Source organism: Methanofollis sp., assembly GCF_028702905.1.
Taxonomy (GTDB): Archaea; Halobacteriota; Methanomicrobia; order Methanomicrobiales; family Methanofollaceae; genus Methanofollis.
Genome location: NZ_JAQVNX010000008.1, coordinates 1 through 41055 on the forward strand (window position 1 = coordinate 1; position 41055 = coordinate 41055).

Consider the following 41055-nt stretch of genomic DNA (forward strand, 5'->3'; position numbering starts at 1 on the left):
GCCGCAAGGTGTTCTATCTCCAGGAAATTGAGAATCTCTTCAGTCCTGCCCTCCATCGCCGGGGTGACCTCGTGCCTGAAGAGGCCGACACTGGAGAAGAAACCGGAGAGGACGACGTCACGCCCGGCGATATCGCGGGTGAAGGTGAACTGCAGGTCCGCGGAGACGATGCCGAGGAGGGAGCGGAGGGCGCCCACCTGCCACACCTCCTCGCCGAGGACCGAAAACCTGCGGTCCGGGTGCGTCAGCGGGTAGTACTCCCGCGTTATCGTCTTGATCAGGGACGACTTCCCCGACCCGTTCGGTCCGAGGATGGCGAGGTGCTCGCCGGCACCGACGGTGAGGGAGAGGAAGTCGAGGACTTTTCTGTCCTCTCTCATGACGGCGATATGCGCGAAGTCCAGCAACGGCGGGGGCCGGGCAGAGGTCTGGAACGTCTCTCTGTGCGCCATCCCGATCAGAGCCCCAGGTATTCAAGGCCGTAGAGGACGGCCGCGATCAGGAGCACGAGCGGCACCACCACCACCCGGGGGTTGACATGCAGGATCTCGGGGATGGTGGCGGTCGGGAACCTCCCCAGCCCGAGCACCGACGCCTCAAGGCGGGGGTAGAGAGCCGAGAAGATGCCGGCCCCGATGAGGATGCCGGTCACCCCGCCGACGAGGGCGTCGAGGGCGCCCGACCCGACGGCGCCGGCCACCGTCCCTGGACAGTAGCCGAGGACCGCAAAACCTGCGCCGAAGATCACCCCGCCGACGACCGTTGCGCCGACCGAACCCGGCTTGATGTGAAGGTCGGCAAGACCCGCCGCCCGCATCAGGTGGACGCCGAGCGTGCCGACGGCCACCGCACTGAGCATCACCTTCACCACCGTGAAATCGGTGAGCAGGAGCTGGCCGATGATCACATCATAGCGCGTGACCCCGGCGACCTGGAGGCAGGCGCCGAAGGCGACCCCCAGCGCCAGTCCGAGAGAGAGTTGCACCGGCGCATTCCGGCGCAGGCGCGTCAGGGCGTCCTTCATGGCCACACCCCGTAGAGGAGAAAGGCAGAGAGTATGCCGCTTGCAAAGAAGACGACGACCGCAACCCAGCTCGAGAGGGCCATCTGGAGAGTGCCTGAGATCCCGTGCCCGCTCGTGCACCCGCCGGCCCAGCGCGCACCTATCCCCATCAGGACGCCGCCGGCGAGGGCGACGACGATCCTCAGGGGGACAGACGGCCCGAATGCCGCTTCAAAAGTCGGCGGGACCCAGACCAGGGCAAATTCCCCGGTGAGGAAGGCCGTTGCGAAGGCACCGATCACGATGCCGAGCACCAGCATCACCTCCCAGTCGATCCGCGGGGCAAACTGTTTGTAGTATGCTCTGTCCAGCACCGCCTTCCCGCGGACGGCACGCTCGATCATGCCGCTCGCCCGGGCATAGGCCGTCGAGCACCCGAGAGGGCGGTCGGAGAGGAGGAACGCGAGCCAGCTGAGCACGCCGATCCCGGCGCCTGCGATATAAGGTGTCCAGTCCATTGCCTCCACCTCAGGCATATCCTGCCGCACGGTAGCCGGTGATCCCGCCGGCGGCGTTGGAGACCTCGACAAACCCTTTCTGTTTGAGGATGCTGCACCCGAGGCTCGAACGGTGGCCTGTCCTGCACATGACGACGAGGGGCCGGGCGGGGTCGAGCGCCGCGGAGCGCTCCCGCAGGTCTGTCACCATGATATTGACCGCCCCCTCCACATGGTCCTCCTCGTACTCCTCCGGCGCCCGCACGTCCACAAGCACGGCCCTTCCTCCCGTGATCATCGCATGCGTCTCAGCCGGCGAGAGTTGAGGGACATGAGCGGCGGGATACCCGGCCGTCACCCAGGCATGGACGCCGCCGTCGAGGTAGCCGACGGTGCGGTCCAACCCCACCCGGCGGAGCATGACCACCGCCGCCTCCGCCTCTGCCTGAGTCCCGGCGACGAGCAGGACCTCCCTCTCCGGAGGGAGCACCCACCCGGCAAAGGTGGAGAAGTTGCCGGCAAGGTCGATATGATAACTGCCCGGGACGTGCTGACCCCCGAAAGCGGCGTAGTCGTTGACTGAGAGGACGACCGCATCGCCCTTCCCGGCCCGATCCCTGAACTCGGCCGGCTTCATCGGCCTGATCGCCGGGAGGGTGCGGACGAGGGGCGGGCCGCGGCGGTTGATCTCGCTGCACCTGCTGAAATGGTCAGGGGCAGGGGGCATGCCCGTGGTAAGCGAGCTGATGAATTCCTCCCTGTCGGCGATCTTCAATGCCGCGTTATACCGGCGCTCGTAGCCGATGGTGGTCGACCGCATCGATCCCATCGCCCGGCCGCAGAGCGACCCGGCGCCGTGCGCGGGAAAGACCATGCAGTGGTCGGGGAGGGCGAGGATCTTCTCGTGCAGGCTATCATAGAGACGCCCTGCAAGGTCCCGCGCCTGTCCGGGGAAGAGGTCGGGCCGACCCACGTCGCCGACAAAGAGGGTGTCGCCGGGGAAGACGGCGACGGGGTCATCACCGCGGGAGAGGTCGGTGGCCACGTAGGTGACGCCGTCCGGGGTGTGCCCCGGCGTATCGAGGACGTCGAACCTGATATCCCCGACCGAGAACTCTGTCCCGTCGGCGACCGGTTCGTGCGGAAACGCGCATGAACCCGATTCCGGCGCATAGATCCGGGCGCCGGTCTTCTCCGCCAGGTCCATGTGGCCGGAGACGAAATCGGCGTGGAGGTGCGTCTCAAGGACATGCGTGATCGCGAATCCGAGGTCTGCCGCGGCGTCGAGATAACGGTCGACGTCCCGCGCCGGATCGACGACGGCGCAGGTGCCGGCCGCACCGACGAGATAGGAACTGTGCGCGATGCCCGGTATGAAGAACTGCTGAATCACCATTCTCCGTTCACTCCATCCATCTCTGGAGCGATGATCATCCAAAGACCATATAAATCCATCCCGAGACGATGAGGAGGAAGAGAACGGTCAGGACAACGCCTGCTTTCAGATAATCAACCGTGTGATACCCGCCCGATGACATGAGAAAGGCATTCACCTGATGCGTCGGCAGGAGGAACGAGTTGGAGGCGCAGAGCCCCACAAGGAGGGCGAGGCCGCGGGGGTCGGTCCCGGTCTCGGCGCCGACGAGGAGGGCGATCGGGACCAGGATGACGACTGCCCCGAGATTGGACATCAGCAAGGTGAAGAGGGTCGCGAGTGCTCCGATGCCGATGAAGAGCAGGAGGGGGTGGGCGTTTCCGACGAGCGGGATCACGGTCCCGGCGATCAGTGCCGCCGTCCCGGTGGTGATCATCGCGGTCCCGAGGGGGATGAGGCCTGCGAGCAGGAAGACCGTCTTCCAGTCGATGGTGCGATAGGCCTCGTCGATGGTGAGCACCCCCGCAAGGACCATGACGAGCACCCCGGTGAGGAGGCCCATGGAGATCGGGATGCCGGTGAGGGTGAGGGCGATCCCCCCGGCAAAACAGAGGAGAGCGATGGGCGCTTTCTCTCTGCGCATCGGGGGTTCCTCGACTCGTGTGGAGAGCACGAAGTTCGGGTCGGCGGCAAGGGCGTGGATGTTGTTCCATGGCCCGAAGACCACGATGGTGTCGCCGGCGGTGAGGGGGGTGTCGGAGAAGTCCATGCGCATCTCGACGCCCTGTGAGGAGAGCATGAGGGGTTCGACGCCGTAGGTCTTTCTGAACGCGATCGCCCTGAAGGTCCGGCCGACGACCGGCGCGTGCGGCCTGACCATGACCTCTGCAAAACCGGCATACGCCCCTCCCACCTTCGCGGAGAGGCGCTCCCGGTCGGGGACGGTCTGGAGCGAGTAGTCGGCTGCGAAGCGTTCTGCGTCCTCCGCTTTTCCGAGGAGGGTGATGTACTGCCCGGCACGCAGGGTGGCATGCCGCCAGGGTGCATAGGAGACCTCTTCTTCTTCCGTGACGGCGAGGAGGTGGAGGGAGTAATCGGTTTTCAGGCGCACCTCTTCCCGCTCCCTGCCGGCGAGAGGACTGGAGGCCGGGATGACGTAGTGGTGCATCGCTGCGGGAAGGTGCCAGGTGTCCACGAGGTCTTCCTGACTCCCCGGTCGGCGGGTTCCGGCGCGGCCGGGAGGGAGGACGTATACCCCCAGCAGGAGGAAGTAGAGGACTTCTGTGCAGAGGAGGAGGAGACCCGCCGGCGTCGCGGTAAAGAACCCGAACGCCTCGGCACCGCTGGCGACCATGAGGTCGTTCAGGAGGATCAGGGCCCCTGACCCGATCATGGTGAGGGTGCCGCCACTGAGCGCCGCAAAACCCATCGGCATGACAAGACGGGAGGGCGGGACTGCGGTCATTTTTGCGGCCCTCATCAGCGCGGGCTGGAAGAGGGCGACCGACCCGATGGCCGGTATGAATGCGGAGACGAGGCCGACGGCAACGGAGAAGAGGGCGCAAAGCCGTCTCTCCCCATTCCCGGCAATGCCGACGATGAAACGACTGAGGTGGCTCATGACGCCTGTGCGTTCGATACCGCCGCCGAGGATCATCACCGAGATGATGGCGATCACGGCGTTGCTGGCAAACCCCGAGATCGCCTCCTGGGGAGTCACAAGCCCGAACCAGAAGAGCAGGAGGAGGACAAGGAGCGCGACAAGGTCGACCCGAAGGAGTTCGGTGACGAAGAGCACGAACGCTGTCCCGATAACAAGGAACATCAGGATGATCTCCGTCTCCATTCCACGGCCCTCCGGGTTCGGCATCCCCTCTTTCCGGTGGTGGCCCGGCACGCCATTAAAACATTCGGTGGCGGGGGAGAGGATCAGCCGCATCCTCTGCCCAGCAGGAAGGCGCAGAGCAGTGCCGCCACAATCAGCATCTTCGACTTCATACACTGGAGGGGTGACCGATACGGCTATGAAAGATATTGATACAATCGTTTTACATTCAGGAAATTGAAGAAGGCCTATAGTATCATCTGAAGACAGAAAAGATGAGATATTGAAAATAATCCATATAAGAGATAAAATATCCTCACGGGGCCCCGGCGCGCCATTGAGATTATAAATAAACCCTGCATGAGAGGGATATGGCCCGGCAAAAAGAGGGGAGAGGGTCTTCCAGGAATTATCCACAGGGATAAGTCAGAGAAGAACAAACCGGAGAAACACTAATGGAGTACCAGCACGACCAGGTCTACGAACCCGCGGAGGACACCTTCCTCCTCCGCGACGCCGCCCTCGAGGAGGTGCGGCCGGGCGACCATGTCCTCGAAGTGGGGTGCGGGAGCGGGGCGGTTACGGCGGCCCTCCTCGGCCGGGCCGGGAGCGTCGTCGCCACCGACATCAACCCCCACGCGGTGCTGGCGGGGCGGGAGCGGGGCGTCGAGACGGTGCGGACCGACCTGATGACAGGGGTCCGCGGCCCCTTCGACCTCGTCCTCTTCAACCCGCCGTACCTCCCGACCGCACCGGAGGAGAGGATCGACGACTGGCTCGAATACGCGCTGGACGGCGGCCCAACAGGGAGGGAGACGATCGAGCGGTTTGCCGACGACGTCGGGCGGGTGCTCGCACCCTTCGGTCGCATCCTCCTCCTCGTCTCATCCCTGACCGACCCCGACGAGGTGCGGAAAATCTTTGCCGGCCTCGGCTATATCGTGCTCCTCGCCGCGGAGGAGCGTGTGGAGGGCGAAGACCTCATCGTGCTGCGGATCAGCCGCGACCTCTGCCTCTGTGCCGGACACGGAGATTAACGCCTGCGGAGCCTGAAACTTTCCGGCGGGACCGCGATCTCGAACCTGGCCCCGACCCCGGGCGTCCCGGTCTCCCTGATCGTCATGCCGGTGATCCCGAGAACCTCCCTGACAAGGAAGAGGCCGAGACCGGTATGCTTCCCGAACCCTCTGAGAAATATCTCCTCCTTCTTTCCTTCGGGGACACCAACACCGTCGTCCTCCACGACAATGGTGAGGCGCTCCCCCTCGGTGCGGCAGGATATCCTGATGACCGTCACCTCGACGCCATGCTCCAGCGCGTTGTCGGCCAGGTTATACAGGGCCCGTTCAAGGAGGGGGTCGGCATAGACCTCCACACCGTCGACGGCGACCTCGGTGCGCATCCCCCCCTGCCGGGCCGACCCCAGCGCCCTTTCTGCTACGCCCTTCAGGTCAAACCACTGGGGGCGGTCCATCCCGACAGCCTGGTACTCGCGGGCAAACTCCATCTGCTGGCGGATCGTGCCGGCGGCATCGAGGCTCTTTCTGACGTACCCCCTGATCTCCTCAGGGTCGTCCGACTCCAGGGCGATGTCGAGGTAGCCGATGACCCCGGCGAGCAGGTTGAGGGTGTCGTGGCGGGTGATCCCTTCGAGCAGGTTCAGTTTCTCGTTCGCCCTCCGGAGTGCTGCCTGCTCGTTCCGCAGTTCGGTGATGTCGTGGAGGACGAGCAGGTGGCCGTGCAGGTCGCGGGAGACGCCGGCCGCGCGCTGGCACTGGACGGCAAAGATATGGGGCGCCCCATCGGTCGTCACCTCCACCTCGGCCTCCTTCGGGCATCCTGCAATGAACCGGGCGAACGCCGGCAGGACCTGATCGAAGGGGCGGCCGATTGCTGCCTCTTCTGGCATCCCTGCGATCAAGGCTGCGGCCGGGTTGATATCGACGACCACGCCGGCCTCATTGACCACGACCATGCCGTCCGTCATGATCCTGGGAAGGAGGGACCGCGCCACCGGCGTCACCGAGAAGAGCCTGTACCGGATCGTCGCCATCTCCAGGGTCAGGCCGGTGACGAGGAAACTCAGCGGGGTCAGGTCCAGCCCCCGTACAGGCCCCATACCGAAGACATAGAGGAGGTTGGCCACAAGAGGCACGAGAGACGCAACCAGGAGGAGCCGGATCTGCGTTCGGTACACCGGGGGGGACGAGATGAGATGGCTGACAAGAAGGGCGATCGCAGCGATGGTCATGGCGGCGAAACCTATCCATGCCACCCAGAAGAGCGGGCCGTGCACGAAGACCCATACGATAGACCCGGCAACGACCACCGGCATAAAGCCGGTATAGTACAGGTGGTGGAGGTCGTTGGTGAGGAGGGCGGCAAAGACACATGCCGGGAAGAGCAGGAGGGCGCACCGCCATGTACGGGTGAGCAGGCTCTCGCGCCCTGTATAGGAGATGACGAACAGGACAAACGCCAGGGAGACGGCCATGATGCCCGCGTACTCGACATAAGTAAAGAGGAGGTTTGACGGCAGGTCGGCGACGGAGAGCACCAGGGCATAGGCGGCACTCCAGACAGTCGCACCCAGGAGAAATATCGTGAGTGGCACTCCCCCGGGAACCTTCCTGTTATGCCATGCTATGGCCGCAAGGACCAGGGTCATGACGGCCGAGACGGCCAGAGGGAGAACTAAGGGGGAGTACTGCCAGATCATCGGAGGTCACAGAGGGAATTCATAGAGTTGGTCGTCCAGGGGTAAAATCCCTCCTCATGCCACCGGATCCGGCAGAGACACAAGGATCTCCGGCCTCACCGTTTTTCCGCGTCCTCTTCCCCGGAGAGAGGCTCGTCGATGCACTTCCCGCAGTGCGGGCAGACCTGCTTTTTCCTGTGCCTGTTCCTGATCTCGTCCCCGAAGGCCGAGGCAAGGATGCCGGCAGGGAGAGCAAACATACCGATGCCGAGGATGGCGATACATCCACCGAGGAATCTCCCGAGGAGGGTGATCGGGTAGACGTCGCCGTAGCCGACGGTGGTGAGGGTTGCCACCGCCCACCACATCGCCATCGGGATACTGGAGAAGGCATCGGGCTGGGCGTCGTGCTCGACGAAGTACATCAGGGTCGAGGTGATCACCAGGAGGATGACGAGCACGAACCCCACCACGATGAGCGCCTCCCTCTCGGCGCTGAGTACACGGCCCAGGGTCTTGAGGGCATCGGAATACCGATAGAGTTTCAGGAGCCTGAAGATCCGCAGTATCCTGAGCATCCGCATGACACGGAGGTCGAGGGGCAGGACCATCGGCAGGTAGAAGGGGAGAACCGCAAGGAGGTCGATCACCGCCATCGGCGTGGCGACAAAGCGTGCCCTCCCACCGATCCCCCTGAATGCCGGGTTGCAGGGGGCCGTCCAGAGGCGGAGGAGATACTCGACGGAGAATACGGCCACCGAAAAGACCTCGAAGAGATCGAATGCTGGCTGGAAGGCGAGGTACAGGGGTTCGTCGGTGGCAAGGATCACGGCAGCGACATTGAAGAGGATGAGCGCGGCGATGAAGAAGCCAAAGACGCTCCCCGCGATGCCGCCTGCGGGAGTGCTCTCAAGAATGTTGTAGACCCGGTCTCTGAGCATCGATAGTATACTTTTTTCCGGGATGAGGTATGGATGTATCGCCGGGATGCCCGAAGATCCCGGTTCTTCTGGAGTGACGGGAGAAGGGCGGTGTTCCCCGGCACCCCTCAGAGGAGATGATTCAGGAGGAGGAAAAGGAGGAAGAGGAGAGCGGCGATTTTTATCCCGGGATAGACAGAATGCTGCATATGTGCCCGGTTTATCGTCCCCTCATCGGGCGGCGGGAGTTCCTCCTCCGACTCGATGACAAAAGACCCGGTGTACCCGCACCTCTTGCACCGGTACATCGTCCCGGCATACCCGCCGAGCACCTGGTAGAGGTCGGTGCTCCCGCACGTCGGACACCTGAGCATGGGTGAGACTCTCCCTCACCCGCCATCAAACTTTGCCCCCCCCAAACCTCTTAACCGTGGAGGGCGCGATTGATCGGTTGATCACAGCATGGGAGCGACTCTCGTTGAAAAGATCTTCTCTTCCCGGTGCGGGAAGGAGATAGAGGCAGGCGATGTGGTGATGGCGGCCGTGGACCGCGCGATGATCCATGACATCACCGGCCCCCTTGCCATTCAGAAGTTCAGGGAGATGGGTGGGGAGCGGGTCTTCGACCCGGCGCGGATCGTGATGCTCTTCGACCACCAGGTCCCGGCCGACTCCATCCAGGCGGCCGAGAACCAGAAGTTCATGCGGGAGTTCGCGCTCGGGCAGGGCATCCACAACTACGACCTCAGGGAGGGCGTCTGCCACCAGGTGGTCCTGGAGAAGGGGCATGCGGCGCCCGGCGAGATCGTCGTCGGTTCGGACTCGCACACCTGCATGTACGGCGCTGCAGGCGCGTTTGCGACCGGCATCGGCTCGACGGACATGGGCTTTGTCCTCAAGTTCGGCGCCCTCTACTTCAGGGTGCCCGACTCGATCAGGGTCGAAGTGAACGGCGCCTTCGCACCCCGCGTCGGGGCAAAGGACCTCATCCTCTCGATCGCCGGCGACATCGGCGCGGACGGCGCCACCTACCAGGCCCTGGAGTTCGCCGGCGAGACCTTCAGGTCGATGCCGATGGCCGGGCGGATGACCTGCGCCAATATGGCGATCGAGATGGGAGCGAAGGCCGGGATCGTCCCGCCCGACACCATCACCAGGGAATACGTGCAGGCACGCCGGCCCGACGCCGCCGGTTTCGACCTTGCGAGCGACAGGGACGCCGTCTATGCGGAGTGGCGGGAGTACGAGGTCGCCGACCTCGTGCCGCAGGTCGCGGTCCCCCACAATGTGGACCATGTCGTCGGCGTCGACGAGGTCGCCGGCACCCACGTCGACCAGGTCTTCATCGGTTCCTGCACGAACGGCCGGTACGAGGACTTTGCCGAGGCCGCCGGGGTTCTCGGCGACAGGAAATTCTCCGACGCGGTGCGGGTGGTCCTGATCCCGGCCTCGAAGGAGGAGTACCTGAAGACCCTCAGGGCCGGACTGATCGAGCGTTTCGTCGAGGCGGGCGCACTCGTCGAGGCGCCGTGCTGCGGGCCGTGCATGGGCGGGGCCTTCGGCCTCCTCGCCCCGGGCGAGGTCTCCCTCTCCACCTCGAACAGGAACTTCAGGGGGCGTCAGGGGAGCACGGAGGCCGGGGTCTACCTCTGCTCCGCGGCGACGGCGGCGGCGAGTGCGATCACCGGCGAGATCACCGACCCGAGGGAGGTGTGAAAGATGCGGATCTGGACATTCGGCGACGATATCGACACGGACGCGATCATCCCGGGGCGGTTCCTCACCGAGTACGACCCCGGGAAACTCGCGGAGCATGTCTTCGAGGGGACGAGGGACGACTTCAGGACAGGGGTTCGTCCCGGCGACGTCGTTGTCGCGGGCAGGAACTTCGGCTGCGGGTCCTCTCGGGAGCACGCCCCCCTCGCCCTTCTCGGTGCGGGGGTGAAGGTCGTCGTGGCAGAGTCCTTTGCCCGGATCTTCTACCGGAACGCGGTGAACACCGGACTCCTCCCCCTCGTCTGCCCGGACACGAGCGCCCTTCTCGAAGGGCACGAGATAAAGGTCGACCCGGTGGGCGGTTTCATCGAGTCTGACGGCGTCAGGTACGCGGTCGAAGCTGTGCCGCCCTTCATGCAGGCGATCGTGGACGCGGGTGGGTTGGTCGACTATGCAAAGGAGATGAAAGAGGTGGAACTGTGTACAGGGTCGCGGCGATAGGCGGCGACGGCATCGGGCCCGAGATCCTCGACGAGGGGAAGAAGGTCCTCGATGCCGCGGGGGAGAAGTACGGCTTCGAGATCGGGTGGACAGATTTCGATATCGGGGCCGATAGGTACCTGGAGACCGGGGTGCTGATCACGGAGGAGGAACTGAAAGAACTCTCCGGGTACCCGGCGATCTACTTCGGCGCCATCGGCGACGAGCGCGTGAAGCCCGGCATCCTGGAGAAGGGCGTCCTCCTGAAGATGCGGTTCTTCTTCGACGAGTACGTGAACCTCAGGCCGATCCGTCTTCTGCAGGGGGTCCAGACCCCTCTTGCCGGGAAGGGGCCTGCGGACATCGACTTCGTCGTGGTGCGGGAGAACACCGAGGACTTCTATGTCGGGATCGGTTCGCGCTTCAGGAAAAGCGAAATAAAGGAGCTCGAAGTTGTCCGCGACCTCTACTCGGTGAAGTTCGGCCTCGACGTCGAGAGCGACGCCGAGGAGATCGCCTACCAGATCGGCGTCCTCTCCCGCGAGGGGTGCCGGCGGGTGATGGAGTACGCCTTCGACCTGGCCGAGAGGCGGGGCAGGAAAGTCGCCTCCGTCGACAAGGCAAATGTCCTCTCCGACGTCTACGGCCTCTGGAGGGAGGTCTTCTCCGAGGTGGCGGGGCGCCACCCAGGTGTGACGACCGAGTTCACCTTTGTCGACGCCATGACGATGTGGTTTGTCAAGAACCCGGAGTGGTTCGACGTCGTCGTCACCCCGAACATGTTCGGCGACATCATCACCGACCTCGGGGCGATGATCCAGGGCGGCCTCGGCCTTGCGCCAGGCGGGAACATCAACCCGAAAGGGACCTCGATGTTCGAGCCCATCCATGGGTCGGCCCCGAAGTACAAGGGCCTCGGCGTCGCGAACCCCATCGCCACCATCTGGGCCGGCGGCCTCCTCCTCGACCACCTCGGCGAGCACGAGGCGGCAGAAGGGATCGTGCGGGCAATCGAGGGGACGATCCGGGACGGCGTCGTGACCCGCGACCTCGGCGGCGCGGCAGGAACCGCGGACGTCGGCGACCGCATCTCGGCGCGGATCAGGGAATAAACTTATTTTTATCCTCTGAAGCGGAGGGGGAGCCCGACCGCCCCCCCTCTGTGCCGTAATGCCTTCGCAGGAAGCCGCGGACGGTCTCACACTCCAGCCAGCGCTCGTCGAGATGGGTGACGATATCGTCGATCTCCATCGCATGCCTGAGGATTTTCTCAGAAAAAGCACCCTCTGCCATCCCGGCAAGGCCCACGATGGCAGTCAGCGGGTTTCTGATCCGGTCGTTGAGGACGGCGAGCTGGGCGAAGTTCCGGTCTATCTGGGCAAATGCCTCCTCCCGCATCTCTTCAAGGCGCCGGCGTTCGGTCACGTCGAGGAGGGAGAGCACATAGCAGTCGTTTCCCGGGATCTTGCCTGTATGCAGGACCGCGGAGATCTGCCTGCCGTCCACACTGGTGAGGGCGATCTCATAGCCGTTCATCGAAAAAAGGGGATCCAGATCGCGTTTTTCATGGATCACCAGGATCCTCTCCCTCTCCTCAGGGGAGACGAACAGGGTCCAGGGTATCCCGCAGAGCACGTTCTGATCGATCTTGAGCAGGTTCCCGAAACCAAGATTCGCCCGCACGATCGAACCGTCGTCCCTGACAATCGCCATCGCGGTTCCGCTGTGCTCGAAGATCGTCCTGTATAGGCCCTCGGAATCGTGAAGACGGTTTTCAGCCAGCTTCCGACCTTCCATCTCCCTGACAAGCTGGAAACTGTGGGTGATGCACATCGAGAGCATCCCTGCAAAGGTGGAGGCGAGGGAGAGGACACGGGAAACGTTCTCCGGGGAGAGGAGAGGCACCGCCGCCGGGGATGCCGGCATCTCCCTCTCGTCAGGACAGGAGAGAGGCCCGCCGCAGAAAAATGCGACAGGCCTGCCTTCCAGGCAGACAGGAGCGACGATCATCCTGGAACTTCCCCGACACCTGACCATGACGGACTCCCCGCCTTTCAGGCCCAATACCCGACCACTGTCACAGCAGGAGAGGGCCGGCCCACCCGCACACAGGCGGCAGGACTCTGTGCAGAAACTCCAGCCCCTGGTCGTGGCCACCTGCACGCCGTCGCGGGTGAGGATACAGGCGGGGACGCCGGTGATGTCGTGGAGGTTCTCCATCAGCGCCTTCAGCTTGCCGACATCGGTGAAATCAGAGATTTTAATCCCTCTTTCAGGAGTATTGTGGCCCATCGTCCTCCGTAAAGGTTCGTGTACCCATAAATAAAATATCAATACTATTAGTAAGGTTTGTTTTATATCATTACATTAAACAAGACTCTTTTATTTCTCGAACATTCAATCTGTGACCAAAATAGAAAAATAGAAATTATGCTGTATGTCCGACCCTCAGGCAGGGAGGGGCGAGGGCCATCCCTCGCCACGACCCTCTGAGAATCGAGTGATCATATAGTCCATGAACTCGCGGGCAAGGTCGGGGTGGGAGGCAGAGTTCGGGACCGTCGCCGCATAGACGATGGGGTTGCCTATCCGCTCGCTCCCAATGGAACCGAAACGCTGAAAACCGAGTTTGACGACGGCCTTCTCATAGTCGCCTGCATATGCTGCAGAGCCGAGGTCGATCTCGGGCGGCAGGGTGACGTACTTCAGGCCGTGTCCCTCCGCCACGCTCAGGTACTCGAAGGCATAGTCCACCCCCCCGGTTTCGACGAGGGAGAGGAGGAAGATGCTGCCGTCGCGTATCCTGACCTTCCCTGTCTCCTGCTTGAGCACCTCGGGAAGGGTGATGGACGTGACGCCGCCCTTTTCTTCCACCGTCACATTCGGCCTGAGGTGATCGCCGAGGACGGCGTCGAAGAGGCCGTCGTCCCGGTAATATCTCTCTGCCAGGGTCGTCACCATCAGTGCCCTGTAGCCTGCGGCATCGAGCATCGGGTTCGAGATCCCGACGACGACGTCAGGCCTCGAAAGCACTTCATGCCAGTTCTCGGTGGTGATCTCGTCTGCATACCTGCTCTGGTCCGTGTATGCGACGACCATCTGGTTGGTCGCAAAGGGGGTATACGTGTCTGTGTAGTTCCCTTCCCTATCCACCATCGTTCGGTACATCATGTCAGGGATGAGGGCCTGATCTGCGACCACCACCACATCGATGGGACGGTGGAGGTCAGTCACCTGCCTGATGCACTGGATGGAGCCGTGCCCCTCAATCTGGACGTCCACACCAGGGTGGGACGCCTCAAAACCGGCCTCTATCTCTTCCATAGGGAGAAGAAGACTCCCGGCCGGGACGACCTTCAGGGTTGTAGGGGTGTCGTCACCACCGGTGCACCCGGCCGCAAGGACAAACACCGCCGCAAGAGCGAGGAGAATGAGGGGGGTGCCCCTCATGAACGTTTCACCTCGATCCGGTCCACCCACTTCACCCAGGCGCTCCCCTCGGTGATAGTGTTTGGTTCACCGGTGCCGACCACGATCCGCAAGGGACCGCCGTCTCCATCAGGGATCGCTGTTCCATTGAACTCGTAGGCGAGGACCAAGGTAAGAGTAGGTGAGGATTTCTCTTTGAGGTTCTGGTCAAAGGTCACAAAACCCTTCCCGGCCATCTGCTCGTCATCGAAGACCCAGTAGTAGCCGTCAGGGGCTGTGATTCCGACCTGATCGCCTTCTCCAGACCCGCCAACGAGATCGACCAGTGTTGTAAGGGTTACGCCCTTGACATTGTATGGCCCGTACTTGATCCCAACCGTGGAGACCGCATAGCCATAGCCTTCCCAGGCGGGGAGGTTTTTAATCTCAGAGAAGGAGAGTACCTTTTCATTGGTGCCGTCAGAAACTGTGAGGTTCCAGGATATATCCTCAACAGCCTGAACGGCGGGATCAGTAGTTCCAGTGGTCCCGATACACCCGCAGGCGGCTACAGCGCAGATGAGGGCAAAGACAGCCAGGAACCAAACGAAACGAGTCTTCATCCCCGCATCCTCCTTGCAAAGACGGCAGCACCAAGCCCTGCCAGGAGTCCGAAGAGCGGCCCCGGACTCTGGACGGTCTGTGTGGCCGTCGGGATCTCTGTTGTCTCGACCGCGGCAGATCCCTGGAGTGACTTGACCGGGACATTCTTCGCTCCACTATACCCGCCCTCATAGACCCGTACCTCGTCGATCCACTTTACCGTATAGCCTGAAGTCGAGGGATAGAGGTCATCGAAGAGGTGGAGGCGCTCAGGTGGGAAGCACTCGCGCATATCCTGGTTGCCAAAGACATGCTTGCCCTCCGGGTTAGTGGAGTTGTCGGCAAAGAGGACCAGGCGCATCCCAACATGATAGTCCGGCGGATAGCCGACGCCCTGCCGCTCGCCGACAGCCGCGTCTTCGCCATTGTACCAGCAAACACCAATCGGCCCCTGGCGCGGCTCGGGTTCATAGACATTCTTGTATCCGAACTCGATGTGATATCCGTCACCTGCCTTGACCATCACCTCGTCGCCGGGTTGCATGCCGCCGACAAGGTCACAGAGGTCGGCAACGTTCGTCCCCTTCACCGCGCCGCGGTCCTTGAAGTTCGTGGTCTCGTTCCTGTCCCACTGGGCCTCCTTGTCCTCGGAGAAGACCGGGCCCTGGTGGTAGTAGTGGGTCGTGCCGTCGCCGAGGACAGGGAGGTTCGCCTCCATCCACCGGTAGTCGACGGTCGTCTCATTGAGCACCGTGGTGCCGTCGTCCGCAAACTTTACCACATGCACCGAGGTCGTCGGTGCGGCCTGCGCCCCTGCGATACATGCGCAGAGGAGCAGGAGCAGAAATACACTCTTTGTTACGTTCATAAAATCACCTTTCTTTTTTCATCCACAGGGCGACCATACCGGCCGCTGCACATGCACAGAAGGGAGAGAGAGGCGCCTGTGCAGCGTTCTCCCTCTCTGTCTTCGGCGTCATTTCAATCGTCTCGAAAGTGCTATTCCGGGGGTAGAGGCTCACAACCTCCCTGTTATCCCCGGAGATCCTGGCAACAGGCACCGTGGAGACTGTCACCCTCTCTCCGTCCACACTGACCCGCAGGTACGCGAGGGTGTGGTCGAGGCCGTTTTCAAAACCCTGGGCCTTTTTTTCGGCAAGAGGGAAGAGTTCCTCCCCGCCGCACGGGATCACGAAGTACGGCGTCCCGTTGACCGCATAGCGTTCATAGGCATGGACATGCCCGTTGAAGACCGCCGTTACGTTGTAGCGGTCGAAGAGAGGCGCCCATTCCCTCTGCAGGACGCGGTCGCCGCCCCAGTGACGTTCATTGGACGAGAAGACCGGGTGGTGGAAGGCGACGAAGGTCGGGCCCGAAGACCGGGCGAGGTCGGCCTCCAGCCAGGCGGTCTCCTCGTCGATCCGTCCCTTTGCCCAGTCGTTCGAGTCCAGGACGACGACATGCGCGTCGCCCCATTCGTAGGAGTACCACTCCGGGACGCCGAAGGCGTCATAGTAAGGCGTCCTGTTCCCCTCGTGGTTGCCGAGGGCGGGTACCAGAGTGGTGTTCGCAAGCATCCCCTTCGCCGCCGCGAAATACTCGTCCCATTCGGCGAGGTCGTTCCCGAAGGTGACGAAGTCGCCGCAGTGGATGACAAAGGAGAGGTTCTCCTCCTCCGCAATCCTGTCGGCAACAAGCCTGTGCCTCTCCATCTGGGAGAAGAGGGGGACCTGCCCCCTCGTGTCACTGTACACCGCAAAGGTGAACGGCCCGGAACCGGCGGTCATGAACCGGCAGTCCTGACTCCTGGCATCCCCTGCGGTGACGGCATAGAGGTACGTCGTCCCGGCCGTGAGATCTGTCAGCCGCACATGGTGGAGGGTTACACCAGAGGGGTCTGCAATCGTGTGCGCATACTCTCCGGCCTTTGCGAACTCCTCGGCCGTCGCATAGGCGACCGTTCCGTCAGACGGTTCCGCGGTCTTCCAGGAAACAACGGCCGTCGTCCCGTCGGTGCCGGTGACGTACGGCCCCCAGAGAAATGGGGCATTTCCAGCGGCAACGGCTGACGGGAGGACCATGAGAAGAATAAAGAGAAGAGGAAGGAAAAGTCCGCCCCTCTTCATCTCCTGAGCCTGACCTTGCACTCTGTCACCTCCCCGGGCCTGACCAGCACGTCATCGACGGTCCTCGAGTCCGAGCGGCCGACGACCTTGACCGAGTAGACGCCGATGTCCATGCCGGTGAAGAGATGGGGCGTCACCTCCCCGGTGTTCTGGCCGTAGAGATAGATCTTCGCTCCGTCGGGCGTGCTGTTCACGTACAGGGAACCGCTGGCATAGGACGCAAGCATGAACTTCACATCCACCTTTTCGCTCCCCTTCGGGACGAGGACCACATCCTCCTTCGGGAGGTAGCCCGGTTTGGCGAGCATGACCCGATGGCGCCCCGGCGAGACATTCTCCACGGTGTAGGGAGTTGCACGCCCGGTGTCGAAACCGTCCACGAAAATTTCGGCACCCTGCGGGGTAGAGTCAACCCGGAGAGAGGTCAGGCCGTCGGTCACGGGCTGGAGTGTCAGGGTGCTCCCGTCCTCGGCAAAGTTGGAGATCGGGACAGAAATATAGGACCCGTTCCTGCTGAATGATACAAAGGAGTTCAGACCGCCGAACTTAATCGTCGCCGGCACCTTCTTGCCGGTATAGTAGCCGTTGACAGAACAGGGTGCCCCCTTATACGCGGGGACATCAACGGTGAGGGTCTTCTGTATCGCATTCTCGCTCCGGTCAAAACGTACAGGGACGACGACGCCCGGAGAGACACAGACCTCCTTCGTGTCGACGGCATAGGAGGCTTTCGCCTTCTTCACCTTCACGCGGTGGAGGCCTTCCTTGAGGCCGTTAACCACCTGCGGGGTCTGTACATCGATCTTTTTGTTGTCGATGTAGATGTCTGCCCCATCGTCGCTCGCCTCCACATAGATGCCGCCCGAACGGGAGTCCATCCCCTGGACGGCGGCAAGGGTGAGGCAGAGGGGGTCGACATGGAGGTTCGGGTTGCAGGGTTCGAGGGAGACAGCGACATCGGTGTCCTCATCGAGGTCGAAGGCGGTCTCGTAGGGGCGGTAGTTCTCCAGTTCGATCCTGAGGATGTGGTCTCCTGTCGGCAGGTCAGAGAGACTGGCAGGGGTGATCAGACCGGTGTATACCCCGTCCTGGAAGACCTGCGCACCAGCGGGGTGTGTGATGACGGTGACCGTAGCGTGAGTCGCTGAAGGCGTCATCAGAGGAGCGGGAGTCTGGGTCGGGACGTCAGTTTTCTCTCCCGTCCCGGCCGGTGCCGGGATCTTTTCATCCCCTCCGATGCCGAACCACCCGGCGATCATCGCCCATATTCCGGAAAAGAGATCTCCGGAAGTTTCGGTCTCTGTCACTGGAACACTGGTTACTTCAACGGTTGTGGTCGTCTCTGTCGGCGGCACCGTCGCGGTCGTGACCGGGAGGGCCCGGACAGGCATCCGGGTCACGGCAAGGAGGACGATCCTGTTCTCAATGTAGTCGCCGGGATCGCCGGTCGGGATACTTGCGATCTCGACTTTATTCCCTGCATCCCTGAGATAGGGAGTCGCATCGGCCCTGCCGATGCTGACGGCGTCCTCCCCTCCGGATAGGAGGTTGGTCCACTCCCCGCCATTGAGGACGACGCGGTTTGTGAATGTGTCATTCCCTGCCGCACCTGTGCTGACGACACTGAGAGCAACGACTGTCCGGTCGTCCCGCTGCCCTATCGGATCGGTGAAATCGGCGGTGGTGCAGGCGTCGTCTTCTGAAACCCCCGATGCGGGGTCTGCCTGGATGACATCGGCACCCTCGGCAATCCACCAGGAAGTGCGGTTGCCCGAGGTATCGGGAAGCGGTACGACGAGGACGCCACCAGAAAGGGTGAGCGAGCTCTTATCCTCTCCTGTATTCCTGACATGGAGAGTATGATTCGCCGACGGAAGCGTCTTCAGGGCATAGCGCCAGGTCTCGACTGCCGGGTTGCGTCCCTTCGCGTCGTCGGTATAATATGCCTCGGCCCTGAGGCCCATGTTCCCCAGGGAGACTTCAAGGTCGGTACCGTCTTCAGACGGACTACCCGTGTTGTTTGTCCCGAAGAGATAGAGGCGCACACCGGAGGTCTTACCTATGCCGGTCGTGTTCAGGAAGATGGTGCAGGAATCACCGCTCTCCAGGGTGCAGAAACCTCCTTCAGAGGTGATGACCTGCACCGTGCCGTTCACCGTGCCTTTGTCGGTGACTGAGAGGGCCGAACCCGTGAATCCAGTGGGCTTGCTTGTGCCATCGCCGCCAGACCCTCCCGATCCCCCGGAAGATGCAGGTTCATCGCTGTGGATGGTAATCTTGTTAACCACCTGAACAGAGTTGCCGCTCGCTGAGGGGTACTTGTTGTTGTAGTAATACCAGTATTCTTCATCCCAGGACTCGTGCATGTCCCAGTTGCCCCAGACATGCATACCCTGCTCGTTTGTCGTCTCGCCGAAGAAGTAGAGGCGCATACCTTCCCGGAATTTTTCATCCACGTAACCGGTGTCCTTGCCATGGTACCAGGCGATCACCATCGGTCCCTGCCGGGGATTGGGGGTGTAAATGTACTTCGCCGGCCACTTTTTGGATAAACCGTCATAGGCTTTGATCTCGACGAGGTCCTCCGGTTCGGCCCCGCCGACAAGGTTGCAGAGGTCCTTCACGTCGGTGCCCATGAACTCTCCGTGGTCCTTGTAGACCAGATTCACGTCCTCGGTCGGGTTCCAGCCGTCATATTGCTCGCCTGGATGAACCTCCTTCCACGCGTCCTCAAAGACAGGTCCCTGGTTGTAGTAGGTCGTCTCGCCATCACCGAGGACCGGGAGGTTATCCTTCATCCACTGCCAGGTGACCGTCTTCTGGTCAAGGACGGTCGTGTCGTCACTCGCCAGTTTGGTAATCGTCACTTCCGTCGTTGCGGCCGAGACCGGCACTGCGACCACCGCCACCATGAAGAGGAGAACGGCAAGGAGAAGGAGGGATTTTTTTTCCGTCATATATGTTGTTAGAGTCACGGCAGATCTTCATCTCCTGAGGGCGCATACGGCGGCGAGGGCCGCAAGGACCACGGCAATTCCGAGGGGTGCCTGCGTAGCGGGTACTTTCTCCTTGCCTGCTGCACTGTTATGCGTATAGATCTCAAGGTTGCTCACCTGCTTGACAGAGAGACCGCTCGTCGACGGCCATTTTCCGCTGTAGAGATGCCACTCGTCCTCGGGCAGGGTCTCCTTCATATCGTTGTCCCCGAAGACATGCCGGCCCCACGGATTCGTCGAGGCGTCGGCAAAGAAGATCAGGCGGATGCCGTCATAGTACTCAGGGACATAGCCCGAGCCCTGCGGGTCGCCGGTGACGGAGTCCTCGCCGACATACCAGGCAAGGCCTATCGTGCCCTTCCGCGGGTCGTCGCCATAGACGGTTGCGTAGGAGAAATTCTTGTAGAACCCGTCCTCTGCCTTCACCCGGAGGGTGTCGTCGGGTCCCATGCCGCCGACAAGGTCGCAGAGGGCCCTGACGGCGGTGCCCTTCACAGCACCATAGTCCCTGCTCTCCACGTTCTGGTACTCGGCAGGATCCCACAGGTCAGACTCATTGAAGGTCGGTCCCTGGTGGTAGTAGTGGGTCTTACCATCGCCGAGGACGGGAAGGTTCGTCTCCATCCAGGTATAGTTCACCGTCGTCTCGGTGAGGACGGTCGTGCCGTCAGGGGCATACCTGACGATATGGACGTCGGTCGTCGCCACCGCCGGCAGGACAAGAAGGCAGACGGCGAGGATGATGATCGACACAATGCTATGGTTTTTCATGTTTTTCACCCAGAGTGTAAAAAGGAGAATATCACCTTCTCCGGAGGAGGAGAAGGGCGCCGAGGGCGATGAAGGGCAGGGCCCAGAAGACCGGCGACTTCTGTGGGGTCGTTGGAGCAGTCGTTGTTGTTGTCTCGACCGCCGGAGTCGTGACCTCTCCCACCGGTGCCTGCGCATCGTCGGGGGTCACTGCCGCACCTTTCTCCGCGGTGATGGCAAAGAAGGAGAAGCCCGGGGACCGGGCCGAATAGTATGCCTTCCCGTCCTTTTCCTCGACGAAGGTCGTCTCCAGACGGATCCACTCTCCGTTCACGTACCGGAGGAGGGTCACGTCGCCGGCCGAAACGCCCTGGGCCTTCAGCCACGCGGCGTCAACGGCAAACTCGATGGTAACTCCTTCGATCGCCGACGGGTCGGTCTTGTAAAGTGTGACCTCCTGGATCTCGTAGACCGCACCCTCTGGTGCCGGGGCGCCCTTCGGCAGGCTTGCCTTCTTCACCGTAAAGAGGAAGTGTTCGATCCGGTCATAGGCGCTGACCGTGATCGTTGAGAACGCGGTCTCGGTCACGGAGAAGGACTTCGATTCACCTGCCGGGATGGAGCCGGAAATGGCCGATATCGCCGCTGTACCGCCAGAGGATGAGGAGCGGTATTGAGGTGAAACCGTCGGGGTTGGGGTTGGAGTGCCGCCGACCGCGAAGTACGAGAAGCCCGGCGTCGTCGCTGCGAAGTAGGCGGAACCGCCGCGGCTCTCCAGGTAGGTCGTCGGAAGCTGCTGCCAGACGCCGTCGTGGTACCGCATGAGCCTCACGTCCTTTGCTGCGATACCCTGTGCAGAGAGCCAGGAGAGCGGGACGGAGAAGGTGACCTCGGCCTCGCCGAGGGAGTCCTGGGACTGGGGGTACAGGACATGGATGAGCTGGTAGACCTGATACTCGGGTTTCGGGACGTCTTGCGGGAGGGTGTTTACTGCAGAGACGGCAAACTGACCGCCGTTGATGTCACCCTTCGCCTTCAGGGTGAGGTTCGAGAAGGTGCAGTTCTCGACGGTAAAGTTCTTCTTCGTGCCTGCCGGGATGGTGCCGATCTGCTGGACAGCATCGCCCATACCCGGCGGGATGAACGCTATCCGCACAACACCCTTCGTCGATGTGCCTATGGCGGTTCCGACAAGTCTGAGCGGCCAGCTGCTGTCCTCGGGTTGGATGTGCCTGCCGTCAAGAGAGTTGGCGAGGATGTAGTTGGTGTCATCATAGCGGCTCAGGTTCCTGGAGTCGATGGTCGTCTCGGTACCGTCCGAGGCTACGATGTGGATGGTGTAGCCCTCGGCCGTCATTGCATCGTTGAAGGCCCGGCCGGTGTGCTCGTTGTCGTCGTCCACCCAGCCAATGACACGCCAGAGGGGCATGCCCTGCCAGACACGGCCTTTGTCGTCCTTATACTCAGCCCGATGGGTCGCTTCACATGCGACACCTTCCTCGAAGTAGTGCTTGCTCATCGAGGCGGAGATGGTGCCTTCAAGGGAGAGGGTCCAGTCCTTCTCAAGGGGGACTATCTTGATGGTGGCGACGTTCCGTGCCGATAGGCCGCCTGCAGAGGGGTATTTTATGCCACTATCGAAGTAGAAGTGGTGGTACTGCGAGGCAAAGGAGACCCTCATGTCTTCGTTGCCGAAGACCTTGTCGGGGGTGATGAAGAACAGCCTGTAGCCGTCACCATAGTCCGGCACATAGCCGTCGCCCTTCATGTACCATGCAAGGACAGCGGTGCCCTGCCGGTCAAGGGGGGCATAGACGTTGGTGTAGTTCATCTTGGTCTGGTAACCGTCGACCGCCTCAAGGGTGATCTCGGTGCCGGTTTCCATGCCGCCGACGAGGTCACAGAGGTCCTTGAGGGACGTACCCTTCACGGCGCCGTAGACCTTGCCAGGATTGGCGTTCTTGTTCTCTTCTGGGTTCCAGAGGTCGTCCGGGTCGAAGGTCGGGCCTTGGAAGCGGTAGACTGTCTCGCCGTCGCCGTAGACCTTGAGGTTCTCCTGCATCCAGGTGTAGTTAAGGGTCTTCTCGGCGACGATGGTCGTGCCGTCCGCGCCGTACTTGATGATGTGGAGGTCAGGGATCTTGGTCGGTTTCTGGAACTCGGTCAGTTCGATCCTGGCGATGCTGCCGACGCTGTTGCTGCCTGAGACAGCAGGACCGACAAGCCGCAGGGGCCAGGGTGCCTTGCTCCCGTCCTTCGGGAGAGCGGTGCCGTTGAGTGTGTTTGCAATGATATACCCATTGTTCCGGGCGATGTCCTTGCTGGAGAACTCCTTGGAGTAGCCGTCCCCGGCTGTGACGATCACCGTATAGCCGGCCGTCGCCGCACCGTCGTTGAAGCCGTTCGATCCATGGGGGATGCGGTCATCGACCCAGCCGCAGAGGTCCCAGAGCGGGAGGCCGGACCAGCGTTCACCGGTCTCCGGATTGGTCCAGGTAGCCGTGTGATGCGAACAGGCGACTGCCTGCTCGAAGAATTCCTCGGTGGCGATGTAATCGATCTTCCCCTTCAGTTCGAGGTTCCAGGAGCCCTCAGGCGCCGGGCCGGGGATGAGGTCGACAAGGTCGATTTCCACGACATTCTTCAGGCCTTTACCAGCAGAATCACCAACGAGCCTGAGCGGATATGATGAATCTGTATCGGCAATCGGCGTACTGTTCAGTCTGTCGGCAAGGATGTAGTCGCTGCTCCTGTTGATCTGCTTGCTGCCGAGAGAGATTGTTGTCCCGTCACCGGAGACGATCTTCACTGTGTAGTTAGTTGCGGCAAGTTTGTCATCGTAGGTCCAGTGATTGGTGGTCTCGATGTTGTCGGAGACGCCGACGAGGAACCAGAGGGGCACACCGCTCCAGACACGGCCCTTGCCGTCAGTATACTCGACACCACCGTGACAGCCTGCTTCTTCAAATTCTGCCTGGGTGATGGTGTCGTTGATGGCACCGCAGACCTTCAGGGTCCAGCCCTGATCAGGTTCTGGGAGGCCGACGAGTTCGATGGAGGCGATGGCGCCGACAAGTTGTCCGGCGTCGGCTTCGGAGCCCTTGATCTGGAGAGGCCAGCAGGGCTTTTTCTTCTCACCGATCGTTGCGGGGAGTGTCTCACCATTGAGGGTGTTTGCAACGATGAAACCGCTGCTGCGGGCCATCTCGGAACTCGGGATGTTGATCGAGTAACCGTCCTTCGAGGTGACCTTCACCGAGTAGCCTTTGGCTGCAAGGGCGTCGTTGAAGGTGTAGTGGCCGCCGGTCTCCTCATCGTCGACCATGGCGACGAGCATCCAGAGGGGCATGCCGGCCCAGACGTCACCGGTTTTTGAGTCAGTCCAGGTAGCCGTGTGATCTTTTGTTTTACAGGCAAGGGTCTCCTCGAAGTAAGCCTTCGTGACCGTCTGCGTCGTCTTCCCCTTCAGGGAGAGGGTCCAGTCGCCGGGTGCGGGGGGGGCGCCGCCGACAACGATGTTGACGACAGTTGTAGCATTCTCAGGAGTGACCGGTTTCTTCTTTTCGTTGGGACCATAGTAGTAGGTCACCACATCGCCGTCTTTGAGAGGATAGATGTGGAGACCCTGCTCCTCGTACTTCTCCCAGTCATCCAGTGCTATGTCATTCACATAGCATGACCACCGCAATCCACTGCCATATCCGTAGGCATCAATACTATCTAGACTCAGTTTCCCGCTCTTTTCAATGACCGAATAGAGGAAACCCTGAGCCTTCGAAACTGCATCGAGAGCACCGAAAGGCGTGAAATTGCCTACCTCGCGGGGTGTTCCACCGGCGGGAGTGAGAGTAAACGTCCCTTCTGACAGTTTCATCCCGCCATTGAAGAGGACTGTCTTGCCGACAAATGAAGGGACAACGGTGACGCTGGCCGTACCCTCTACACTGCCGCTCTTTGCGGTGACAGTCGTCGTGCCCGCGGCGTGTGCAGTGAAGTATCCGGTCTCGTTCACGCTTCCAACAGATGGGTTGCTGCTCGACCACTCAAAGGTGACATCGGTCATCGCCTGGCCTTTCTGGTCGAGTTCGGCGGCGGTGAACTGCCTGGCCTGCTCGGTCTCCAGGGTTTCACTGGCTGGAGTTACTGTTATTGTCGTCAGGACTGGGGTATCAGGCCGGGCAAGTTCGATCTTCGAGATCTGCTCGACTGCCCGCTGCGTGGTGTCCACACCAGTCCCCTGCAGGTAGAGGGGGAAGAAGACGCGGTCGATGTACGTGCTCTGGTTGATCTCAATGCCATTGAACCTGTTCCCGAGGACATAGGTCTTTTTGCCGTCTGTCACTTCGGTGGAGTAGAAGGTTGAGGTGTAATCGACTCCTTTCTTCTTGCCGTAGACCGTAATCGTGTAATTCTCCGCAGCGAGAGTTGCATTCACGGTCTTGGGATCGTTGTCGTCGACCAGGCCGATGACAGCGGAGAGATTGGTGCCCTCAAGGAGGCCGTACTTGTCGTGATGGAAAGAGGCCGGGTGTGCTGCGGCGAGAGCGAGGAACTCGCCCCTGGTGAGGGTGCGGTCTGTCGAGCCGTTGAGGGAGATCGACCAATCTGCGGGGGCAGGTTCATCGCTGAGGATGGTGATCTTGTTAACCACCTGAACAGAGTTGCCGCTCGCTGAGGGGTACTTGTTGTTGTAGTAATACCAGTATTTTTCATCCCAGGACTCGTGCATGTCCCAGTTGCCCCAGACATGCATACCCTGCTCGTTTGTCGTCTCGCCGAAGAAGTAGAGGCGCATACCTTTCCGGAATTTTTCATCCACGTAACCAGTGTCCTTGCCATGGTACCAGGCGATCACCATCGGTCCCTGCCGGGGATTGGGGGTGTAAATGTACTTCGCCGGCCACTTTTTGGATAAACCGTCATAGGCTTTGATCTCGACGAGGTCCTCCGGTTTGGCACCGCCGACAAGGTTGCAGAGGTCCTTCACGTCGGTGCCCATGAACTCTCCGTGGTCCTTGTAGACCAGATTCACGTCCTCGGTCGGGTTCCAGCCATCATAGGGTTCACCGGGATGAACCTCCTTCCATGCATCTTCGAAGACAGGACCCTGGGTATAGTAGATCGTCTCGCCATCACCGAGGACCGGGAGGTTATCCTTCATCCACTGCCAGGTGACCGTCTTCTGGTCAAGGACGGTCGTGTCGTCACTCGCCAGTTTGGTAACCGTCACTTCTGTCGTTGCCGCAGCCGCGGGTGCGATGAGCATCCCGGCGACAAAAAAGATCAGAAGCGTCATTATTGCGAATCTGGTATCTGTTCTCACACTTTCACCTCATTGTCCGGAGGGGGATCCCCCATTCACGATGTAGACATGTATCAGTCCTTTTTTGATATGAAAAACATTACCCTGCCACAATTAGTTAATTTAACTAAATTAACAAGGCCGTAAAATCCGCAATTTTGTCGAGATTTTAGAAAGTAAAGATAAAAATGGTGAGATTATGAAAACAGGGAGGAGCGATCATTCACCCCCTCCCACAATAATTATCCTCTCCTGATGAAGAGGGCGATCAGGCCTGCAAGGAGGGGCACGACCAGACCGACCGGCGACTGCTGCGGTGCGGTGGTCGCAGGCACAGCCGTCGTTTCGGAGACAACGGCACTGTTTCCGGCCTTCCCCCCGATCACAAAGAGAGAGATCCTGTCGACCTGTGCCGTAAACTCGACAGCCCCGTCCCTCTCCTCCTCGACAACAGTCGGGAAGGCCTGCCATTCTCCGCTGACCCGGCGCATCAGCGCGACGTCCTCCGCCTTCAGGCCATGGTCGGCGATCCATGCGGAGGGGACACGGAAGGTGAGGGCAAGAGATGCGGGTTCGGCGTTCGCGCCTTCGAGCCTGAGCTTCAGGTAGCGGTAGACCTCTCCCTCAGGCGGCGCACCGCCGGCCGTCTCCGCGTCCTCCACCGTCACCAGGAAGGGAGAACGCTGTTCGGGGAGGGTCACCGAGACACGGGAGACCACCGGGTTGTCGATGAGGAAAGCCTTCGTCATCATAGGTACCGACCCCGACTCCGCACCGGCGTCGGCGCTGACAGGCGTGCCGCGGGTGGCAACCAGGACGGCAAGACGGTTCACCAGGACACCGCCGTCCCCGGCATTCTTCTGCGCACGGACAGCGACGATGTTCTCGCGGGGGAGGAGGGAGCGGGCGGCGTCGAGGTCGGCCCGCAGCACAGAAACGTTCCGGCCGAATGCACCGGGCCACTCCTGATCGTTGAGGCCGACCCTGGCGACTCCGTCGATCCATGCCTGCGGGGCGGTGCCGACGACGTACAGCCTCGCCGCACCGACGTGGTCGAGGTCGAGACGCTCGTCGAAGACCATCTTCGTCACGGCGTCCTCTTCATAGACCCCTGCATCGCCGTCGATGGCGACGGCGTCGCAGCCTTCCACGACCTGCCAGAGGACCTCGGGGAGGGCCTGGTCCTCGCGCACGACAAGGAGGGCACCACCATCAAGAGTGCAGACAGCACCCGGCGTACCGGTGTTCCTGACTTCGACGGAGACGCCGCCTTCAGGCAGGCGGTCCATGTCGAAGGCATAGGTAGCGGTGACCGGGGCATCCTTCCCGCCCTCGCGGTCGGTGGCTGTGCGGTCGGGAGAGACCGACCGTCCATTGATTGTGACGGTCAGGGCAGGTTCGATCCCTCTGTCATTCTGTTTCGACCCATCCACGAAGAGGTAGAGGGTCGCCTTTTTCACGGTCCCGGTATCTGCCGGAGGAATGAGGGACAGTGTTGCGCTCTCTCCCCCGTAGAGGATGACGGGGGCACCGTTGGTCGTCACAAGGGCCACATGACCCTTTATCTCTCCGCTTTCCTGCGTGGCAAACTCCGAACCCGATAAACCGGAAGAGGTACCTGTACCCGACGAATCACCACCGCTGCCCTGTGCCACGTCGCCCCCCTGCGGCGCCGTCCCGATGACCGCGTAGCCGCTCGAACCCTCACCGACGATCCGGTTTGTCCAGGATATACCCCGGCCCTGGTTGGACTGGTTGCACCAGCCATAAGAATTGAAAGCCGCAAAGGTTTCGAGGTTCTCGAATTCGTACTCGATCTTCACGGCACCCAGATCCTTCAGGCCATCGATCTGGGAATTTTTGCCAATATTACCGACATTGAGGTCGATATAGACGGTATGGAATGGGTTCGAACCATCGGAGACGTCCTGACCATAGTAGATGGGATATGCCCCGGGCAGATTGTTCCCGGCAGGCTTCCAGGTCTGTGGGCTGTACTTGAAGTTGTCCTTCGTGATCGTTCCCTCATAGGCCCCATCGACGTACTCGATCTGATCCGCTGTGGGTGGCATGTTCAACACCGGCGTCGGGGTCCACCTGTATCCACTCGCCCTGATATGGAGGGCGAAATCGTCAGGAATGACGCCATTGACGGCGACCATGAGGATCATGTCGTCAAAGAAACCGCGACCGCCTGTTTCTGAGAGATAGAAGACACCTGACTGTTCTTCAGTTGTCGTTACCTGCCCATAGGGCTCGGACTCGGGATCGGTTGTGACATGGAGGGCGTTGAGCCCGCCGCCTTCGAACTTGAAGAACTTGGTCATCCCATCTGAGAGGATGAGGTCAAAATTGCTGGTGCCGGGCATCGTGATCCCGCCGACGTCGTCGGCAACCGCGGGGGCGATGCAGACGGCAGCCAGAAGCATGGCCAGAGCCAGAAACACATGTCGTGATTTTATTCCCTGATTCATGATAATCTCCTTTAGGTCATGGTATCAAGCAGAAACGAAGGTTATACATCCATATTCTGGATTGTGCACAGATTATTCTTATGATCTGAAAAATGTTCATCAGATCTCGTTAACCTTACCTGGCCAGAAAAAAAGAGAGGATTCAGTCCCTCTTCAGGAGGAAGAGTACCCCTATGGCGACAAGAGAGAGGAACCACGGGACCGGCGACTTCTGCGTCGTCGGCATGGTTGCCGGGGCAGTCGTCTCAGCAGTTTCGGTCACGGTCGGCGTGACCGTCTCTCCGACCTGCTGACCGGCAGAGGCGGTCTTCCCAGCGGCGATCGCGAAGTACGAGAAGCCCGAGGCCTCGGCGGAGTACAGGGCCTGGCCGTTCTCCTCCTTCAGGAAGGAGGTCTTGAGCGGCTTCCAGGCACCCTTCTCGTAACTGAGGAGGACGATGCTGTCGGCGGAGAGGCCATGCTCCTTGATCCAGGCCGTCGGTACCGCAAACTCAAGGGTCACCGTGTCGATCGCGGCCGGGTCGGCCCGGTAGAGAGTGGTCTTGATGACCTCGAAGGGTGTCTGCGAGGGAGCGTCCATGCCCGTCGGCAGGGAGGCCTTCTGCACCGTCACCAGCATGTCGTCGATCGCGTCCCAGGCACTGACCGTGATCCGGGTGATCGCTGTTTCTCTCACCACAAAGGTCTGTGTTTCCCCGGCAGGGATGGAACCGGAGATCGCGGCAACTTCAGAATTCCCGCCACCGGATGACGAGTGGGAGGAGACTGTCTCCCCGCCGCTCGGTGCAGTCGAGACTGCGGCCAGACCGAAGATCGAGAGGCCTTTCGGCGAGAAGGCCTCGAAGACCATGTTCCCGTCGGCATCGGTGCCGACGAGGACCGTCTTCAGGACTTCCTTCGTCCCGTCCTCCGCCGAGCGGATGATCCGCACCGCACCCACGCCGCCGTGGGCGTCGACCCACGCCGGACTAGCGGTCATGCGGATCGTGGCATAGGAGACGTCCTGACCGTTCGTCAGGTTCGTCTTGACAATGTTCATCGTGTAAGCGACGGCGTTCACCTTCAACCCGTCACTGGAGGCGGCGAGCTGGAAGGCGCTCTGTGCGTCGGCCGAGACATTCGCAGAGACGGTGGTCTGCAGGGCGGCGCCAGAGGGGATGCCGGTCAGGTTCGCCGAGACGGAGGCGGTGACCGTGCCGACGCCGTCAAGGACCGTGGTGACCGGCGCGGTGTTGAGGGTGATGCCGGCAATTGTGCCGTTCACGGTGCCGTTCACGACGGTGGGAGCGCCCTCGGTCTTGATGATGAGGCTGAAGGTGTCCTCGTCGAGCCGGATGGTGTTCCCGGAGACGGTGGCGTTGGCGGCTGAGGTGTTGACCCTGACCTCCTGCTTCCCATCGCCATTCGTCGTCATGTTGCAGCCCGGAACATCAAGCGATGAGTCCGTCGTCTGGTCGCCGTGCGGCGGCGTCACCGTCACCGTGGCCGTGCCGACCGCACCATTCGCCGCGGCGCTGACCGTGGTCGTGCCGATCTTGTGGGCGGTGAAGTACCCGGTCGCGTTCACCGTGCCGACGGTGGCGTCGGACGACGTCCACCCGAAGGCGAGGGGCGAGATCTCAGCGCCGTTGTCGTCATAGGCGGCGGCGCTGAACGTCAGGACGTCGCCGGGGGTAAGCGAAGACGTCTGCGGCGTAAGGACGATCGAGGCCGGAGCGAGAATGACGCCGTCCTTCCAGGAACCGCACAGGGGGTAATTGTCGATCTGTGTCGACGACGACGTCGTGATGACAAAAGGTTCGTCGCCGATACCGTTGGTATTCGAGTCGTTACAGGTAAAGGAGGAGCCCCAGAAGTTTCCGAGGTACGAGGACTGCGCCTCACCGTGAACCATATAGGTCACCGGTTCGGTGGAGTTCCACTGCCAAGATGCAGCAGGTTGATTGACTATCCATCCATGTGCAGATGGTGTGTTGAATGTGTTGAGGTATGCGGTGTTTGAACCGCCTCTCCTGATGAACATTGCATATTGCCCGCCCGTGAACGTGTTGGAGACGAAGAGGTTGTCGGTGGCGAAATACGCCTCAATGCCTCCGACACTGATATTTCGGAACTGGTTTCCTGAGACGATATTCGATTCCGAGGAAAGTATGGACAATCCATAGTCGCCGCTGTCATGGATCTCGTTCCCTGTGATAGTGTTATCCGTGGCATACCTGACGCATATCGGACCAAAGAGATCTGTTGCACCGGTGATGTTGTAGAGAACATTGTTGGAGATCGTGTTCCCGCTTGATCCCCTGACGCTATTGTCCCATAGGGACGCCTGACCATCCAACCAGATCCCTCTGTAGAACACATCATGAATGGTATTTCCGGTGATGGTGGAGTTGTGCGCCATCCTGATGCTAATGCCCAGATAGTCGTCGAAAACATCATTTCCTGCAATGGTAAGGTTATCGCATTCATAGGAATAGACGGCATTTCGCACGTACCACTTACCGACAGAATAAGTAAGGTCCGTCCCGGTGAGGGAGAATCCCTCGACGGTGACATTGTCAGATTGTATCGTGACGATGTTGTCGTTCGGGTCCGCCGGCCGGATGATCGTCGATGACGACCCGTTCATCGATCCCAGATACACCGCTCGGTCGAGGACGACATTTTCAACATAGGTGCCGTCCCTGACGATGATGCGGTCGCCATCGAACGCCGCGTCGACGGCCGCCTGGATGGTGGTGAAATCTCCTCCGCCGGAGGCATCGACGTACAGGGTGACCGGACCGTCGGGGTGGACGGTGATGGTGGTGGTGCCTTTCACGGTGCTTTTTGAGGCGGTGACCACCGTTTTACCGGCGGTAAAGGCGGCGAAGTAGCCGGTGGCGTTCACCGTGCCGACCGTCTCGTTGCTGCTCGTCCAGGCGAAGACGGACCTCTCCATCTGGTTCCCGTACTGGTCGATGGCCGTTGCATTGAGGGAGAGTCCGTTCCCCTTGAGGACGGTGGGGTTCTTCGGTACAAGAGAGATTGTGGTGAGCTTGGGCGCGGTGTTCTCGGTGATCGCATAGAGTTTACTGTCGCTCGACCCGACGTAGATGGTGCCGTCCGCACCGATGGAGGGTGCGTAGAAGAACCGCGGGCTCACGGGGTCGAGGAACGTCCACTTCAGTGTGCCGTCGGAGCCGATCACATAGAGGTTCCGGTCGTTCTTGTCGGTGGACGGGATATAGACGGTACCTTCGGCATCGACGGCCGGTGCCTCCGTGATGGTGCCGGTGGTTGTATAGGACCACTTCTGGGTGCCGTCGGGGTTCACGGCGTTGACGGTCTTGCTGGCCGAACCCACATAGATCGTGCCGTCGCTGCCGATCGCAGGGGACGCAACGGCGCCACCGGTGGCGTACGACCACTTCTGGGTGCCGTCGGGATTCAGGGCATAGAGGCTGCCGTCGGCCGAACCGGCGTAGATCGTGCCGTCAGCACCGATCGCAGGGGCCGTGTTGACCACACCAGCGGTGGTGTACGACCACTTCTGGGTGCCGTCGGGGTTCAGGGCGTAGATCTTCATGTCGGCCGAACCGGCGTAGATCGTACCGTCCGAACCGATCGCTGGGGCCGAGGAGACCGCCCCGCCGGTTGTGTAAGACCATTTCTCCGTGCCGTCCGGGTTGATGGCGTGGATCTTCGTGCCGGCGGAGCCGGCATAGATCGTGCCGTCGGAACCGATCGTCGGGGCGGAGGAGACGACGCCGCCGGTCGTAAACGTCCACTTCAGCGTGCCGTCAGGGTTCACGGCATAGATCTTCGCGTCACGGCAGCCGAAGTAGACGGTGCCGTCGCTGCCGATCGCTGACGCTGTGTAGATCTGGTTGAGTGCGAGATACGACCATTTCAGCGTGCCGTCAGGGTTGACGGCGTGGAGTTTTTTGTCCCGGGAGCCGACATAAATCGTTCCGTTCTGGTCGATCACCGGCTGGATCGTGAGGAAACCACCCGTAGTGTACGACCATTTCTGCATCGGGTCGCTCGGTCCGGTATAGGGGCTCTGCCCGGTATGCCTCAGGTCGTGGCCGACCATCGGCCACGCCGAGTCGGCAAGGCCGCCCGACTGCTCGGTGACGGTCACCGCAGCGCTGCCCGAGACCGCACCGTACGAGGCGGTGACATTCGTCGTGCCGGCGGCAAGGGCGGTGAAGTACCCGGTGGCGTTCACCGCGCCCACGGTCTCATTCGAACTCGACCAGACAACGGTGATGCCGGCCATCGGGTTGTCGTCGGCGTTATAGGCGGTGGCGACAAACTGCTGGTCGTCGCCGACGCTCAGAGCGGCCGTGACCGGGGCGACCTCGATCCGTGAGGGAGTGGGGCCGGACCCTGCGCCGATGACCGAGTAGCCGCTCGTCACCTTGGGCGCCAGGAGGGCGTTGCTCCAGGCGACCATGTTGTCGCCGTTGTTCGAGTTCTGGCAGTAGCCGTAGACGTTGAAGGCCACAAAGGTGTCCAGGTTCTCGAAGGAGTAGTTGATCCGCACTGCACCCCGGTTCTCGAGGGCAGCGTTCGGTCGAAGCACGCCGGCGTTCAGGTCGATGAACATCACTTGGAAGGTGTTTGCAGCGTCGCTCATGTCTTGGCCGCAATAGATCGGGTAGTCGAAACCGTTGCCGGTCGGCTTCCAGATCTGCGGGCCGTACCTGAAGTCTTCCTTCGTGAAGGTCTCGTCGAGGGCGGAGGGCTGGTAGGTCACGGTGTCAAGGGGCGGGGCCTGGTTGCTCACCGGGTTCGGGGTCCATGTGTAACCGTCAGCCTTCACATGCAGCCTGAAGGTGTCAGGGATCGTCCCGTTCACGGCGACCATCAGGATGATCTCGTCCTCGTAGCCCTTGCCGCCGGAGTCGGTCGCATAGAAGGTGCTGCTCTGGTTCTCGGAGACCGTCACCTGACCGAAGTTGACTGCCGGGTCGGTGGAGATGTGCAGGGCGTTGAGGCCGCGGTCGTAGCCTTCGAACCTGACATTGTAGGTGTTGTTGCCGAAGGCGTTGTATTTCACGCCGGCGTCGTTGGCGACGGTGAAGAAGATGTAGTTGTAGTCGGGAAGGGGCTGCGGGCCGGGGGACGCGGCGGTGACGGTCACCGTGGCCGTGCCCTCGAAAGTGTCGTTTGCCGCCGTGATTGTGGTCGTGCCGGCTGCGAGGGCGGTGAAGTACCCGGTCTCATTTACCATGCCGACCGTTTCGTCGCTACTCGACCACGCAAAGGTGAGACCGGTCATCGGCCGGTTGTTCTGGTCGAGGGCGGTGGCGGTGAACTGCATCGAGGTGCCGATCCCGACGTCAGCGGTCGCGGGAGTGACATTGATCGAGGTCAGCACCGGCGGGACGCCGATAACGGCATAACCGGACGAGCCTGTTGCACTCAGGCGATTGGTCCAGCGGACGCCCTGCCCCTGGTTCGAGGAGACCGTATAGGCGTAGCCGTCGAACGCGGCGAAGGTCTCCAGGTTCTCGAAGGAATACTCGACCTTGATTGCGCCGTTGTCGGTGATCGACTGGCCCGAGAAGTCAGACCGAGAGAGGGTGTTCGCACCGAGGATACCTGCGTTCAGGTCGATGAACATGATCGAGAAGATGTTCCCCGTATCGGTCATGTCCTGTCCGTCGAAGATCGGGTAATCGGCCGCCGCACAGGGCCTCCAGATCTGCGGACCGTAGAGGAAGTCGTTCTTGGTGAACGTCTCGTCCAGGGCGACAGGCACATAGGTGACATTCTCGAATGCAGGATAGGTGCCCGTGAGTACAGGTGTCCACCGATAACCGCTCGCCTTGATGTGGACTCTGAAGTCGTCGGGAACCGTGCCGTTGATCGCCAGCATCAGGATGCCGTCGTCGTCCCAGCCACGGCCACCGGTGTCGGTGATGTAAAAGACGCCGGACTGGTCGCCGCTGAACGTGACCTGACCATTGGAGTTCGAGGCATCGGTCGTAATATGAAAGGCGTTCAGGCCCTGGGTTGCACTCTGGGCAGGGTTGAAGAAGTGATAGGTGTTGTTGCCGTAGTCGTTGAACCGGGCGTTTTCGTTGTTCGAGATACTCAGCAGTGTGTCCTTGTTCGAAGGCATCACCGTAGTACCGGAATCGGCAGCCGCCGGGGCGATACTGATGATCATAAAGAGCAGGAGGAAAGTTGCGGCGATCCACCGCAGGTACCTCCCGCCGGATTCAGAATAATCTTTTCTCATACGTGTGACTCCTCCCATTCCAGACTAAAAGAACGGACAATATGCGCGTTTAAGGTAATGAATTCCATTTAACTGCCCAGAATGGTTAACAGGAGTACTATCGGGCGGCAGCACCATAAAAATATTATTATTTGCCCAGGAGTATAACAGATATCATTAACAGACGAGATGATCGGGCACCTGCTGTTGCGGGAAAGGTGATAAAAAAAGGAAATATAAGATTTTTCAGGGATTTACACGCTCAGAGGCTCACGGTGTAGCCGCTGCTGCCCGCATCCAGAACCCTGTTCGTCCAGGAGATGCCCTGGTCCTGGTTGGACTGGTTGCACCAAGCATAGGCATTGAACGCACAGAAGCCGTCGAAGTTGCTGAGGGTGTAATCGACCTTCGCCATGCCATTACCTTCAAAGGAACTGTTGACGCCGAGCGCACCGACGTTCAGGTCGATGAACATGAACCGGAATGTGTTGTTAGTGCCGCTCATGTCCTGGCCGTAGAAGATGGGATACTCCATAACACTCGACGATTTGTTTATCTGGTAACCATACGTGAAGTTGGCATTTGTGAAGGTGTCGTCCAGCGCTCCTGCCACGTAGTCGTTTACGGGGTCTACAACCGGTATAGAGCCATCGCCCGTCGGCGTCCACTGGTAACCACTTGAGTTAATAGCGAGAGTGAAGTCGGTGTCTGAACTGTTCGTGGCAAACATCAGAATGATGTCGTCGTCATAGCCCCTGCCACCGGTGTCCGAGACATAGAACGTGCCGTTATCGAACGTCCAGTTGGTTACCTACCCGTACGGAAGAGAAATACTATCTGTGATGTGGAGGGCGTTGAGGCCGCCGCCGTCGAACTTCATGTAATAGTTGTCCAAATAAAAGTCATAAAATCTCGTACCATTATCGTTTGCAACTGATATGTTGCAGTGCCTGTACGGCAGTGTAGTCAACGCGGCCGCCGGTGCGACCGTGATCGCAAGCATCATCAGGGCCACGGCAACCATGGCCAGGCTCCTGATACCATCGTTCTCTTTCATGGTTTCACCTCTTTGCTCATTTTTTCGACCGGGTCACACCAATCAACAATAGTTGATTAACTGAGCGGATTAATCAACAAACATACCATGAAACGAACAAGATATAAAAATTATCCCATATTACATTCTCGACACTACAGAATAAGGACAAAATACAAAGATCAAAAACTGCGTATCAGGCCTAAAATCAATTCTATCGTAGAAAAATATAACCCAAACTTTGAAAGCCGGTTCGGGTACACGCCAGGCACAGGCCCCTGTGAAAAAAACGCGGCCATTTCGAGCCTCTGCACAAACGCGACGCTGCCCTCTATCCTCTCTGCCCCTTTTTCATAGCACATCTCGATCAAGGGGGAAAGACCACACCTGCTGATTCGGAGACATCTCTTCACATCAGGATCTGCAGAGCCGCATGATCCGGTATCCGACAGAGAAAAAGGGAAAACCTATAGATGGAAGAACACCGGAGCGTTCCACCGTCCCCTGAAGATGAAAGCGGACGAAATTCCGGAGACCGAACGTGCAACAGAACAAGGTTGATAGGGGCGACCAGGTTGCGGCCCTTCCCCCTACATCCATAGAAACAACGAGAAATGCGGTGCAGGCGGAAAAAATCCATACAATAGCAAGGCAAGAGAAAAGTGGACACCGATCAGGGGAGCAGGGGAAGGAGGGTGAGAACCCGAACCTGGATATGGCAATGCAGTGCAGAAGGTATGCCCGCGGCCGGAATGCCGCTGATCTCTTTCCGGCCTATGGGCCATGGAGTGCCTGCTCCCGATCGTGCTTGCTCCGAGGTTTATATTTGTTGATTAACAGAAAGTGTTAATCAAACAAAAGAATTTGATATCTCCTGAAACCTTATAACTTTCGCTTTGGCCCTCAGGGCGTACTGGCCGCCGTACCCTCCCGGCCAGGCCCCATCCATTTCTGAAAAAGGGCCGACTGCAGAGATAGTTAAGTCAAATGGATATATTGAACAGATATGGAAAAATCAACAGTGTAATAACAGCCACTCGCCATACCTGATGTCATATGGCTGTGATCCCGTGGAGATAACTGATGCAAAGAGAGATGACCTCACCGGAGAGGCGGAGGCGTGCAGACAGATGCTCCTCCCGGTGAAGGAGGAGATGCAGAAGGTGATCGTCGGGCAGGAGGAGACGATCGACGGCCTCCTCACAGCCCTCGTGGCGGGAGGCAACGTCCTCCTCGAAGGGGTGCCCGGCCTCGCAAAGACCCTCATCGTCCGGTCCCTCGCTTCCTGCATCGACTGCTCCTGCGCCCGCATCCAGTTCACCCCCGACCTCCTCCCCTCAGACATCACAGGGACGATGGTGTACAACCAGAAGGAGAGCACCTTCTCCCTTGTCAGGGGCCCGGTCTTCCACAACATCATCCTGGCGGACGAGATCAACAGGGCGCCTCCGAAGGTGCAGTCCGCGCTCCTGGAGGCGATGCAGGAGAGGCAGGTGACGATCCAGGGGGAGACCCTCCCTCTGCCCGACCCCTTCTTCGTCCTCGCCACCCAGAACCCCCTTGAGTCTGAGGGCACCTACCCCCTCCCGGAGGCGCAGACCGACCGCTTCCTCTTCAAACTCCTCATCGACTACCCGACTGTCGCCGACGAGGTCGAGATCCTGGAGAGGTACACCTCGGGGACGGCAGTCACCCCGGCATGCGTCCTCTCTGCACCGGACCTCCTGAGGGTGCGGGCGGCGGCGCGGGCGGTCCGCGCCGACCCCGCGGTGCAGGAGTACGCCGCAAAGGTCGTGGACGCCACCCGCCACCCAGCCGCGTACGGCCTCGACCTTGCAGAGACCGTCGCCTGGGGGGCATCGCCGCGGGCGACCATCGCCCTCGTCCTCGGGGCAAAGGCCCGCGCCCTCCTCGCGGGCCGGGGCTACATCGTCCCCCATGACATCAAGGCCGTCGCCCACGCCTCCCTCCGCCACCGCATCCTCCTCACCTATGCCGCCGAGGCCGCGGGGACAGGCACCGACGCCGTCGTCGACACCGTCCTCGAGGCCGTCGAGGTGCCGTGATGGCGTGCGACGTCGCCGCCCTGATCAGGGGAGTGCGACCCGTGCCCCTCCAGGCCCTCCTCCCGGTCGGCGGCATGCAGGCAGGGGGCCACCGCTCCTCCCTCACCGGTCAGGGAGTCGAGTTCGCCGGCATCAGGGCCTATGTCCCTGGCGACGACGTCCGCACCATCGACTGGAAGGTGACCGCCCGCAGGAACGCTCCCTATGTGCGGGAGTATGCCGAGGACAGGGAGACGACCCTGTACATCACCGTCGACGTCTCGGCCTCGGCCGGATTTTGCGGCACGGCAGGCAAGGAAAAGGCCGTGATCGAGGCGGCCGCAGCACTCGCCCTCGGGGCCGGGAAGAACGGGGACCGTCTCGGCCTCTGCCTCTTCTCCGACAGGGTGGAGACGTTCATCCCGGCACGGCGGGGGAAGAGGCACCTCGCCGCCGTCCTCTCCGCCCTCCTCGACCGCCGTCCCTTCTCGGGGAGGACAGACCTCGCCGCACCCCTCAGGTTCATCGCCGCCACCGTCCCCCGGCACTCCACCGTCGCCGTCGTCTCAGACTTCTTCGGAGACCCCTTCTTCGACGACCTCGCCATCCTGCGGCGGCGCCACGAGGCCGTGCTCGTCAGGGTCGTCGACGCCGCGGAGGAGATGCTCCCCGACGTCGGCCTCATCTCCCTGGAAGACCCGGAGACAGGAGAGCAGGTCATCGCCGACACCTCCGACCCTGCCTTCAGGGCCAGGTACGGGGAGGCCGCGGAGGAGGAGGCGCGGGCCCTCGGCACCGGCGCCGGCACCTGCAGGACACCCCTCCTCCCCCTCAGGGCAGGGGACGACCTTATCGATGCCGTACCGGGCAGGAGGCGGTAGATGCCGGGCTTCACCCGCCCCCTCTGGCTCCTCGCCCTCATCGGCCTCCCTCTGCTCTACCTCCTCTACCTGCGGGCGCAGAAAAGACGGAAGACAGAGGCCCTCCCCTTCTCCCGCGTCGCCCTCGTGAAGGCGGCCCTCCCGCGGCCGTCACGACGGCCTCTCGCCCTCTTCCTCCTCACCCTCCTTGCGATCGGCCTCATCGTCACCGGCCTTGCCGGCCCGCACGTCCCCTTCGCCGGCGTCCACGAGGGGGTGAGCGTGGTCCTCGCCCTGGACACCTCGGGGAGCATGGCCGCGGCGGACTATGCCCCGAACAGGCTTGAGGCCGCAAAGGCCGCAGGGGGCACCCTCCTTGCCGGTCTCGAGGACGAGGACTATGCCGGCGTCGTCACCTTCGAGGCAGGGGCGATGAGCGCCGCCTACCTCTCCCCCGACCTCGCGCGGGTGGAAGGGAAACTCGCGGCCATCAGGCAGAAGGACGGCCCGACCGCCCTCGGCGACGGCCTCGCCCTCGCGGTGGACATGGCCGACGCCATGCCGAACAGGAAGAAGGTGGTCGTCCTCCTCTCCGACGGCGTGAACAACGCGGGCATCATCACGCCCTCCGAGGCGGCGGCCTTCGCACAGGAACGCAACGTCCAGGTCTTCACCGTCGGGCTCGGTTCTGCCGCCCCCACCGCCTTCGGGCCGGCAGAGGACGGGACGATGCAGTACGCGGACCTCGACGAGGAGAACCTGCGGAGGATCGCGGCGGCGACAGGCGGTGCCTATTACCGGTCAGTGGACGGCGACACCCTGCAGGAGATCTATGCCTCCCTCCCGGGTGCGATCGCGCGGGAGCCCGAGGAGACGGACATCGCCGGGGCCTTCTTTGTCGGCGCGGCCCTCGTCCTCCTCGCGGAGTGCTGGCTCAGGTACGGGAGGGGGCGGATCCTCCCGTGATCAGGAAGGTTCTCCTCCTGCTTCTGCTCCTCCTCGCGGCCGTCCAGGCCTGCAGCGCCGGGGAGGTCTCCCTCACCGCGGCAGAGAGCGAGTACACCTTCCAGGTCGGTACCCAGGCCGGGATCGAGGTGGCAGCCGCGAACACCGCAGGCGCGGAGACGAGGGGCACCCTCACCGTCGCGCTCAGGCCAGAGGGGGGCGGGTCAGGGCGGACACAGGTGCGGGGCGTCGTCCTCGGGCCGGGCACGACCAAGGTCCCGGTGGCCCTCGGCACCTTCGATGTCCCGGCGACCTGCAGCCTGGAGATCACCTTCGCCTCCGCAGACGGGAAGGCGGCGGCTCTCAGGGGGATCACCGTCCATTTTGTCGAGGAAGTGGAGCAGGCCGGGGAGAAAGAGACCGGCGGGCCTGTCAGTTCGGTCCCTGAAACGGCCGGGCAGACAGGAGGGAGGTCGCCCCCATCTGGCAGGGGTGGCACGACCGACCGGGAAATCCAGGCTGGGCAGGCGGCGCAGGACGCTGCCGCCCTCAAGGAAGCGCTTCTGGGCGAGACCAACCGGAAGAAGGAGGCAGAAAACGACCTCCTCGATCGAGCACAGAGCGACACTCTGGTCAGGGACTTCGACCGCATGCTCCGGGCAGAGGGATTTGCGCCGGCCGGGCGGTCTGCAGATCCAGACTCCGGCGCCTTCTCCCTCGCCTACAGGCGCGGGGGAGAGGAAGCGGAGGTCAGGGGAGTGATGGGGGAGACACTCGCCTATGCCGCCCTTGAGACCGGCGCACCCCTCAGGGTGCCTGCAGTGCTCGAGGAGAATGCAACATTCGAGGACTATGCGGCAACCCTTACAGGGGAAGGACTCTCCCGCGGGCGGACAGTCATCAATGCCACCCGTGAGCAGAGCACCATCGCACTTGCGTGGGGCGGGGAGGCGGCCTGGGTCAATGCCACCGTCGCCGGCGGGGCCGTGACCGGTGTGACCCTGCACAGGCACCTGAACTGGCTGCCCCTTGCCGCCCTGATGGCGGCGCTCGTCGCCGTGCTGGCGGCGGCCCTGCGGGCAGGCGGGCCGTCAGAGCGGTCAGGGCAGGGAGAGGAGAAAGAAAGGGAGGATACTGCCCCCCCCTCGCCTGCCGCCATCCTTGCGCGGGCGCGGGAGGAGTTCGGGAATGGGGAGACGACCCTCGCATACCGCAGCGCGGCACGGGCGCTCAGGGTGCAGGTCTCGCAGACCCACGGCAGGGGGACCGAGCTCACCGACGAAGAGGCACTGGAACTCCTTGCAGGGGGGGATGCGGCGGCACCGTGGGTGCGCGACGCCCTGCAGACCTGCAGCAGAGTCGCCTTCGCAGGGCGGCCCACGTCTGAGGAAGAATTTGCCACCCTCACAGACAGGATCGGGCGGCATCTCGGTGGCCGCGATGAGTTTAACAGATCCATTTAACCGGTGCGCGGCGGAACCGGCCCGCACGCCGCATATCCCCTTTTTTTCAGGACCAATTCCGCAGGCTTTTATCACCATCGGGAAAATGGAGTACAGGAGATTTCTATGACCGTCTATGTAGCAATGGATGACACCGACAACCTCGAGTCCCGCGGCACCGGGCGTCTCGCACGGAATGTCGCGGCAGCACTTTCAGAAACATATGATATCTATGGTGTCACCCGCCACCAGCTCTTCTTCAATGAAGCGATCCCCTACACCTCGCACAACTCCTGTGCGGTCGTCCACCTCCCCGACGCAGGGAAGGCCGACATCCCGG

Annotated in this window: 28 protein-coding genes and 1 pseudogene; 9 read left to right on the forward strand and 20 right to left on the reverse strand. The window is 61.4% G+C overall.

Annotated elements, in window-relative coordinates; genetic code table 11:
• From PHP59_RS02025 to PHP59_RS02045, 5 genes are all read right to left on the reverse strand, one after another.
• On the reverse strand, positions 1 to 452 hold a 452-nt coding region (locus tag PHP59_RS02025), incomplete at its 3' end, for an ATP-binding cassette domain-containing protein (RefSeq protein ID WP_300162822.1).
• Between the two features lie 5 nt (positions 453 to 457).
• On the reverse strand, positions 458 to 1024 hold the full coding sequence (locus tag PHP59_RS02030) for a YeeE/YedE thiosulfate transporter family protein (RefSeq protein WP_300162825.1): 567 nt from the start codon (positions 1022 to 1024) through the stop codon (positions 458 to 460).
• The gene (locus tag PHP59_RS02035) at positions 1021 to 1521 is read right to left on the reverse strand and encodes a YeeE/YedE thiosulfate transporter family protein (RefSeq protein WP_300162829.1); all 501 of its coding nucleotides are present in this window, start codon (positions 1519 to 1521) and stop codon (positions 1021 to 1023) included. The genes PHP59_RS02030 and PHP59_RS02035 overlap by 4 nt, the downstream gene beginning before the upstream one ends.
• 10 nt (positions 1522 to 1531) lie before the next feature.
• Positions 1532 to 2896 (reverse strand): MBL fold metallo-hydrolase, encoded by a 1365-nt coding sequence (locus PHP59_RS02040; RefSeq protein ID WP_300162832.1) that lies wholly within the window; start codon positions 2894 to 2896, stop codon positions 1532 to 1534.
• A gap of 34 nt (positions 2897 to 2930) precedes the next feature.
• The gene (locus PHP59_RS02045) at positions 2931 to 4814 is read right to left on the reverse strand and encodes an SLC13 family permease (protein WP_300162835.1); all 1884 of its coding nucleotides are present in this window, start codon (positions 4812 to 4814) and stop codon (positions 2931 to 2933) included.
• A gap of 341 nt (positions 4815 to 5155) precedes the next feature.
• Here PHP59_RS02045 and PHP59_RS02050 point away from each other — a divergent pair, with 341 nt between their 5' ends.
• Positions 5156 to 5737 (forward strand): HemK2/MTQ2 family protein methyltransferase, encoded by a 582-nt coding sequence (locus tag PHP59_RS02050; protein WP_300162838.1) that lies wholly within the window; start codon positions 5156 to 5158, stop codon positions 5735 to 5737.
• On the opposite strand, the gene PHP59_RS02055 is transcribed toward PHP59_RS02050, so the two are convergent.
• The 3 genes from PHP59_RS02055 to PHP59_RS02065 all read right to left on the reverse strand — a co-directional run bounded on the left by PHP59_RS02055 (position 5734) and on the right by PHP59_RS02065 (position 8692).
• A complete protein-coding gene (locus tag PHP59_RS02055; protein WP_300162841.1) occupies positions 5734 to 7419 on the reverse strand; it encodes a histidine kinase N-terminal 7TM domain-containing protein in 1686 nt (561 codons plus the stop codon). The two genes, PHP59_RS02050 and PHP59_RS02055, sit on opposite strands and share 4 nt — an antisense overlap.
• 95 nt (positions 7420 to 7514) lie before the next feature.
• A complete protein-coding gene (locus PHP59_RS02060) occupies positions 7515 to 8339 on the reverse strand; it encodes an ion transporter (RefSeq protein WP_300162844.1) in 825 nt (274 codons plus the stop codon).
• A 107-nt stretch (positions 8340 to 8446) separates the two neighbouring features.
• Positions 8447 to 8692: a hypothetical protein gene (locus tag PHP59_RS02065; RefSeq protein ID WP_300162847.1), complete on the reverse strand. Its 246-nt coding sequence runs from the start codon at positions 8690 to 8692 to the stop codon at positions 8447 to 8449.
• 88 nt (positions 8693 to 8780) lie between these two features.
• On the opposite strand from PHP59_RS02065, the gene PHP59_RS02070 reads away from it, so the two are divergent.
• From PHP59_RS02070 to PHP59_RS02080, 3 genes are read left to right on the forward strand one after another with little or no spacing between them, the layout of a single operon-like run.
• Complete coding sequence (locus PHP59_RS02070) at positions 8781 to 10034, forward strand: 3-isopropylmalate dehydratase large subunit (RefSeq protein WP_300162850.1); 1254 nt, start codon at positions 8781 to 8783, stop codon at positions 10032 to 10034.
• Between the two features lie 3 nt (positions 10035 to 10037).
• Complete coding sequence (locus tag PHP59_RS02075) at positions 10038 to 10535, forward strand: 3-isopropylmalate dehydratase small subunit (RefSeq protein WP_300162852.1); 498 nt, start codon at positions 10038 to 10040, stop codon at positions 10533 to 10535.
• Positions 10514 to 11626, forward strand: coding sequence for a 3-isopropylmalate dehydrogenase (locus tag PHP59_RS02080; protein ID WP_300162855.1), 1113 nt, complete (start codon positions 10514 to 10516; stop codon positions 11624 to 11626). Before PHP59_RS02075 ends, PHP59_RS02080 begins: the two co-directional genes overlap by 22 nt.
• Here PHP59_RS02080 and PHP59_RS02085 read toward each other — a convergent pair.
• The 12 genes from PHP59_RS02085 to PHP59_RS02140 form a co-directional block, all read right to left on the reverse strand.
• Complete coding sequence (locus PHP59_RS02085; RefSeq protein ID WP_300162858.1) at positions 11616 to 12806, reverse strand: PocR ligand-binding domain-containing protein; 1191 nt, start codon at positions 12804 to 12806, stop codon at positions 11616 to 11618. The genes PHP59_RS02080 and PHP59_RS02085 overlap by 11 nt on opposite strands.
• 156 nt (positions 12807 to 12962) lie before the next feature.
• Positions 12963 to 13964, reverse strand: coding sequence for a tungstate ABC transporter substrate-binding protein WtpA (wtpA, locus tag PHP59_RS02090; RefSeq protein ID WP_300162861.1), 1002 nt, complete (start codon positions 13962 to 13964; stop codon positions 12963 to 12965).
• Positions 13961 to 14545 (reverse strand): molybdopterin-dependent oxidoreductase, encoded by a 585-nt coding sequence (locus PHP59_RS02095; protein ID WP_300162863.1) that lies wholly within the window; start codon positions 14543 to 14545, stop codon positions 13961 to 13963. The genes wtpA and PHP59_RS02095 overlap by 4 nt, the downstream gene beginning before the upstream one ends.
• Positions 14542 to 15393: an argininosuccinate synthase gene (locus PHP59_RS02100; protein WP_300162865.1), complete on the reverse strand. Its 852-nt coding sequence runs from the start codon at positions 15391 to 15393 to the stop codon at positions 14542 to 14544. The genes PHP59_RS02095 and PHP59_RS02100 overlap by 4 nt, the downstream gene beginning before the upstream one ends.
• Positions 15394 to 15397: 4 nt before the next feature.
• Positions 15398 to 16672, reverse strand: a complete 1275-nt coding sequence (locus PHP59_RS02105) for a metallophosphoesterase family protein (protein ID WP_300162868.1) — start codon at positions 16670 to 16672, stop codon at positions 15398 to 15400.
• Positions 16648 to 19608 carry a PEGA domain-containing protein gene (locus tag PHP59_RS02110; RefSeq protein WP_300162870.1) on the reverse strand — a complete coding sequence of 987 codons (2961 nt, stop codon included), beginning with the start codon at positions 19606 to 19608 and terminating at the stop codon, positions 16648 to 16650. The genes PHP59_RS02105 and PHP59_RS02110 overlap by 25 nt, the downstream gene beginning before the upstream one ends.
• A 27-nt stretch (positions 19609 to 19635) precedes the next feature.
• On the reverse strand, positions 19636 to 20418 hold the full coding sequence (locus PHP59_RS02115; RefSeq protein WP_300162873.1) for an argininosuccinate synthase: 783 nt from the start codon (positions 20416 to 20418) through the stop codon (positions 19636 to 19638).
• Between the two features lie 31 nt (positions 20419 to 20449).
• Positions 20450 to 25693: a PGF-pre-PGF domain-containing protein gene (locus PHP59_RS02120; RefSeq protein ID WP_300162877.1), complete on the reverse strand. Its 5244-nt coding sequence runs from the start codon at positions 25691 to 25693 to the stop codon at positions 20450 to 20452.
• 248 nt (positions 25694 to 25941) lie between these two features.
• A complete protein-coding gene (locus tag PHP59_RS02125; RefSeq protein ID WP_300162880.1) occupies positions 25942 to 28128 on the reverse strand; it encodes a DUF3344 domain-containing protein in 2187 nt (728 codons plus the stop codon).
• Between the two features lie 187 nt (positions 28129 to 28315).
• Entirely contained in the window at positions 28316 to 34408 is a 6093-nt protein-coding gene (locus PHP59_RS02130) for a PQQ-binding-like beta-propeller repeat protein (protein ID WP_300162883.1), read from the reverse strand.
• Positions 34409 to 34649: 241 nt separating this feature from the next.
• Positions 34650 to 35000, reverse strand: a complete 351-nt coding sequence (locus PHP59_RS02135) for a hypothetical protein (protein ID WP_300162886.1) — start codon at positions 34998 to 35000, stop codon at positions 34650 to 34652.
• Positions 35001 to 35198: 198 nt separating this feature from the next.
• Positions 35199 to 35444 carry a hypothetical protein gene (locus PHP59_RS02140; RefSeq protein WP_300162889.1) on the reverse strand — a complete coding sequence of 82 codons (246 nt, stop codon included), beginning with the start codon at positions 35442 to 35444 and terminating at the stop codon, positions 35199 to 35201.
• A gap of 1049 nt (positions 35445 to 36493) precedes the next feature.
• Here PHP59_RS02140 and PHP59_RS02145 point away from each other — a divergent pair.
• The 5 genes and pseudogenes from PHP59_RS02145 to PHP59_RS02165 form a co-directional block, all read left to right on the forward strand.
• Positions 36494 to 37489, forward strand: a complete 996-nt coding sequence (locus PHP59_RS02145; protein ID WP_300162892.1) for an AAA family ATPase — start codon at positions 36494 to 36496, stop codon at positions 37487 to 37489.
• Positions 37489 to 38349: a DUF58 domain-containing protein gene (locus PHP59_RS02150; protein WP_300162895.1), complete on the forward strand. Its 861-nt coding sequence runs from the start codon at positions 37489 to 37491 to the stop codon at positions 38347 to 38349. The genes PHP59_RS02145 and PHP59_RS02150 overlap by 1 nt, the downstream gene beginning before the upstream one ends.
• Entirely contained in the window at positions 38350 to 39294 is a 945-nt protein-coding gene (locus PHP59_RS02155) for a VWA domain-containing protein (RefSeq protein WP_300162898.1), read from the forward strand.
• Positions 39291 to 40736 carry a hypothetical protein gene (locus PHP59_RS02160; RefSeq protein WP_300162900.1) on the forward strand — a complete coding sequence of 482 codons (1446 nt, stop codon included), beginning with the start codon at positions 39291 to 39293 and terminating at the stop codon, positions 40734 to 40736. The genes PHP59_RS02155 and PHP59_RS02160 overlap by 4 nt, the downstream gene beginning before the upstream one ends.
• 105 nt (positions 40737 to 40841) lie before the next feature.
• Positions 40842 to 41055, forward strand: a pseudogene (locus PHP59_RS02165) (ABC transporter substrate-binding protein); the annotation flags it as partial.

Coding starts and splice junctions, on each gene's coding strand:
- PHP59_RS02030 (WP_300162825.1), bottom strand. CDS start 1,024: ATGAAGGACGCCCTGACGCGCCTGCGCCGGAATGCGCCGGTGCAACTC.
- PHP59_RS02035 (WP_300162829.1), bottom strand. CDS start 1,521: ATGGACTGGACACCTTATATCGCAGGCGCCGGGATCGGCGTGCTCAGC.
- PHP59_RS02040 (WP_300162832.1), bottom strand. CDS start 2,896: ATGGTGATTCAGCAGTTCTTCATACCGGGCATCGCGCACAGTTCCTAT.
- PHP59_RS02045 (WP_300162835.1), bottom strand. CDS start 4,814: ATGCGGCTGATCCTCTCCCCCGCCACCGAATGTTTTAATGGCGTGCCG.
- PHP59_RS02050 (WP_300162838.1), top strand. CDS start 5,156: ATGGAGTACCAGCACGACCAGGTCTACGAACCCGCGGAGGACACCTTC.
- PHP59_RS02055 (WP_300162841.1), bottom strand. CDS start 7,419: ATGATCTGGCAGTACTCCCCCTTAGTTCTCCCTCTGGCCGTCTCGGCC.
- PHP59_RS02060 (WP_300162844.1), bottom strand. CDS start 8,339: ATGCTCAGAGACCGGGTCTACAACATTCTTGAGAGCACTCCCGCAGGC.
- PHP59_RS02065 (WP_300162847.1), bottom strand. CDS start 8,692: ATGCTCAGGTGTCCGACGTGCGGGAGCACCGACCTCTACCAGGTGCTC.
- PHP59_RS02070 (WP_300162850.1), top strand. CDS start 8,781: ATGGGAGCGACTCTCGTTGAAAAGATCTTCTCTTCCCGGTGCGGGAAG.
- PHP59_RS02075 (WP_300162852.1), top strand. CDS start 10,038: ATGCGGATCTGGACATTCGGCGACGATATCGACACGGACGCGATCATC.
- PHP59_RS02085 (WP_300162858.1), bottom strand. CDS start 12,806: ATGGGCCACAATACTCCTGAAAGAGGGATTAAAATCTCTGATTTCACC.
- wtpA (WP_300162861.1), bottom strand. CDS start 13,964: ATGAGGGGCACCCCCCTCATTCTCCTCGCTCTTGCGGCGGTGTTTGTC.
- PHP59_RS02095 (WP_300162863.1), bottom strand. CDS start 14,545: ATGAAGACTCGTTTCGTTTGGTTCCTGGCTGTCTTTGCCCTCATCTGC.
- PHP59_RS02100 (WP_300162865.1), bottom strand. CDS start 15,393: ATGAACGTAACAAAGAGTGTATTTCTGCTCCTGCTCCTCTGCGCATGT.
- PHP59_RS02110 (WP_300162870.1), bottom strand. CDS start 19,608: ATGACGGAAAAAAAATCCCTCCTTCTCCTTGCCGTTCTCCTCTTCATG.
- PHP59_RS02115 (WP_300162873.1), bottom strand. CDS start 20,418: ATGAAAAACCATAGCATTGTGTCGATCATCATCCTCGCCGTCTGCCTT.
- PHP59_RS02120 (WP_300162877.1), bottom strand. CDS start 25,693: ATGACGCTTCTGATCTTTTTTGTCGCCGGGATGCTCATCGCACCCGCG.
- PHP59_RS02125 (WP_300162880.1), bottom strand. CDS start 28,128: ATGCTTCTGGCTGCCGTCTGCATCGCCCCCGCGGTTGCCGACGACGTC.
- PHP59_RS02130 (WP_300162883.1), bottom strand. CDS start 34,408: ATGAGAAAAGATTATTCTGAATCCGGCGGGAGGTACCTGCGGTGGATC.
- PHP59_RS02140 (WP_300162889.1), bottom strand. CDS start 35,444: ATGAAAGAGAACGATGGTATCAGGAGCCTGGCCATGGTTGCCGTGGCC.
- PHP59_RS02150 (WP_300162895.1), top strand. CDS start 37,489: ATGGCGTGCGACGTCGCCGCCCTGATCAGGGGAGTGCGACCCGTGCCC.
- PHP59_RS02155 (WP_300162898.1), top strand. CDS start 38,350: ATGCCGGGCTTCACCCGCCCCCTCTGGCTCCTCGCCCTCATCGGCCTC.